Raw genomic sequence first — 57,671 nt, forward strand, 5'->3', positions numbered from 1 at the left:
TCGCACGTTCCGGAAGCGAGACCGCGCCGGACGGACCGTTAAGGCGGGAGGCGGCCATTCCATCTATCTGGCAGAAACGCGACATTTGAACTTGGGAGCTAAATCAAAAAATTCGCTAATTAAGATTATGTTAAATAAGGTGACTCACTTCGATTGATGTGACCGTGCCTCGAACACAACGAAGATTCAGCCTTACGCCGCACTTCAGCGGCAGCGAATGGCGAGCGGCTGGTTGAATCGTGACGGCTTCAAATAGTCCAAGCGCATAAGGGCAACCTTGGCGGTTCCGCTCATGCCGTCCCGTCGTCGCCCTGCTTTTTTAGTTTCGACGCCATCCGCTCCTGCTGAGCGGGCGGCACCGGATCGTAGTGGCTGATCTGGATGCTGTAGTTGCCGTGTCCGCCAGCGATGGCGTTCAGTCGAGATTGATAGTTGTTGAGTTCGGACAAAGGGACCTTTCCTACAACGACCACGGCGTTGCCAGCGGCCGTGCGTGTGCCATGAACCTGCCCGCGCTTGGCTGACAGGTCGCCGATGATGTCACCCATCGAGGCTTCCGGCGTCATCACCTCGATGTCCACGATAGGCTCAAGCAGGATGGGCTGGGCTTTCAGCACGGCATCGATGAAGGCCTTACGCCCGGCGGAGACAAATGCGACTTCCTTGGAGTCGACGGGATGGCTCTTGCCGTCGAAGACGGTGACGCGCACATCCTGCATCGGAAAGCCGGCAAGCGGTCCGCTGTCGATGGCCTGCAGGATGCCCTTTTCCACGGCGGGAATGAACTGGCCTGGGATAGCGCCGCCCTTGACGGCGTCGACGAACTCGAAACCGGTGCCTCGCGGAAGTGGCTCCACGCGCAGCATCACTTCGCCGAATTGCCCGGCGCCCCCGGTTTGCTTCTTGTGGCGATAATGCCCCTCGGCCCTGGCACCGACGGTTTCCCGATAGGCGATCGTCGGCGGCCGCGTCACGACCTCGAGCTTGTACTGCTCGGATAGTCGCTCGAGCATCAGGCGAAGGTGCAACTCGCCCAGGCCCCGTACCACCGTCTCGTTGGTGCCGACCGGGTGTTCGATGCGCAGGCACGGGTCTTCCGCACTCAGCTTTTGCAGAATCTCCCAGAGGCGCTGCTCGTTGCCTCGGCGCGCAGGCTCGATCGCCAAACCATAGATGGGCGTGGGAAAGTGGAGCGGGGTCAGGTGGATGTTGCCGTCCTCGGGGGCGTCATGCAGCACGGCATCGAAGCCGATCTGGTCGACTTTGGCCGTGGCGCAGATATCGCCTGGCCCGGCTTGCGGGACGTCCACGTGCTCTTTGCCCTGAAGCATCATTAGATGAGCCACCTTGAATGGCTGGCGCCCGTCACCGATATAAAGCTGGGTATCGCGCCTGATCGTGCCCTGATGGATGCGAAACACGGCCATCTTGCCGAGGTAAGGGTCCATGACAATCTTGAAGGCGTGGGCCAGTACGTGTTTGTCCGCGACCGGCTCGGCTCGCACGACTTCCTTGCGACCGCCAGCGTCGCGATAGAAGAGCGGCGGATTGCCTTCCAGGGGAGTGGGCAGGAGCCGGACGAAGACGTCGAGCAATTCCGCGATGCCGGCGCCGTTGGCCGCTGACGTGAAGCAGATCGGCATCAGATGACCTTCGCGCAGCGCCCGCTCGAACGGCTCGTGCAGCTGCTCCGGGCTGATGGCCTCCCCTTGCTCCAGGTAAAGCTCCATCAAGCCGGGATCGATCTCGACCACTTGATCGACCAGCGCATCGTGTGCAGCCGCCACCGACAGGAAATCGGCGTCGCCGACAGGGTTGAAAAAGCAATCCACCACCCGGCTGCCGCGTTGTGCCGGCAGATTGATGGGCAGGCATCCCTTGCCGAAGGTCGCCTGGATTTGCGTTAGAAGCCCCGGAAGATCGACCTTTTCGCCATCAATACCGTTCACGATGATCATTCTGCAGAGCTTGCGCTCCTCTGCCCACGCCATCATGCGCCGGGTGGTCATTTCGATGCCGGTCTGTGCATTGATGACGATGGCGGCAGTTTCCACAGCGGGCAGGACACTGATCGACAGCCCGGAGAAGTCTGGATATCCGGGCGTGTCCAGCAGATAAATGCGCGTGTCCCGGTAGTGCAGGTGGACGACAGCAGAATTCAGTGAGTGGTGATATTTGCGCTCGAACAGGTCGAAATCGCAGACCGTGGTGCCGCGCTCCACGCTGCCGGGCGCGTGTAACGCGCCGCTCTGGTGCAACAGCGCTTCGACAAGCGATGTCTTGCCGCATCCGGCATGCCCGACCAGGGCGACGGTGCGGATGGCGTCGGGACTGTACCGCATGGCGGCCCTCGTCCGGTGGTGGATGTGGGGCCATTATTGGCGAAAATGGACCTGCGTGCCATGCCGGATAATCGTCCCATTCGTCGCCGCGCCACCGTCGCTGCGATCGTGACGATGCGCCGCGCCGCGCTGTCTACTGTTACCCAACGTTGAATAGCTGGGCGCGTTGCCGAAGAACATGGCGATGGCGCAATGGCGCTCCTCTTCTACTTGCTTACCGAGCCTCGCGGAGCAAGCGGCAGGCGGACCTGAAACGTGGTGCGGCCCGGACGCGAATCGACGCGAATCTCTCCGCTATGCCGCTGGACCACCGTCTGGTAGGAGATGTCGAGACCCAGACCCGTGCCCTCGCCCAGCGGCTTGGTCGTGAAAAACGGCTCGAACAGGTGCGGCATTACTTCCGGCGCGATGCCGGACCCGTTGTCGGTGATTTCGATGACGGCATCGTTCGCGTCGCGGCCAGTGCGGATGACAATCTCTCCCTTGCCCTCCATTGCGTCGATGGCGTTGTCGATCAGGTTGGTCCATACCTGGTTGAGTTCGCTGCCATACACCACCAATTTCGGCAGGCTGCGATCATATTCCCTGCGCACGGTGACACCGTGCTTGAGCCGGTGCTGCATGATGGTGAGCGTATCTTCGATGCCGCCGTGGAGATCGACCGCCTGCTGCGGCGCCTGGTCCATGTACGAGTAGGACTTCATCGCTTTGACGATTTCGGAGATGCGCACCGCGCCGCGCCGCGTTTCCTCCACCAGCGAACGCAGTTCCAGGGTTGCCGCGAGCCATTGGATGCCGGCCGCAAACTGTTCCTCGTTCAGGCGGGTCACCAGCGGTTCGAGGTCCGCGGGCCTGATCCCTGTTCGCGCGAGGGACGGCGCCATAAGCCATGGCCTCGCGATGCCGAACTTCGCCAGCCAGTCGAGAAGCGCGTCCTCGGCCTCGCTCTGCTGCAACGCGTCGCCGGCGGGGCCGTGCGCCGGTCCCTTGCTCGCGCCGAGGCTATCGAGCGCGCTCATCGCGTCCGGCGGAATGGTGCTGCGACTGAGCGCGACAGCCGCATTGTTCAGCATCGCAAGTGTCTCGACCGCGCAATCGGCCGTGCGCGCCACCGCCGCCGCCGGATTGTTCAGCTCATGCGCGAGCCCCGCCGCGAGAGTGCCCAGTGCGGCCAGCTTCTCCCGGTTGCGCACGGTTGCCTCCAGGGTGGTGAGGCGATCGAGGGATGTACGGAAAATCGCTCGGCTGAAGGCCTCGGAGGACAAGAGCAGTTCCTTGAACGCGCGTTCCGGAAGCAGCGCCATGTGGCAAGGAGTCGCGGCAACGACCGTGCCTGGCGCAGGCGTACCCGCGAGCAGGGCCGCGCCCCCAAAGAAGCTTGGCGCGATAAACCGGTTAGTAGGTATCTGCTTCGCTCCGGAAAACTTCGTGGCCTGGCACTCCCCTTCCAGCACGACGAAAAAAACGGGATTCGTGTCGCCTTCCCGTCGGAGAACGTCCCCCGCTTTTACGTGGATTTCCGCCAGGTGGTCGCCCAGCCACTGCAACCGTTCGTCCGATAGTTCCGCGAATGGCGGCACTGCACGCAGTTTGGCAAGGTCGATCATAAAGTAGCCAGGTATTGATGAACCAGATGCACGGTGGTCGAGCCCTCGCCCACGGCTGCCGCGACTCGCTTGATCGAGCCGGCACGCACGTCACCCGCCGCAAAGATGCCAGGCACGCTCGTCTCCAGCAGGAAGGGGTCGCGAGCCAGTGACCATCCGCGCGGGCGCTTGCCGTCCGTCAGCAACGCCCGCCCGGTCACCACGAAGCCGTTGTCGTCGCGCTCCACGACATTGCCCAGCCATTCGGTACACGGCTCGGCACCGATGCAGATAAACAGGGCACCGGCCGGGACAACTTCGATCGCGCCGGTGTTGACATCGCACAACGCAATTTCCGACAGATGGCCTTCGCCGTCGACGCTGGACACCAGGGTGTGAGGACGCACGCTGACGTTAGGGGTCTCGCCGATCTCGTCGATCAGGTAGCGCGAGACCCCTGCACCGAGCGACGGGCCACGGCACACAATCACGACATTGCGCGCGTACTTGCAGAGGAACATCGCGGCCTGACCGGCCGAATTGCTCGCTCCGACCACATAGATATCCTGATTCGCGCAGCAGACTGCTTCGGTCATCGCCGCACCGTAGTAGACGCCCGCTCCCGTGAGACGCTCCACGCCGGGCGCGTCCAGCTTCCGGTACGCCACGCCGCTCGCCACCAGGAGCGCATGGCAGCTCACCTCCGAGCCGTCGGTCAGGGTGACGAACTTGTAGGGACCTTCGACTCGGGTGCCGACCGCCCGCTGTGTCACGATGATCTCGGCGCCGAAACGCTTGGCCTGGGTGAGCGCGCGCCGCGACAGTTCCGCGCCGCTCACCCCGGTGGGGAACCCGAGATAGTTCTCAATGCGCGAAGTGGTGCCTGCCTGTCCACCCGGCGCCTGGCGCTCGATGATCGCCGACTTCAAGCCCTCCGACGCGCCATATACGGCGGCGGCCAGCCCTGCCGGTCCGCCGCCCACGATCAGCATGTCGTAAAAGGGTGTTGTCGAATGGGTGATCAGTCCCACTTTGTCGGCAATCTGAGCGATCGTCGGACGGCTCAGCGCCGAGCCGTCCTCGAAAATCAGCACGGGCAGCTGGCTCGCGGCAGCGTCGAGCGAACTCAGCAATGCGTCGGCCTCGCCGCCGCTCGCCACGTCCAGCCATTTATATGGAATATGATTGCGCGCCATGAAGTCGCGCATCTGATGGCCTTGCGGCGACCAGCGATGGTCGATCAGGCGAATCCCCTTGAAAGTGCTGCGCCACGCTGCCTGCCATGCTTCGAGCAGATCGTCGAGCACCGGGTAGAAAGTAAGCTCCGGCGGATGCCACGGCTTCAGCAGGTAATAGTCGAGCCGCACCTTGTTGATCGCGCGGATCGCGATGTCGGTGTCGGCGTACGCCGTCAGCAGCACCCGCTTGGCTTCGGGAAACAGCGCGATCGCCTGCTCAAGAAACTCGATGCCACTCATTTGCGGCATGCGCTGGTCGACGAGAAACAGGGCGACCGAGCGGTTCTGCAACCGCAGTTGATGAGCCGCTTCGAGCGCGGCCTGCCCCGATCCGGCACGCACGATCAGATAGTGCTCGCCGTATCCAAGCCGCAGGTCGCGCGCGACCGCGTCAACCACTTCCGGGTCGTCGTCGACCGCGATGATGACGGGCTTGTCCATGTTTCTTGCAGACTCGATGAGCGATTCCGGTCGACGGACTGGACATGATCGAACGCAGGGTCGCCCGTGAAACGGCCGATCTCATGCGGCCCGCCGCAGTGCACATATGACTCTACAAGCCTAGCACTTTGAGCCGGGGTTGCCAGATCGGTCTTGCGGCCTGCAAGGATTCCAACATGCAGCAAGATGCACCGCACACCGCCGAGACCCGCAGCAATCCGAGGCCTACCTGCCGTCACTTTGCTTGAAACAGGGTGACCCCAGATTGAACGGCGTCTAATGTCAATCGCATATCTGGCATCGCCCAGAATGCATATGATAGGTGCAGGCGGGCGGCGTCCAGCGCCCCACGATGGCGTGTGGGGGCATTCGTCTGCTTTTTCACCGTGATGCGCAATCAGGGGCTGACGGGACAGGTGGCATTCAGCGCAAAGGCCTCGGGTCGTCGGTGCGCTCAGGGGAAACGGCCGGATGATGACGACACCGCTTCGCCTGTATCTCCGTCGTGAGGCGGGAGCGAACCATGATCGAACTCGACGAGTTGGGCAGGATACCGGTCTTCGCGGACCTCCCGCGTGAACGTCTGCAATGGCTGTCCGACAACCTGACCGAATTCGCCGCCAAGGCGGGAGACGTGCTGCTCCGTGAAAACGAAATGAGCACCGGTCTGCTCCTTCTTCTTGAAGGAGAGGCCCGGACAAGGAGACGTGCCGAAGGCGAGCTTTCCTCTGAGCGCTTTGTCGCACCCGAAATCTTCGGAACGCCGTGCATGGTTGCGTCAATCCCTTATCCAGCAACCCTCAGTGCTGCAACCGATTGCCGTCTTGCGCGGCTTCCGGAAGTAGCCTTCCGCGATTTATTCGTGTCGTGCGGTTCATTTACACGCATTGTCGCCCGGGTGATGACCGACTGGCTCACCGCGCTCGAAACGGCTGGGCGCAATCGCGAGAAACTGGCCGCCCTAGGCAAGCTCTCGGCCGGGCTTGCGCACGAGCTGAATAATCCTGCGTCAGCCATGACGCGGGCACTCGACCACATGCTTGGCGAAATTGCGAGGCTAGAGGATTCAGCCCTGGCGCTTGGCTCGCGCGCAGTTCCTCGCGAGGCCGTCGATGAACTTAGGGCCTTGGCCGCGCGCGGCGCAACGCAGGCCGGCACAAGCGCAGAGAATGCGCTACGGCAAGGCGAAGCGGAGTCGCTGCTCGGTGACTGGCTTGCTACCCATGGCGTGGCAAAGCCGTGGCTGACGGCCCCATGCCTGATCGCGCATGGAATCACATCCGATGCCCTCGCGCAACTGGCTGCCCGCCTGAACGCGGAGCAACTCGATGCGGCCGTTTCGTGGATTGCCCAGATCCTGGAGCTTCGCTCGCTGATGCATGAGGCGATGCGCAGCGCGGCCCGGATCTCCGATATTGTGAAGGCCGTGAAGTCCTACTCGTACATGGATCAGGGACCGCGGCAGGAAGTCGACATTCACAACGGCATCGAGGATACTTTGACCGTGATGGCGCATGAACTCAACCCGGGCATCGTGATAGTGCGCGACTACGACCGCAGCCTGCCGCGTCTTTCGGTGTATGGCAGCGAACTCAACCAGGTATGGACCCGGATCATCGAAAATGCCGTCGAGGCGATGAACGGACACGGCGAACTGACTGTCCGCACGCGTCGCCATGCGGACCATGCGGTGGTCGAGATCACCGACACCGGGCCCGGTATTCCGAAGGAGGTCGGGCCGCACCTGTTCGAGCCTTTCTTTACGTCGAAGCCGGATAGCCAGGCGCAGGGGCACGGCCTGGGGATGGGGTTGCACATCGCCTATCGTATCGTGGTCAACCGGCATGGCGGTACGATCGAAGCCGGCTCGAGTCCGGCCGAAACAATTTTCCGCGTGAGGTTGCCGCTGGCGGACAAAGGGACAGGCAGCGTCTGAGCCAATGGTACAGGCGGGACGCCCGATGCGTCGGCGCCTCATGAACTCCTCCACTTGATCGAGCATCCGAGCGCCGGATACTGCATATCCGGGCCGACGCCGGTTTGCGCGATCTGCTGCATTGCCTCGAACAGTTCGCGGCGCGCGCCGGGCACCGGAACCTTGCGTGAAGCATCCAGCCTGCCGCGGTATTGCAACAGCAAGTTGGCGTCGAAACCGAAGAACTCCGGCGTGCACGCCGCACCGTACGCCTGCGCAACCTGCTGCGCCTCATCATGCAGATACGGGAAAGGAAACTGCCGCTCGACCGCGAGCGCTACCATGCGTTTGAACGAGTCCTCCGGATAGGCGGCGGCGTCGTTCGAGTTGATCCCCACGGTGCCGATACCCAATGCCGCCAACTCGCGCGCTTCGTGCACGATCCGCGGCAAGGCAGCCTGCACGTACGGACAATGGTTGCACATGAAGATCACGACGAGCCCCTTCGCGCCGCGCACGTCGTCAAGCGTACAGGTTCGCCCGTCGGTTGCGGGCAGCGAAAACGCGGGCGCGGCAAGGCCGAGTTCGCCTGCGGGAGATTCGGTAGCCATCGGTTGCTCCTCGACTCACGGGTTGGACAGAATTCATCGCGCATTGTGCGCCAACGGCCTTCCAGCATTCAAAACGTTACCGCGCCATGGCGGCTGCGGTGTCTTCGTCCACTGGCGCGGCCACCGACGCAGCAACAGGCACTACGTGGGACAGCTTCATCATGCGCGGATGGAGCAGCAGCGCGACGAGCCCGCTCCAGCCCGTCTGATGCGAAGCGCCGACGCCACGTCCGTTGTCGCCGTGAAAGTACTCATGGAACAGTATGAGATCCTGTGAACGTGGGTCGGCTTGCAGCATCGGATAGGCCGCCATCACGGGACGTGCGCCGTGTGCATCTTTGAGAAAGAGCGTGGTGACGCGCCGTGCAAGGTCGTCGGCAATCTCGCTCAGCGAAAAGCTGTTACCCGATCCCGTCGGATATTCGACGCGAAACTCATCGCCGTAGTAGCGATAGAACTCATACAGCGATTCGATCAGCAGGTAGTTGACAGGTATCCAGACCGGTCCGCGCCAGTTCGAATTGCCTCCGAAAACACGCGAGTCCGATTCAGCAGGCTGGTATTGGATGCAGACGCTCACGCCGTCATGATCGAAGACGTACGGTGAATCGCGATGTACACGGGACAGCGCCCGCACGCCGTGCTCCGAGAGAAACTCGTTTTCATCGAGTGCGCGGCGCAATAGCGATTTCATCCGGTGTCCGCGCAACAGCGAGAGCAGCGTGGTCTTGCCCTTGCCGGGTTCGGTCCAGCGCGACACCAGCTTTGCCAGATTCGGCCGATGATCGAGAAACCACACTAACCGTTCGCGCAGTCCCGGCAGATGGCCGTACACCTGTTCCTCCAGCACGTGGACGGCGAAGAGCGGAATCAGTCCGACGATCGAACGAATGCGCATCGGCACACGGGTTCCATTCGGAAGGTGCAGTACGTCGTAGAAGAATTCATCATGTCCGTCCCATAAACCCGTGTTGCAGCCTTCGCCACAACTGACCGCTTCCGCGATATACAGAAAATGCTCAAAGAACTTCACCGCGATTTCGACGTACGCGCTATTCGTCATCGCCAGTTCGAGGCCGATCTGCATCAGGTCAAGCGCGTACGAGGCCATCCAAGCAGTGCCGTCGGCCTGATCAATGCGGCCGCCGGTCGGCAGCGGCGACGACCGGTCGAAGATGCCGACATTGTCGAGCCCCAGAAAGCCGCCCTGAAAGATGTTGCGGTCATCGGCGTCCTTGCGGTTGACCCACCACGAGAAATTGAGCAAGAGCTTGTGGAACATGACTTCGAGAAACTCGTGATCGCCAACGCCTGTAATCTCGCGGTCGAGCTCGTACACGCGCCATGTTGCCCACGCATGAACCGGCGGATTCGCATCGCTGAACGCCCACTCGTAGGCGGGTAATTGCCCGTTCGGGTGCATATAGCGTTCCTTCACGAGCAGCAGCAATTGCTTCTTCGCGAAGTCGGGATCGATCATGGCGAACGCCGCCGCATGAAACGCCAGGTCCCACGACGCATACCACGGGTACTCCCACTTGTCGGGCATCGACACGATGTCGCCGTTGCACATGTGCCGCCAGTCCGCATTGCGACCTTGCCTGCGTCCTTTCGGTGGTTTCGGCTGGCCGGGGTCACCGTCGTGCCAGCGGGTCACGTCGAACTGGTAGTACTGCTTCGTCCACAGCATGCCGGCGAGCGCCTGACGCTGAACGAGCCGCGCATCGGCGTCGGTGATGTCGTGCTGGAGCGCCGCATAGAACTCGTCGGCTTCCGCTTGCCGTCGCGCGAAGAGCCCTTCCAGGTCGAGCGACACGGCATCCGGAGCCGCTTCGGGACGCCAGCGCAGATACAGCACCGAGCGCTCATGAGGCGCGAACCCCAGAGCCACGTGTGCGGCGGCGCGAGTGCCCTTGTCGCGCCGGATTGCCTGCTCGTCGCCGTCGACGAGGTAGTCATTGATACCGTCCTTGAAGGGCCCCGCTCCATCGACTCCGAAAATGCGGCGCACATTCGTTTCGTTTTCGCAGAAGAGCCACTCGACAGGCTGCTGCGCCGACGCCGTCACGATCATCGTTCCGAGAGCGGGATTGTGCGCGACCACCCGCGCGCCTTCCTCTGTATTCGGCTCCAGCGTGAGCGATGGCTTGCCGGGCTTGCCGGACCACGCCCATCTGTTGCGGGCCCAGAATTGCGGCAACACATGAAGTGCCGCGCGCTGATCCGCGCGGTTTTCGACGGTGACGCGCATCACGATATCGTCGGGTGTGTGCTTCGCATACTCGACGCAGACGTCGAAATAGCGGCTATCGTCGAACACGCCCGTATCGAGGATTTCATATTCGGGCTGATCGGCGCCGCGCCGCCGGCTTTCGTCGATCAGATCCTGGTACGGGTATGCGTTATGAGGATACTTGTAGAGCATTTTCATGTACGAATGCGTCGGCGTGCCGTCGAGATAGAAGTAAAGCTCCTTCACGTCCTCGCCGTGATTGCCTTCCGCATTCGTCAGCCCGAAGAGCCGTTCCTTGATGATCGGATCGTGCCCGTTCCAAAGCGCGAGCGATATGCACCAGTCGAGCGGGTCGTTGCCGAATCCGGCAATGCCGTCCTCGCCCCAGCGGTACATGCGGCTGCGCGCATGGTCGTGCGGGAAAAAGTCCCAGGCGGTGCCGTACTCGCTGTAGTCTTCACGAACCGTGCCCCATTGCCGCTCGCTCAGATAGGGCCCCCAGCGGCGCCATCGGTCGAGTTCCGGACCATGAAGACGGGAGCCTTCCTCCGACTGGAGCAGATTGATTGCGCGTAGCGGTGGCATGGAACCTCCCGACCCGAAATCGACTATCGAACACGTTCAGAGCGTGAACGTCTGTCCTTTTTGCACCACGAGCGCCGTGTGCGCAACGCGCATCAGGTGCTCGACATCCCCTCGATACACATCGGTTCGACTAGTGGCCACACCTGGAACGGGGTTGCACGCGGCGTTTGCGGCGGCTCGCCGTCGGCGATCGAGCGCTGCTCAATCGAGGGGGCATACAGCGACACTGGAAAATGCACCGCGACGTACAAGCTGGCAGCCTCGGGAACGCCCGCCGTGCGTCGCGCGCGCAACCACATTTCGACGACGGGCCCGTTCAACCCTTCATGATAATTGCCATCTCATTGCAACGGCGATCCGCCGTACCGGCCAGCGTACTCCGGATTGGCAACAGCGTGCGTGCACAGACCGAGCGGTGTGAGCAAGCCTTCATGCTGACATTCGAACGTCAGCTTCGTCCAGATTTGATCGAACGATTGAACCGTATCGATTTCGGCATTTTCAGGCAGCCCCGACAAGACGCCTCTTCGAAGATGCGTACGCCCTGAAGGCGATCGCACTTGAAGCAACAGGCCCGGTGGCAACGGTGCCCCCCCGCGCTTGCAAAGCGAGCCGTCGACGAGCCTTGTGCCGCATACTTGAAATGAATCACACCGCGGAGGGCATCGACATGGTTGCGGACCTTGCACGCTCCTGGCTGACCTGCAGCGCGCCTGTGGCCGCGGCGCAGGCCGCCGGCCGGCCGCTCGTGGCGCTGGAATCGAGCATCATCGCTCACGGCATGCCCTACCCAGAGAACGTTCGCACCGCGCGCGACGTGGAGGCGTTGATCCGCGGCCTGGGAGCCGAGCCCGCGACCATCGCGCTGATCGGCGGGCGAATCCATATCGGCCTTTCGGACGATGAGCTGGAACTGCTCGGCCGCGCGGACCGGGTACACAAGGTCAGCCGCCGCGACTTGCCGGCCGTGCTGACCGGCGGCGGGCTCGGCGCCACGACGGTGGCCGGGACGATGATTTGTGCCGCCCTGGCCGGCATCGAGGTCTTCGTTACCGGCGGCATTGGCGGCGTGCACCGCGGCGCGCCGGAAACCTTTGACATTTCGGCCGACCTGCAGGAACTGGCGAAGACCTCGGTGGCGGTGGTCTGTGCCGGTGCGAAGTCCATCCTGGACATCGGACTCACGTTGGAATACCTGGAAACGCACGGCGTGCCGGTGCTGAGTTGCGAGCAAGACAATTTTGCTGCGTTTTACACACGCGACAGCAGCTTTCGCGCGGACTTCAGGCTGGACGACGTGGCGGAGCAGGCACGCTTCATCCGGACCAAGTGGGATCTGGGCCTCGCAGGCGGCGTGGTGTTGAGCACGCCAGTGCCGGAGGCGGCGGCGATGACGTTCGAAGAAATCGACGCGCTGACCCAGCAGGCGCTCGCGCAGGCCAAGGCGCAGAGAATCACGGGCAAGGCGGTGACGCCCTTCCTGCTGGCTCACATCAAGGCGCTGACGAGTGGGCGCAGCCTGGCGACAAACATCGCGCTCGTGAAACACAATGCGGAGGTCGGAGCAAGGCTGGCGCAGGCGTTGGCGCACGCGGGGCGCGGAGCGGGCGCAGCGTAGCCAGCCCGCTCTTTTGCCTTGGATCGCATTGTTTCGCTTCGTTCGATGGCCCTCTCATTACCTCGTACCTGGGGGGCGTGCCGGGCGAGGTGGTGCGCGTCGCGATCCGCGTGTTGGCGGGCTGGCCCAAGCAAGAGCACCCCCCGCCTCAGCGCTGCCCTCCCGAATAGATCTTCCTCATCTCGGCAGCCGAAACAGGCTTGAATCCCGTGCCGCCGCCAGATGCCGACGCTCCGCCCGCCGCTCCCCCATAGCCGGTTGCGGCCCCGCTGGCTGACAGGCTCGCCTGCGCTGCCTGAATATTCTCCGGATAGGTCTGCCCGTCGCCGCTTGATGGCATGTAGCCCGCCGCTTCCAGTTGAACGAGCTCGGCGCGCACTTGCGCTTTCGTCAACGACGAGTCCGTTTGCGCGAACGAAGCAACGGGAGCCGCAAGCACCGACGCGGCAGCGACTGCGAAGACAAATGATTTCATGATGGCTTGCTCCAGAGTTGACTTAAGTTGACAGGAACAGCAACGTTGACGTCATCGAAGGAATCAACGTCGTTTATTGCGCGGCCTTCGCCGTATCCGCGCGTGGCTGCGGCTTCTTAGGCGCGAGGGGCGCCGCTTCGGTCCGGCCAGGCACGCGCGCCGGGAAGATGGCGCTCACGAGCCGGTCGATGAATGCGAAGAACTTGTCCGACGCGTAGCCCGCGACGAACGCAACCGCGAGCGGCGAAAACTCGACGCCTTCGTGCAGCAGCTTGCTGAACAGGCCGATCGAGATGCCGACGATCACGGCCGTCGTGATATGCGCGCGGTTTGCGACCGTCGAATGCTCCGGATGAAACAGGCTCGCCGACGTATCCGCGCTCAGTTGCCGCAGGATCGCGGCACACGCGCCGAGCCATGCGTACAGCACGGGCAGCAGGAAGCTCGTGATCGCCCCGACGAAGGCGAGGATGACGTCGCGATCGTTCGTCGCCATCGCGCGGATATCCTGATAGACGGCTATCTTCTGGAAGCCCTGCTCGACCGCATCCTCCGGTCGCCACGTTCTTTCCGATCGCGAGCCGGCGGACTCCTTCCACGATCCGGTCCCGAGCAGCGGTAGATCGACTTCGAGTGCGCGTCGGCGGTTGTCGGCGTCGCAGTTCCAGTTGACCGTCGGGTCCGCCTTGCCCGCCGCGCCCATCGGCCTTCCCAGGCTCACGTTCAGCTCGCTGTCGCGCTTGTCTGCAAGCGATCGGCTCGGCGCGCATCTGGGCTTGTAGGGGCTATCCGCCTCGCCGATGAAGAAAAACTGGCGAATCGCCTCGGTGCGCTTCACGTCGGCATAGAGTTGCCGGTTGTTGGTCGCAAACTGTTGCAGCGACTGCTTGATCTGCAAGGCCGGCTGCGAGTTCTGCAGTTGCTGCACGGCGTCTTCGCCCTTATCCTTCGCCGCGATGATGTTCGCGCGATGTGCCTGCAAGAGGTTATGCATCGACAGCGCCATGGCGTCGTTCTGTTCGACGACCTTCGACACATCGGTGGAGATCTGATCGACGACGAACAGCAGGCAGGACAGCGACACCACGAGAAACGCCAGCCCGAATGAGGCCCAGGTGTAGAGCTTGATTGCCTGCCGCGCGCCCTTGCGCGCTTCCGCGCCCGCCGTCTCGGCGATGATCGGTGAGACGACGCGCGCGATGCGGCTCATCCCCGCATAGAACAGCGCCTCGGTCATCGCGTCCCAGGCAACATCGTGCTGCGCCGCGCGCGCAACCGAAAGGCATGCGATGTCGCTTTCGCAGATCGGCTTGCCCGCCTGCGCCGCGTAGGAGACGAGATCACCGCAACGGTTCAGGTCCTCGGCGATGCGCGGGTCCGGGTATTGCGCGTCGCACGCGATGCGATGCATGGCGGCATGGAACGCGTCGCGGGTCGGTCTGCTTGGGGCGCCCAGTTCGAGCGCCTCGCGAGCGGCACGCACGGCGGCCATATCCGCGTCGCGGACCGGTATGCCCATGTGTGCCGCATGGGCGATGAGGTTCGCGCAGCGGTCGAGTTCGGCCGACAGTTGCTGCCGCTCGCCAGGGTCGTTCGGTTCAGGTGTCTCGATCATGATGGTCTCCTTCGCGTCGCCGGTACGGCTCGACCGGCGGCGCCGTCCGTGCTCACTGACGGGCGCGCTTGTCCTGCGCCGCCTGCCGGAGCACGCCCAGCAGGTTCACATCGACGCCGTCGGTCAGAGGCAACTGCTTCTGAGCCTCGAATGCGTTGAGCGCGGAGCGGGTGAAGCGGCCCATCACGCCGTCGATGGCGCCAGGCTCCAGTCCGAGGTAGGTGAGATAGACCTGCGCCGCCCGCAACGTGAGGTCCGGTGTGCCGCCCGAGACGAACTTGCTGAAGGCGCCCGAGAGCCGCACGTCATAGTTGTTGGCGCGGAAGTCGGGTCCGTTGTAGTTTCTGGCGAAGGTGGCCCAGTCGTGCTGACGCAGCGGCTTCTGCCATCCGTTGCCGACCATCAGCCGGGCGGTCGCCTGCAACTGGTCGCTTTCCGAGCGGGTCATCGCCGACACCATGTCCTGCACGCTCGAATAACCCGCCGACGAGAAATTGAAGCCCATCACTTGCCCGAGGCCCCACGACGCGGACCTCAGTGCCGCAGTCTCGTCGAGCGCCGCGGCTTCCGCGAGGCGATCGTACTGGTGAGCCCCGCCTGCCCCGTAGCCGCCCGCAGTGGGAGCGCTGACGTCGGGGTGGCTCGCGTCGAATTGGCCTTTCGTCTCGGCGTGGAACTTGTGACGTTCGAAGAGAATCGCGGGCCTTCCGTCCGCAAGATAGCCGCACGCGCGCGTCTCGACCGCGAGCACGGCCCACAGTTCGGGGGCGTTGATTCCCAACGTATCCAGCGCGTTACCGACACCGTCTTCGTCCAGTGGCGCAGCGTTGCCGTTGAGTGGGATAGTCATCGTGGTCACCTCGGTATCGATCGTTCCATATTCCAGGCAGTCGCCGCGCGATGGCGGGATGCGCCGGGGATACATGCCGCGCTGACGGTTCGTCATCCTGGTCGATGCGAGTCGTCGCGGTCTGCTTCGGAAAGACGAACGCTCGTTTCGCGTTTGAAAGCGCGCGCGTCGTGTGGGCAGACTGCGCGCGAATACGACGTGCAGATTGCAAATTCGCCACCTGCTCATCGTTTCCTATGTGAAGGCCACCGTGCCTGTCTTCGCCCATCCGAAAGCCGCGCCGAACGGGCGCATCTACGACTTTCGATGTAGCCGGTTCGGCCGATTTCGCGACGCCCCTGTTCCTCCTACCTTTGAACGCATGAAGCGGCCGCGCACCGCGTGCGCGTCGCTTCCGCCGCATGCGCGGCGTCATTTCCGTACGCGGATGGTTCATTGGAAAGAGGGGGCCTCATGACATCGTTCGCCAGTGTCGGGAAGAAGATCGAGCTTGCCGAAGCATCCGCTGCAAACACGGGCTCGCCTGCGTTCGCCGGTGACGCGATCGGATTCATAGCAAAGCGCGGCCTCACTAGCGGTCATCGCGTATCGCGTGCGTTGCGGAGTTCATCATGGAAGCGTTGAAGCACCCCGGCGCGAGCCTCGTGCTCGACGCCGCGACGCTACTCGATCTCTGGCATCGGCGCGCGAGTCTCACGCAAGCCGAGATGGCGCAAATCTATCGGCTCGTGCGTTTCGCGCTGCGCAGCTACCATCCGTCGGAGTTGCGCGCGCTGCCCGAGGACAAGGAGGAACTCATCGCGCAGTTCATCTTCTCGCGGGTGCTGCGACTCGATGCGGACCGTGCCGTGTCGCACGCCTGCGCCGAGAGCGCGCCTTCGACGGTCTACGCGCTATGCGCCTATTTCCGGCGCTATCTCATCGACTGCTTGCGCAGCGCGAGCGTACAGCGCAATGTGTCGCTCGAAGTCGACGACATGGCCGCCAGGATCGACGCCCATGCGCGCTCCCTCGCCGATCCGATCGCCTCGGCGCTGGCGGAGCATGGTCTCACCGAGGCCAGCGTGCGCGCGTCGGCGCGTCTCTTCGTCGGTTCGCTTGACGTCACCGACCGGGTGATCCTGTCCGCCACGCTCGGCGCGAACCGGCGATGCAAAGGCGGGCTGAGGAGTGTCGCGAGCGAGCACGAGATTCCGTCGTATCACTATCGCGCGCGCAAGCTCGGCGTGACAAAGAAAAAGACGGAGACGCCCGCCGACTTCGGCACGACGAAAATCGGCGGCTGGCTCGCGACGACGCTCGGCATTGCGCTCACGATCGAAAATCGCGACGCGATCCTGATCGCGCTCAATCTGCTGGCGCTGGAAGTGGGTGCTTGAATCAGCCGCGCCGGGAGCTATCGGCCTGCAGGCGGCTCGCGAGAAGCTGGATCAGGTAGATCGCGAATTCGGGGTCCTGGTAGTAAAGGCGGACCGCATCCGCGGCGCCGACGATGCGCATTTCGCAGTCGGTTTTGCAGACGGCCGTCGCGGTGCGGCGGCGCTCGGGTGTAAAGAGCCCGATCTCGCCCAGCACGGCGCCCGCATTCAGCACGATGCCGATATCACTGAGCAGCACGGTGCCCCGGACCAGATAGAACAGCTCTCCACTCGGGTCGCCCTTGCGAAACAGCACCTCGCCCGGGCGGAAGTGCTGGCTGTCCACATCCGCGAGCAGATGCTCCATCGAGATCCGCCCCAACACCGCATTACCGACCTGCGCATCGCGGATGCTTTCGAGGCGCGCCGCCACCGCGCTCGCTTCTCCGCGGCTCGTCACGTTCAGAACCTTGTAGATGGCGGAGAGATGCGTTTTCACCGTGGCTTCGGCCATCTCAAGCTCACGCGCGATCACCTTATTCGAACGGCCGCGCGCGAGCAGCGCCAGCACGTCGATCTGCCGGGGCGTCAAGCGCAGGTTGGGCATGGGCGCGGGCGTGCCGGACAACCGTGCTTCAGCGCCGGTATCGACAGGCAAAGCGCACCTCTGATCTGCGCGATCCGCACGCAGCGATTCAGGCAAGAAGACGCTGCCCGCGAGCGCGCGTCGCAAGGCGTCGAACAGCATCCCGGACGAAGCCGACTTCTCGATGCATCCGGATACGCCCGCCGCAATCAGCGCGCCCACCTCCGCCCGGCCTGGGTGGCTCAGCAACACGACGACCGGCGCCGCGCGAGCGTGAATGCGGACGGCTTCGCGCTCATTGCTGTCGCGGCTCGGATCGTCGCCGTCCATGACGACGCAGTCAGGCACGCGCCCTTGCGACGCGTGTGCCGCCAGGCTGTTCGCCTCGCACACCTCGACGCCTTCGCCGAAACGGCCCAGCAGCCCGGCGACACCTTCCCGAAAGAGCCCCGGCGCTCCGGTGAGCAATATGTACATCCCCGTCCTTGCGAGCGAACGGCGCGCCTGCTCGTGCGGATGCAGGCAGGATCGCGCCGGGTTGCGCACGGCCGCATTGAGCCGGCCGCGCCTTCGTCATCGAGGTCAATCCTATACCTGTGTTGCGCCCCTGCGCCAGATTCTCGCTGGGGCTGCCTTAAGTGAAAGCACCGGAATCCACAACAGTCGAACACACTAAGCATCTCTGATAGTGCGGCCACAGCACGGAGTCCTGCTCGACTATGTCCCGGCGTTGACTCGGCACCAACTAAGTGGTTAGAGTCGAAGCGGGCTGGCAGCAACATCCGCGCACATCGCACACAGGAGCCGCGTCATGGATTCGCTTTCGACCTGGCTCGCCGGACTCGGCCTCGAGCGCTACGCGGAAGTGTTCCAGGCCAACGGCGTCGATATGGACTCGCTTGCGCTTCTGACCGAACGCGACCTCACTGAACTCGGCGTTCTGCTCGGCCACAGGCGGCGTCTGCTGGATGCGCTCGCAAGCTCCAAGGCTGTCACGGCGAGACCCGCGCCACCGCCGCCGCCAGCCAAAGCCGGCCGCCCGCCCGGCGAGCGCCGCCAGCTCACCGTGCTTTTTTGCGATCTCGCCGGCTCGACCGAACTCGCCCAGGCCATGGACGCCGAAGAGCTGCGCGAGGTCATGCGCGCCTATCAGGATGCGTGCGGCCGCGTCGTCGCGCGCTACGAAGGCCACGTGGCGCAGTATCTGGGCGACGGTCTCGTCATCTACTTCGGCTTTCCGCGCGCGCGAGAAGATGCCGCCGAACGTGCGGTGCGCGCCGCGCTCGACATCATCGCGGAGGTCGGCCGCCTGCCCGCCGTCGCGCCACTGAGCGCGCACATCGGCGTGGCGACCGGTGCGGTGGTGGTCGGCGATGTTGAAGGCGAAGACCCTTCCGCATGCGACACCGCGGTAGGCGCGACGCCGAATCTGGCGGCACGGCTGTGCGCGCTCGCCGGTCCCGATCAGATCATGATCGCACCCAGCACGCGGCGCCTCCTCGGCTCCACGTTCGAACTCGAAGATTTCGGCGAACATGCGTTCAAGGGCATCGGCGCCCCGGTGCGTGTCGACCGCGTGGTGGGCCTCGCGTACCGGGAAAGCCGTTTCAGCGCGATCCGCCCGGATCGCAGCATGCCGTTCGTCGGCCGGGATCATGAAGTCGATCTGCTCGTCTCGCGCTGGCAGACCGCGCGCGAATCGGAAGGCCAGGCCGTGCTGCTCGCGGGCGAGCCGGGCATCGGCAAGAGCCGCATCGCGCACGTGCTGCGCGAACGCCTGACCGGCGAGCCGCATCTGACCTTGCTCTATCAGTGTTCGCCGTTTCAGAGCGGCTCGTCTTTTCATCCGATCATTGGACACCTTTCCGAAACGTGCGGTTTTCAGCGTCAGGATACGGCTGAAACGCGCCTCGACAAACTGGAAGCCGCCCTGAAACTGGAAGCGAGCGAGATTGAACACGTCGCACCGCTGTTTGCCGCGCTGCTGTCGCTGCCCACAGGCCGGTATCCGCCGCGCATGGACTCGCCACAGCGGCTGCGTGAAGTGACCATCGACGCACTGGTCGAGCAGCCGCTCAGGCTTTCACGCGGACAACCGCTTCTGATGATCTTCGAAGACGCGCAATGGGCCGACGCCGATACGCTAGAGACCATGGCGCGATTCATCGAACGCATTCGTCACTGGCCCATTCTGGTGCTGATCACTTGCCGCCCCGAATTCACACCGGCGTGGACGGCGCACGGCAACGTCACGCTGCTGCATCTGAACCGCCTCGCCAGGCGCCAGGCTGCTCAATTCGCGGAGGAGCTGACCGCCGTCAAGCCGATTCCGCACGACGTACTGGAGCAGATACTTGAGCGTGCGGATGGCGTGCCGCTCTTCGTCGAGGAACTGACGCAAACCGTGCTCGAAGCCGGTTTTCTCCGCGACGCGGGCGATCATTGGGAAACGAAGGGGCCCGTCGCGCCGCTCGCGATTCCCTTCACGCTGCACGACTCGCTGATGGCACGCCTCGACCACCTGGCGCCGGTGAAAGCGGTCGCGCAGATCGGCGCCTGCATCGGGCGCGAATTCGATCATGCGTTGCTCGCCGCGATCGCTCCGGTCGATGCCGAGCGGCTCGCCGAGGCGCTTCTGTCGCTGGAGGCGAGCGGTCTGATTTTCCGGCGCGGCTCGGGCGACGATGCTTTCTACCGCTTCAAGCACGCACTGGTCGGGGATGTCGCATACGACAGCCTGTTGAAGAGCCAGCGCGTGCGCATCCACGCGCGCATCGCGCGGGCGCTCGCCGAGGATTTCGGCGAGCGCGCCAAGGCGAGTCCCGAACTGCTGGCGCACCATCTGACGTGCGCGGGCATGATCGACCGTGCGGTGCAGCAATGGAACGTGGCGGCGCGCACCGCGATTGCGCGCAACCGGCATCAGGAGGCGCTCGTGCACGTCGACTCGGGGCTGGCGCTCGTCGGCCAGGTCGGCTCTACGCGACGGGCCGATTGTGAGGTCGCTTTGCTGGTCACGGGCGCCGCGTGTCACTGGGCGCTCAAGGGCTACGCGTGCCCCGAGGTCGCCACGCTGTGGGCGCGCGCCGAAATGGTCCTGGAAGGCGTGACGCAGGAGCGGCTGCTGGTGCTCGCGCTGGTCGGCATCAACAACTTCGCCTATGCCGCCGCGGACTCCCGCAAATCCCTCGCGACGACCGAACGACTGATCGAACTTGCCTCACGCACCGGGGACACCGACAGCAAGATCGTGGCGTACGCGGCAGTCGGACCGATCCTGTATCAGCAGGCACAGTTCGCACGTTGCGTCGCGTTGCTCCAGTACGTCAACGACACCTACGAAGTCGCGCGCTACACGGGCTACGGGCGCCTCAACGACGCCAAGGTGACCGCCTGCTGCTGGCTGAGCTATTGCCAGCTGTCGGCGGGACGGTTCGACGAGGCGCGCAGGCTTGCGCGCATGGCCATCGATCACGCGGACGCGCTCGCGCACCCGTTCGTGCTGTCGCAGGCGTTGAGCGTCGCGGCGCGTCCGTTCGTCGAAGTCGGCGATATCGGCGTGGCCCGCGAGCTGTGCCGCCGCTGCATCGACTTGTGCGACACCCAGCGCCTGCCCTTCTGGAAGGGGTGGGCGATGGTCTACGAAGGCGTCGCAGCGGCGCGTGAAGGGCAGTACGCGAGCGCGCAGGCGCGGCTGGACGAGGCGATCGCGCATCTCGCGAGCAACGGCGGGCACAACGATCTCGGGTACGTTCACGCGTGGCGCGCGCAGGCGCTCGCGCACCTCGGGCGGTACGACGAAGCACGGCGCAGCATTGCAGCCGCCCGCGCCGATTGCCTGGGCACGGGCCAGCAGACCGGCCTGGTCGATCTCGCTTACGCCGAAGGCGTGGTGGAGAGCGTCGACCCGCGTGCCGCGCCGGGTACGGCCATCGAGCGGCTGCGCACCGCGGCCGGCGAGGCGCGCTCGCAGAACCTGCGGCTGCTCGAACTGCGCGCCAGCGTCGCGATCGCCGCCATGCTGCGCGCCGAAGGACGTCGCGACGAAGCCAGGGCGTGCCTCGAACCGGTGATCGAAGGATTCACCGAAGGACACGACTGCGCGCAGATGATCGAAGCGCGCCATCTCCTCGCGACGTGCGCATTGGGGGCGTGACGGCTGATGTTTCATCGCGCGGCATGGCTGCCTGATACAACTGCGTTCGTCGACATCGACTTGCTGCATGCCGTGGATTGTCCGACCCACTGGCGATTGCGCTCGTCGACGACCTGTTGGACCGTCACCTGCGCGCAGCCATGGTTGTTGGGGTAGAAGAGCCCCATCTTGTTGAAGAGCGGCAGCGCCGCATCATTGACGTACAGAAAGAGCGGCCCCGCCGTCTGCGCCGTGATCTGCGCGACGAGCACCTTGCGATCGGCAGGCGTTTCGTCGCCGGCCACGAGACAGGTCGCTTCCTCCGGCTGCAGCGGATCGAAGTGGCCGCCGGTGAGCTTGCACCGCTTCGGCTTCGTCTCGTTCGGAGAGGACGCAAGCGTGCGACGGTCGTTCGCGTAGTGGTGAAGCTCCAGCGGCGCCCACGGTTCGAGCACGTATTCGTCGTGGCCCTTCACGCCGATGCGCGCGATCGGCTTGAACCAGTCTTCGAACCACCAGCGCTTCAGTCCTGCTGCGAAGAAATGCGCTACGGAATCCGTGCCGAATCCGCCAACATCCGTGCGCTCGGTCCGGTCGAGCCAGTCGCCCTCGGTCGTGAGCGTGATCTCATAACGTGCGCCTCACTCTAGCCGGATGCCCGAATTCCAGCACAGGTCCGACGTATGAAATGGCTGCGTGACTGCGCCGCCGGCCTGGCACACCTTGCCGACCGCGCTCATGCCGTCCAATACCGCCCGATTCAGGACGGCGACGCCGCCGCCCAAAATGACGAGAAGACAGATGCCCGGCAAGACCTTGAACGCCGTGAAGCGGCACATGGCCCGGAACGTGTCGCTCTCGCGAAGCTTGCGCGCGAGACTCAACGCGAAACCGCCCTGCATGGCGCGCTGTAGCGCCACGGGCGTCGCATCGGGGCGCGTGACCTCGCGCCAGACCCGGGCGAGCCGTCTCACGCGCGAGGCTCGCCAGAGCACCAGCCAGGAAAGCACGGCGGCGGCGCCCGTCAGTTCCCATGTCGTCAACTGCCGCGCGCCCAGGTTCCACCACGCAATGGCCGCCGGAAGCGCGAACACGAGCGCCCCGAGCAGCGTCATGTTGCGGCTGCCTTCTTCGGATCGCCGACGCCACTCCAGGTAGTCACGGCAACGGTTTGCGTGCCAGGAGAGATACGCGCGATCATGCACGCGCTTTCTGAGGGTGGTGCCGAACTGAAGCGAGCACAGCCAGGCCACGAGCAAAATCGCGAAGACGCTCGAATGTGCACCGAACGCGTTGGTCCACGAAGAACTCCACGAAGGCAGGACCCCCTTGATCGCCGTCAGCACCGTGTTGAGCATGTCGCTTTCCAGATGCGCTGCGTCGGACTCGATGATCGCCGCCGGAAACAGTTTTTCGATCCATTCAATCGCGCCGGCAAGCTGGGGAAACAGCACCAGCAGAATCGATAACGACAGTGTGACGAGGTAGGCGATCCGCCGCCAGAATACCGTGTCCCAGGCGAGCGACATCGCGTCGTTGCTGCGCGTCCGCAGCGCGCCGAGCGCCTCGTCCAGCATGAGATGGCTCGCATGGAGCCCATTGGGGTCCATGCCGTCGAGCGGCGCCGCTGCTTTTTTTGGGCGCAACAACGGCGGCGCCTGCACCTGCGCATGCTCGGGAACGGCTACGAGAAAGCCGCTCGGGTCCAACACCTGAAAGCTCTGGCGCACCGCGACGGGCGCATACCTGTCGCTGCCGAACGCGATGCGCAGCGGCACGCTCCAGTGCATGATCGGCCAGTATGGTTTCCCGCCTGCAGCAATACAGCCCAATGCGAGCCGCGGCAGGTACGGATAGCCTCCCGCCATCCCTTTGCGTGAGTCGTAGATGCGCGCAAAGGGCGACTGCGCCGCGACGACCAGTGCCACCGCCGATGGCAAGAGACGAATGCCGACGGCGATCGCCTCGCTCATGATCCAGTGGAGCGAAACGAGCGACAAGCGGTCCTCCGGGTAACCTCCGCCGACATTGCAATGCACGCCGGGGAACCATACCTGCGTGATACGGCCGGGCTTGATCTTCTCGTGCGCAGCGCACGGTGGCGTTGCGGTTTCATCCTGTTCGACTCCCTCGCCTTCTTCGACTTGCGGCTCGTCCGTTTCATCCCACAGCAGCGGATGAAAGGTCGATCGTTCGTCGTCGAGCGACAGCGCGTGGCACGCCCGTTCCACGCGCCGTGACAACTTGAGATCGCCGAACATCATCGGCCAGATCGTTGCGCTGATCGCGCGCTTCAACGGCAGGATTGGCACGCCGTACGCGGAAACCGTATCCCAGAGTCCGACGAAGCGTATCGGGATCTTGCGTTGTTTCCCGACTTGCGCGTAGGGGACACGCCGGCTCACGAAATCCGTTGCCCGCAAGATGCCATCGCGCAAGCCGCGCAAGCCGTTGACGATCGGACTCTTCGACGGAAACCGTTCGGACCGGTAGTGACGATAAGCTCTTCGCGCGTTGCGATCCAGGTCCTCCTCGGACGAGGCGATGACGAGCCCTTCCGAGTCGATCAGGCCGATGAGCACGCGGATCGTAAAGGCACCCCGGCTGAAGCCGAAGCCGCTGATCTGGTCGCCCGCTTCGTAGTTGCGGCAAACGAACTTGTAGATGTCGATGACGTTGCGCTTCAGGCCCCAGCCGAAGGCACCGCCGGCCAGTGCGAGATACTTGTTGGTCGAGGTGCCGACGCCATCGTCGTAGAACGCGATCTGATCGTCGCCCGTCTGATCGAGCGCTTCGAACATGCGCCATACGTTGGTCTTTTCCGCCTTGGCGGAGCTGTTTCCGGTACCGTCCGAAAGCAGCACGATATTCTTTGGCATCGGGGGCTCCCCGGAAACTTGAAGTCAGGCGTCTCAAGCAACATTCGATGTCTTCAGCGCGGCGCGGCGTGCCATGCGCGCAGACCAGGCCAGTTATCCCCTGCTATTTTCACTATGGGATAACCGGCTTCCGGTCTCCAGCCAAAGACTAGAAGTGCCACGCCGTCCACTCGTACTATTCGCTGTCGCTCAATTGCTCAATTCACGGCGACGCGTCGTGGAGCACCCGTCGCGGGCGCCGCGGGACGTGGCTGAATTGCGGGCCGGGACTGCGTCTGAGGTTGAGCGGACGACACATGTTCCTTTGCGCTCAGTTGCGCCGCAGCAAGCCTCTCCGCGGTCACCGTATCGATGACCATGTTCCCGTACCGCTCGAGAAACTTCCCGCACACCGATGACAGTTCCGTTGACGATCCAGGAAGCGCGCCTGAGTTGGCGCTTGCTGTCGAGTCACGCTCGAGCGCGACCGAGCAAGCGAGAACGAGCGGACCTGCCTCGCTTCCACGCAGGAACGCTTGCTGCAACTTGACGATATCCGATGACTGCGCATCACTGAGCGTGCCTCGCGTCGCCTGTCCGGGCGTCGACGTCCCGGAGGTTTCAGCGTGTAGCGTTGCGGCGCCGTCCTTTGCATTGGCAGCCGTATCGTTAGGCTTGGCATCCGTCGATTGCGCAGAGCCAGCCTTGCTGACAGCCGTCACCTGCTTCGCCACTTTCACGGTGGCGGGGACCATGTTCTTGTTCACCGCAGGAGCAAGAGCAGGAGCCGACGCTGGATCAGCCGGTGCCGCGCCGGCATCGGCCACTTTGTCGGCCGGGCGGCTGTCGGACGAGGCGGTCGTGCTCGTCTGATCCGGCGAAACGCCATCCCCGCCGACGAGTTCGACCGCGAGCAACGTCACCATCACGTCGCCGAATCGGCTGAGCAGGAACGCATAGCTCATCGGAGAGATCGCGCCGTTGGCATACGCCTCGCATGCGCTGAATAGTCCGTTGCGCAGCAACTGGATCGTCCCGAGCCGCTTGCCGAGTTGAGCGATGGCTTCGCTGCGCGAGCGGGACAACGCCAGCGAACCCTTGATGTCGCCTGCTTCGGTCAGCGCCGGCAGCGCGTTGGCTTCGGCCTCGGCGGATGCGCCGAAAGCGGTCGAGAAGGCTTTCGCAACATCCGGGCTGGGTTCAGCGCACACAACGTCCGACGGCCGGATCTTGCCGGACTGCGGGTCGGTCACGACTGTCCGGGAATAGATGAGCCGCGAATCCGCCTTCGTGGCGAGCGTATCGGCGTTGCCCAGCGTCTGATGAGAAACGCTGGGCATGTCCACGCATGCCCCTAATGTGAGGCTGGCAGCGGCCAGCAAGGTCGCACTGTGCTTGTACATGATGTCTCCGACACGGTCGAGGTCAAATGGCGACGCCCTTCGCGCCACGCGGAGAAGCCTTGGCTTCCTGCGTACGCGCACTGTTGCGCCGTGGACGAGCCGCCGCGCGGCTCCCTGGATCGAAGAACGATCGGGCAGAAGTGGTTTGAATTCGAGCCGAACCACGGAATATTTGCAATTCGCTTTCAAAAATGGATTAACTTGTGCGTTTATGACGGGCGTGAGGCTTGTCGCTGCGAAGACGATGCCGACGCCGCGCCCTGCAGGTTCACTCAGATACCGTTCACCGGGAGGACCCATGTCCAATCGTGTACCGATCATTTACGTTCGCGGCTATGCCATGACCGAAGGCGAGCGCAACGAGACCGCCGCCGACCCGTTCTGCGGATTCAACGTAGGTTCGACCGTGTATCGCGCGGTGACGAACAAGGAGGCGAAGCCCGCCAAGTTCGTATTCGAATCGCCTCTCGTACGGTTGGTCACTGAGTTTCAGTATCAACACGTCTACCAGAACGGTGCGGACATCGTCGATCCAGGCTGGGAGCCGCCAGCGGACGCCGAAGGCAAGCCGAGTGCAGGAATACCCAATGCGTCGATTGTGATTTATCGCTACTACGACGATGGCTCAAAGTATTTCGGCGATGGCAAGCCGCGGGAAATCAGCGAATACGCGAAAGGCTTGAGCGAGCTGATTCTCGCTGTGCGGGAATTGGTGTGTAAGCGCGAAGGCATAGAAAAGAAAAATTTCAAATGCTATCTCGTCGCTCATTCGATGGGCGGACTCGTGGCTCGCGCGTTCCTTCAAAACAAGGCGCTTGGCGATAAAGACGCGCGCGAATCGGTGAGCAAGTTCTTCACCTTCGCGACGCCGCATAACGGCATCGAAATGCTGGACGTGAACGTGCCTCGCTGGCTGACGAAGGACGAAATCGACACATTCAACCGAACCAAGATGGCCTCGTTTCTAGACATGACTTCTATAAAAAACCAGTACGATCGAGTCGATCTCGTTCCGAACGACGCCTTGCCGATAGACCGCATCTTCTGCATGGTCGGAACGAATCGCAGTGACTACGAGGCGGGACAAGGGCTTGCCCGGGCGTTTGTCGGCCACGGGAGCGACGGTCTCGTGAAGATCGCCAACGCATCGGTTTGCGGGTATGACAACGGCCAGATCACCACGCCTGCGGCGACGGCATACGCGTTCCGCTCGCACTCGGGCGCGTTCGGGATCGTCAATTCCGAGGAGGCTTATCAGAATCTGGTGCGGTTTCTCTTCGGCGACGTTCGCGTCGATATCTGGCTGGATGTGGACAGCGTCTCCTTGCCTGCGGAACTCGAAAACAAAGCGAAGGTCGAGGCGCTCTATCAGGTCGAATTGAGGGCGGCGCCGCGTGGGAAGCGCTGGTTCCTGACCCGTCGTACCGCGATCGAGGATTCGCCCGCCTGCCGTACCCACGAGGAACTCAGCAACGGCGGCCCGGATCGAAGCAGGATCTATCTTTCTTCCGTGTTTCTGTCCAAGCGCGCCAGCGTCGACCGGGAAAACCAGACCCTCGCCTATGCCATGATGCTCGCGGTGAAGGTTCCGGACTACGAGATCGACCGCGTCTTCTGGCCGAACGGGCATTTCGAAGGCGCGGACCTTTATCGCGATACCGCGTTTCTGGAAGTCACACCACCCAAGGCGTCGGCGGCTGGCTGGGACGTGAAGTACTGGTGGGCGAGCGCGCCGGACAGCCCATCGACCAAGACGATGCAATTTGCGAGCGCATCGTCCACGGATGAGTTGACCATGAAGTTCGCGAACAATAATCGGCCGGGCATCAGTGGACAATTGAGGCTTGTCGTGCGTCCTTGGGCTTGAGGTCAATCCGTGTCGCGCGTTTCGGTATCGGCTGCGGTGCTACGAGCCGCCATCCCGCAACCTAAGGCCGAAACGCGCTCTTCCCCGTCCCCTGCGCGACCGGTTCGACCGGCAGAACCCCACGCGCCACCGCCTTTACCAGCGCCTCATGATCGGCTTCGGTCTGATCAGCGTATGCATGGGCGAAGCGGCACAGCGACTTGTCGAGCTTGTCCGACGATCCCGCGTAGCCCGCGATCATCGATGCACCGCTCGTGCGCGCATGCCCCTTCGCGAGCAAGTGGCCGACGATGCCGGCGTAATCGGTCAGTGCCGCCGCGTCCAGCGCGTCGAGCGGAATCGTGCCCTTCATGTTGCGAAATTGCCGGACGTAGTACTGCAATCCGTCGATGGTCGTCCATCCGAGCAACGGATCGCTGACGGTCTGCAACGCCTGCTGATACTCGACGACACGTTGTCCCTGATGAGCGTGCCACGCCGAGTCGCCGTGAACGAAGCGCGCGAGCACGGAGCGCCGCGCCTGCTTCAACTGGAGAAAAACGACATCGTCCGGGCTGCTGCCTTCGAGCAGCGCGACGTAGGCACGCAAGCCGACGCTGCCCACGCCGACCACCTTGTGAGCGATATCGACCAGCGTGTAGCCGCCGAGCGCGCGGCGCCAGTGCGGCGCGAGCGTGGCGAGATATTCGTCGAGCGCCACGGCGATTTGTTCCGCCTCCGCTTCCGGCACGTGCGTGATCAACGGCGGTTCGTCCACGATGCAACGCCGGCCGTCGCGTTCGGTCGTGAAGCGCGGCAACGCGCGATCGCTCGTCCGCGACCGCGCGCGCTTCGCCGCGCGGGCAATCTCGCCGCGCAACGCGGTGTCGGTCGCGGTCTCGTGAAGCCGGTCGACGTCGATCCGCTGATAGGAGCGTGACAGCAGCGGCTCGTTCGCAAGAAAACGCACTTCCGCGCGATACGCGGCGACGCACGATGCGACCGAATCGTGGCACTGGGCTTCGGTCGCACCGGTGTGCCGGCCCGCCACCCAGATGCTGGCGACGAGCCGCCGCAGATCCCACTCCCACGCGCCCGGATGGGACTCGTCGAAGTCGTTCAGGTCGATCACGAGGTCACGTTCGGGCGACGCGTAGAAGCCGAAGTTGCCCAGGTGGGCGTCGCCGCAGATCACCGGGGTGATGCCGGTCGCGGGCAAAGCGGCGACGTCCTCGGCCATGACGATCGCCGTGCCGCGCAGGAACCCGTACGGGGACGCGACCATGCGGCCCACTCGCACGGGAATCAGCCAGTCGAGCCTGCCTTCGTGCGAATGACGGATGAGCTCGACCGGGTCCGGCCGGTTCGCCGGCGCTTTCCAGTCGCCGAGCGCACTGCGGGGAACGCGATCGCGCAGGCTCCGGCCGAGTTCGAAGCGCTCGGCGCGCGACATCGGCCGGCGGCGGAGCGTTCGGTAACTGTCGCTGTCGGCATCGGCGAGGACGACGTGGCCCGCAGGTGCGAGCGGTATCGTAGTGCTCTGCGCCAGCGGCAAGCTGGCAGGTGCTTTGTTCATTTCCGCTCGCTTTGTCGGGGCCGCGTGAAGGATATCGATGGAAAGCGATCACGTCGGCCAAGGCAATCATTCTGCCACCGGTTGAACCATCCGGCGGCCCGAGCTTGAAATGAGCCCGCCTAGAACTTTTCCTTGCCGTAGAGCGCTTTCGCGTTGGCCTGATCGATGCGCTGGGTCGGCACGATGACGCTGCGCGGTACTTCCGTCGCGCAGTCGATCAGGATTTTCTTCGCGAGTTCGAGCGCCTGAGCCGCGCCCGTCGGATAGGTGAACGTCGCGGCCCACTGACCGTCCGCCACCGCGCGGATACCACCGGACGGCCCAGGCAGCCCGTCCGTGCCGATGATCTTCACTTGCCCGACCTTGCCCGCCTGCTTGGCCGCGATGTACGCACCCGCCGCCGCAAGATCGTTACTTGTGTACACGAGCTTGATGTCAGGATGCGCCTGCAGCATCGCGGAGAACACCGTGACGGCCTGGTCCTCCATCCAGTTGACCGGCTGCACCGCGACGAGCTTGATCTTCGGATTGCCGGCGATGCCCGCCTTGAACCCTTCGAGCCGTTCGATAGCCGGGGACGAACTCGGCAGCCCTTCGAGCACCGCGGCCTCGCCCCCGTCCGGAAGCAGTGTCTTCGCGGCCCATTCGCCCGCCTCCTTAGCAATCGCCCGGTTGTCGCCGCCGACGAAGGCCGTGTAGTTCTCGCCGGTCGTCTTGCGGTCGAGTTCGATCACCGGGACGCCCGCCTTGTAGACCGCCGACACGGCCGGCGTGAGCGGCGCCGCCTCGAACGGCGAGATCATCAGCAAGTCGACGCGTTGCGTCATGAAGTTCTCGACCTGTGAGACCTGCGTGTTCACGCTCGCCTGACCATCGGCGATGACGAGCTTGAACTTCGGATAGTTCTTCACGAGGCGTTCGAGCTCGTGATTGACGTGCTCGCGGTACGGTTCCTTGAAGTTCGCCTGGCTGAAGCCGATCACGTAGTCGTTGTTCGGCCCGCACTCTTTCGCGAGCGGCTTGCCGCCCGCCGCCCACGCGCCGGACGCGAGCGCAACGCCCGCAACGAGCAAGGTCGCTTTCGGAAGGGTTTTCATGTGCCTGTCTCCTTTTCGTTTTTGCATACGCCACGCGCTTCAAGCCGCGCGCGAGGGTTTACCGCTTCCCGCCGCCGCGTCCGACGACGTAGGTCTGCAAGGCCGCCGCGATCACGATGATCGCGCCGGTCGCGAGCAACTGCATCGCGGCGCTGACGTCGTTGAGTTGCAGGATGTTGGCGAGCGCGCCGAGCATGACCGCGCCCGCAATCGTGCCCACCATCGAACCCGCGCCGCCGAACAGGTCCGTGCCGCCGATCACGACCGCGGCGATTGCGTTGAGCTCGTAGCCGGTGCCGTCGTTGGGGCTGCCGAACGAGAACTGTCCCGCGTGGACAATGCCCGCGATCGCGGACGCGAAGCCCGTCAGCGCATAGACCGAGATCTTGATCGCGCTGACCGGGATGCCGGACAGGCGCGCCGCCTTCTCGTTTCCGCCGACGGCGACGACGTAGCGCCCATAACGCGTGTTGTTGAGCAGGAACGCAGCCGCGACCGCGAGCACGACGAAGACGAGCGTCGCAACCGGAAACACGCCGCCGATCCGCTCGCCGAGCACGCCGAACGCGGGCGGCGCGCTGCCGGGCCCGGTGCCGTAGTTGATGTTGATGAACGCGTTGTTCGACGCGATCAGTGACAGTCCGCGCGCGGCCTGGAGCCCCGCCAGCGTGACGATGAAGGCCTGAATGCGCAGGCGCGCCGAGATCAATCCCTGGACCGCGCCGAAGATCACGCCGGTCGCGATGACGAGCGACAACGTGCTCCAGAGCCCCCACCCTTCGTTGACCAGCAGCGTCGCGGTCAGCACCGAGCAGAGGCCGAGCACGGCGCCGACCGACAGATCGATCCCGGCTGCGATGATGACGAAGGTCATGCCGAGCGCGAGGATGCCGGTCTCGGAGATCGAGCGGATGATGTTGGCGACGTTGTCGGCGCCGAGAAAGAGGATGTGTCCGTGGCGGCGCGGCGAAAAGACGATGCCCGCGACGACCACGAGAATGAGCCCGAGCAGGCTCTGAAAACGCACCAGCCACGCGAGCAGGCTGGGACGCGGACGCTCGGCGGTCTTGGCGGTGGATGTCGGTGTCGTGTTCATGCGGCGATCCCCTCGCCTTCGCTGATGCGTCGCACGGCTTCCTCGCTCGGATTCGGGCCGAAGTCGTGGATCGTGCATCCCGCGTGCATGACGACGATCCGGTCGCACAGGCCGATCAGCTCAGGCAGTTCGGATGACGCGACGAGCACGCCCAGGCCATTGTTCGCGAGGCCGCGCAGGCGCCGGTAGATTTCCGCCTTGGCTCCGACGTCCACGCCGCGTGTCGGTTCGTCGAGTAGCAGGAGGCCGGGGGCGTTCATGAGTTCCTTTGCGAAGACGACCTTCTGCTGGTTGCCGCCCGACAAATTCACCACCCTGGCGCCGGGGAGCCGCGGACGCACGTCGTAGTCGTCCAGTGCGCGCGCGACGTGCCGCTTTTCGAGTGCGCGCGACACGAGGCCAAATGGCGTGACGCGCTTTAACGTCGACATGAGCACGTTCTGTCCGACCGTGTGATTGAGGATGAGACCGGTGCCGCGCCGGTCGTCGGTGACGTAGGCGATTCCCGCGCGCCGCGCCGCCGCAATGTCGCCGAGGACCGTCGGCTTGCCGCGCACTTCGACGAGGCCGCGCCAGCGTCCGCTCGTGCCGAAGCCGTACAGCGTCGAGAGCAGTTCCGTGCGGCCGACGCCCATCAGCCCGGCGAGCCCTACGATCTCGCCTTCGTGCACCGTCAGCGAGACGTCGCGCGGCGCTTGCCAGCCGGTGCGCACGATGTCCGGATCGAAGGCGGCGTGTTCGAGCCGCAGGATCGGCGCGCCGATCTTCTCGGAGCGCGGTGGAAAAAGGTCGGAAAACGGACGCCCGACGAGCAGTTGCACGAGCGTGGCCTGCGGTGCATCGGGGGCCGTGGTGCCGACAACGGCGCCGTCGCGCATCACGGTTACGCGGTGCGCTATGCGTGTGACTTCTTCGAGCCGGTGCGAGATGTAGACGATCCCCACGCCGCGCCCGGAAAGCTCCTTCACGACGGTGAAGAGATGATCCGCCTCGACGGCCGAGAGCGCGGCGGTCGGTTCATCCATGATCAGGATGCGCGCCTTCGCGGACAACGCCTTGGCGATCGCGACGAGCTGTCGCTCGCCCATGCGCAGGCTTGCGACCGAAAGACTCGCATCGAGCGATACGCCCGCGCGGGCCAGGAGGTCCTGCGCGCGGCGCCGCATGTCGGCGGCGGCCAGCACGCCGTTCCTGGTGATCTCGTTGCCGAGAAAAAGATTGCCCGCGATGTCGAGGCCCGGCACGAGGTCGAGCTCCTGGGGAATCATCACGATGCCTGCGGCGTGGGCTTCGCGCGGGCTCGCGAAACTCACGGGACGGCCGTCCAGCGTGATGGCCCCGGCGTCCGGGAGAACCGCGCCCGATAACACGCCCATCAGCGTCGATTTGCCCGCGCCGTTTTCGCCGAGCAGGACGTGCACCTCGCCCGCCGCGAGATCGAAGTCGACGCCCCTCAGCGCGTGTACCCCGCCGAAACGCTTCTGAATGCCGCGCAAGTTCAGGAGTGGCGCCGTCATCGTGCAACGGACCGAGCCCGCGTTATGTCCGCATGCATGTCTCCTCCTTAAGCGACGGAGTTTCGTCTTCTTCTATCGTCGCGCATAGAGCTTAGGCACAGGCAAGCGCTTGCGCAAGCGCTCGCCTCGGGTCTCATATGCTGACATTGCCTTCGGCCGCGCCAAAAACCTGCTTTATCTTACGATTTCATTTCAGTGCGAGTGACGCGGATTGCCGCGTTCCGCGATCACTTTGAGGTAGAGCGTCGCGGGTTCGAGACATCCACCCGTGGAAAGCTGGCCCACCGTCTGCCGATACAGCTCCTGCCACGGTGTCTGGGAACGCGGAATATCGAACGTGACGGTCTGGCGGCGTCTCTCGAGCTCTTCGTCTTCGACCAGCACGTTCACGCTGCGCGCGCTCAGGTCGACGCGAATGCGGTCGTTCGTGCGCAGCAGCGACAGCCCGCCGCCGACCGCCGCCTCGGGCGACATGTTGAGGATCGACGGGCTTGCGGACGTGCCGCTCTGCCTGCCATCGCCGAGTGTCGGCAGGGACGTGATGCCCTGCTTCACGAGCGACGCTGGCGGCGCCATGTTGACCACCTCCGCGCTGCCCGGATAGCCCACCGTGCCCGCGCCACGAATCACGAGAATGCAGTGCTGGTCAATTTCGAGCGACGGATCGTTGATGCGCGCGTGGTAATCCTCGGGACCGTCGAAGACGATCGCGCGCGCCTCGAACGTGTTCTCCGCGCCCGGCTCGCTGAGGTAGGTCTGGCGAAACGCATCACCCACGACCGACATTTTCATGATGGCGCTGTCGAAGAAATTGCCCGACAGCACGATGAAGCCCGCGCCGTGCTTGAGCGGTTCGTCGGCCGTCTTGATGACTTCGCGGTCCGGCGCGGGCGCTGCGGCAGCGATCTCGCCGATCGTGCTGCCCGACACGGTCTTGCATGCGCGATGCACGAGGCCCGCCTGCACGAGCTCGCGCAACACGGCGGGCACGCCGCCCGCGCGATGAAAGCTCTCACCGAGATACTCGCCCGCCGGCATGCAGTTCACGATCAGCGGCACCTGCTCACCCACGCGCTGCCAGTCATCAAGACTCAGTTCGACGCCGATATGCCGCGCGATAGCGATCAAATGCGGCGGGCAGTTGGTCGACGCGCCCAGCGCGGACGCCACGACGATCGCGTTCTCGAACGCTTCCTTGGTCAGGATGTGCGAAGGGCGCACGTCCTCGCGCACGAGATCGACGATCCGTTTGCCCGTGACGTACGCCATCTGGCCGCGTTCGCGATAGGCGGCGGGAATGCTCGCGCAGCCCGGCAGCGACATGCCAAGCGCTTCCGCGAGGCTGTTCATCGAAAGCGCGGTGCCCATCGTGTTGCAATGCCCGATCGACGGCGACGAGGCGGTCGTCAACTCCATGAAGCCTTCGTAGTCGATCTCGCCCGTCGCGAGCAGATTGCGCGCGTGCCAGATGACCGTGCCGGAGCCGACCCGCTTGCCCTGGTGCCAGCCGTCGAGCATCGGCCCGCCGGACAGGACGATCGCCGGAAGATCGACGGTAGCCGCCGCCATCAGGCAGGCGGGCGTGGTCTTGTCGCAGCCGGTGGTGAGCACGACGCCATCGAGCGGAAAGCCGTGCAGGATCTCAACGAGGCCCAGATAGGCAAGATTGCGATCGAGTGCGGCGGTCGGCCGGCGGCTCTGCTCGGCGAGCGGATGCACTGGAAACTCCATCGGGATGCCGCCCGCGTCGCGGATGCCGGCCTTCGTGCGCGCGGCGAGTTCGATGTGATGCCGGTTGCAGGGCGCGAGGTCGCTGCCCGTCTGCGCAATGCCGATGATCGGACGACCCGACTGCAGTTCGTCGCGCGTCAAGCCGTAGTTCATGAAGCGCTCGACGTAGAGCGCCGTCATGTCGGCGTGTGAGGGATCGTCGAACCATTCCTGGCTGCGCAGGCGCCGTACGTGGGGTTGGGACATGGGCTGTTCTCCAGTGTTTGTATTTGTGCTCGGGCAGGTCGCTGAACTTACGCTTCCTCGCGGCATCGCGCAATCATAGGTCTGAGGGTAAAAAGGCGGTGGAACTACCAATTGACGGTGACGCCTCCAAATTGAGAGTATCACCCCCATGAACTCCTCCATCGACCAAACTCAGCCCCCGAGCCTGCGCGACCGCAACAAGGCGCGGACGCGCGAAAGCCTTCTCGACGCCGTCGCGCGCTGTATCGAACACGACGGCCTCGCGAACCTGAGCTTCGGCCAGATCGCGCGCGAAGCCGGCGTCGGCGAAAGCACGGCGTTTCGCTATTTTCCGAACAAGGAAGCGCTGCTGGAAGCCTTCTGGGAATGGGCGCCGCACTCGATTAACCGTGACCAGTTTCCGGGCACCTTCGATGAACTGGCCGAGCGCCTCGGCCCCGACTTCGCGAACTTCGATGCGCGCGAGTCGCTCATTCGCGGGATGCTCGCATCGCCGCTCGGCCGGCAGGCGCGCCGCCGTGCGAATGCGCCGCGTCAGAAGGCATTCGAAGAACTGGTCGATCGCGAGATCGGGCCCATGCCCGACGCCGAACGGAAGCGCCTGTGCGCGGCGCTGCAACTGCTCTATTCGGCGAGCGCGTGGGCGGCGTTCAAGGACTACTGGGACATGGATGGCCGGGAAGCAGCAACGGCTTCGGTGGAAGCGATAGGCGCGCTGCTCGATGATGCGCGCCGTCGCATGCGTCAGAAGAAGAAGTCCGCAGGCAAGGCTTGATGCGGAAGCACTCACCCTAGGAACATCCCATCACTCGACGGAGGTCGCTCATGCTCTTTCACGCTTCAATCCCGGCCCGGGTTCCGCAAAACGTCGCACGCGTCATCGCTGAATTGTGGGGCGGGTTTCATGCGCCGTTCCCGTCGTTCCCCGACTCGTGGATGGCGATCGCGGGAGACGATCGCGGGACGATCATCGAGACCTATCCGAGCGATCGCGTGATTTGCCCGGGCAGCGACGGGAGTTCGTTCGTTCCTGGCGCGAGCGCGAACGCGCAGTACAGCGCGTTTCATATCGCCGTGGCGAGCAAACTCACGCCCGACGAGGTTCATGCGATCGGAGATCGCGAAGGCTGGCGCGCAGTGCGATGCACGCGTGGACAGAACTTTTTCGACGTGATCGAACTGTGGATCGAAGGGACGACGATGATTGAGGTTCTGACCGACGAAATGCAGAAGCAGTATCGCGCCTTCGCGACACCTGCGAACTTCCGCGCGTTTGCAGCGGTGGCGCAGGCGTGAGGTTGCACGGCGGCAGGCTGACTAGTCGGAGCAAACTGCCGCCGGCCTAGTCCGCAATAAAATCCCTTCCCCGTTTATAACCGTCGGGTCGAGCTGTCCGACAGTTAAGTCATCCCGGTGGCCGCCGCGCAAAGGCACGCGCCCGCTCGACGCTTTAAACATCCGCCTTCGGACCTAAAAGAATGTTCGTTCGGTTTGATTACCGCACGAATTATTTACCGTTGTTCTTATCCCACCGGTCAAATAAATAGTTCATACGTATTGATGCGCTTATAAATCCTCTCTACTATCTCAATATTAGCTGTAACCCACTGTTTTAACGGTGGTTTTCAGAAGACAACAAATAACGCGACAGCTTGATTTAAACGGCAAAAGATACCGGCAATAATTACGGTCGCGTTCGGGGCTTTTTAAAGCTGAGACATATGAATCATCTCGATACGCTGGAATCCATCCGTGAAGTCAACCTGTCGTACATCATGCTTGCGCAACGCTTGCTGCGCGAAGACAAAGCCATCGGCATGTTCCGCCTTGGGCTTTCATCCGAACTCGCGGGACTGCTCGCCGGCCTGACGCTTCCGCAGATCGTGAAGCTCGCGTCGTCTGACCAGTTGCTGTGCTTCTTCCGCTTCAACGATTTCACGATGCTGTCCGCATTGACGCAACCCGCGAAGCACGCGGACATCGCGCCGACGCACGCAGCAATCCTGCTGGCTGGCCAGCCCGCCGCACAGTTCGCCTGAGACGACTAGCCATGACCACGTTGCTGAAAAAGAGCCTGACCGAAGACGCCCAAGAAGTATTTCGCGCGATCGCCCTGATCAAACTCGGCGCGCGGATGCAGGTCCTGGAGAGCGAACTGACACTGTCGCGCGATCGCATGATCCGCATCTATCGCGAGGTGAAGGGTGCATCGCCGCCGAAGGGGATGCTGCCCTTCTCCGCAGACTGGTACATGACGTGGCTTGCGAACATCCACGCATCGTTGTTCTACAACACGTACCTGTTCCTGAAGCACGAAGCCGGCTGCTCCCATCTCGATGCGTTGACCAAGGGGTATCAGTTGTATCTCGAACATTGCGACCATAGCGGTGTCGAAGCGGTACTCGACTTGACGCGAGCCTGGACGCTGGTGCGCTTTTTCGACGCCGGCATGTTGCAGATGACGCGCTGCTGCCGCTGCACCGGGAAGTTCATCGCGCACAAACATGATTTGCAGCGCAACGTGGTGTGCGGGGCCTGCCAGCCGCCGTCGCGCGCGGGGAAGACCAAGAAGGCGGCGGCGCTCGCGGCCGCACTGGCCGTCGATACGCAAGCGGATGCGGAGAGCCGCGACTTCAATTCGCACGCAGCCTAGGCGGTATCTGTCACGCAGATGTCTCGGCAGCGACTTGACACGGCGCCGCTTCCTCAATCGCAATATCTCCGCCCGAGCCGTCCCGAGCCCGACTCGCCGCGCCCGCTGACGATCTCGCCGGGCGCCCGAACGCATCACTAGCGACGGCATGAGCGTCAGCTTCTCCAAACATCTTCGAACGACAATTCAACTTCTTCGCGTCTCTTGTCGCCATCGCTACAGCCTCCTACAAGCCCGTACGGTCTGATCATTCGCGCCCTACTCTTTCGCCTTCCTTACCGGTTTAGTCGGTATCGCCCGTGGTTTCTCCACGCAGGGTCAGCATTCTGTAATCACTCCGACACCGCCAAGTAAATCTAATGCGAATCGTTCGCATTTAGATTGACGCGTGATTTATCGGCGACTACGATCTGCCCCGGAATGCTCTTCTGACTCACTTCACACTGAAGGGAAGGCAGGCAAGGCGCTCGCTCACAAGAGGCTTCGCCCGGTCGATCATCGGTGCAAAAACAAAAGGACTCCAATGAAGCCCGTTCTCTTCGCCTTGCGCGGATTGCAGAGAAGGCCGGTCGGGTGTGACGCGTCCGCACGCGCATCGCGCCGGCGTGCGCGGATCAACACCGGCCTTGCGTGTCTCGCGCTGGCATCATCGACGGCGTTCGCCGCCGCCAACCCCGACGCGACTCCGTCCGACGCACCCGAAGCTGACCTCAACATTCAAGCGCAACCGGCCGGCCAGTGGACCGGCGTCTGGACGCGCTCGACGCTGCTCGGCGACATGGGCGGGCTGCGTCCCTGGCTTGGCCAGTATGGCGTGACGCTGCAGGCGACGGAAACGTCCGAATACCTCGCCAACCTGCGCGGCGGTCTGAAAACCGGCGGCGCCTACGACGGCCTCACCACGATCACACTCGGTGTCGATACGCAAAAGGCCTTCAGCCTGCCGGGCGGCACGTTCAACGTGAGCATGCTGCAGATCCACGGCCGCAATCTGAGCGAGCACAATCTCGGCACGCTGAACACGGCGAGCGGCATCGAAGCCGAAGCCACCACGCGCCTGTGGGAGTTGTGGTATCAGCAGTCGTTCCTCGACAAGCGCGTCGACGTGAAGGTCGGGCAGCAGAGTATCGACCAGGAGTTCATGGTCAGCCAGTACGCCGCGACCTTCGTCAACACGATGTTCGGCTGGCCTGGACTGCCGTCGTACGACATGCCGTCGGGCGGTCCCGCTTACCCGCTTTCCGCGCTCGGCGCGCGCGTGCGAGGACAGATCACGCCGTCTCTCACCGCGCTTGCCGGCGTCTATGACGGCGACCCGCTCGGCAACAATCCGGACAATATCCACGGCACCAACTTCAACCTGCACAACGGCGCGTTGTGGATCGGCGAGTTGCAGTATGCGATCAACCAGCCCGCCGAGGGCGAGATGGTCGGCGCGCCGTCGAAGGGACTGCCGGGCACTTACAAGATCGGCGTCTGGTACAACAGCGGCCGCTTCGACGACCAGCGCTTCGACAACACGGGCCTGTCGCTCGCGAGTCCGGCCAGCAGCGGCATCCCGCAGTCGCATCACGGCGACTACAGCTTCTATGCGGTCGCCGACCAGATGGTCTGGCGGCCCGATCCCGACGAAGCGCGCAGCGTCGGCGTGTTCGCGCGCGTGATGGGCGCGCCGGGCGATCGCAATCTGGTCAGCATCAGCGCCAACCTGGGCGTCGTGATGAAAGCGCCCTTCGCCGGACGCGACAACGACAGCGTCGGCCTCGCGCTCGCTTACATCAAGGTCGGCAATCACGCGCACGATCTCGATCTCGACAACCGCGCGCTCACGGGCGGACCGTACGGCGTGCGCACGAGCGAAACCGCGCTCGAAGCGACCTATCAGTATCAGGTCACGCCGTGGTGGATCATCCAGGGCGACGCCCAGTACACATTCAACGCCGGCGCCGGGCAAAACCCGAACGATCCGACGCAACCGCTGCGCAACACGTTCGTCATCGGCGTGCGCACCAACATCACTTTCTGAGCCGCGACGCTTTGTGCGCACGCACCGAGACACTTTCATGAAACAGATCAAAGCCAGAGCCAGACTCATCGCCGGATCATTGGCTGCCCTTGCCGTATCGATTGCGGGCATCGCGCATGCCGAACCGCAAGGCTTTCTCGAAACGATCAAACGTCACGCGACGCTCATCAATACCGTCCCCGAGAACGGCGACCAGAATCCGTATGCGCTGTTCGTCGCGCCCGTCTCGGCAGGCACGATCAAGAAGAACGACGTATTGATCGGCAACTTCAACAACGCAGCGAACCTCCAGGGCACCGGCAGCACCATCGTCAACTATCACCCGGACACGAAGCAACTGACGGTGTTCGCGACCGTGCCGCGTGACCTCAAGGAGTGCCCGGGCGGCATCGGCCTATCGACCGCGATGACGATGCTCAAGTCCGGCTGGGTCATCATCGGCAGCACGCCGAGCAACGACGGCACGACGGGCACCAAGGGCGCGGGTTGCCTCATCGTGCTCGACTCGCAAGGCAAGGTCGCGAAAACGATCGTCAGCCCGAACATCAACGATCCGTGGGGCAACATGGCGGTCGTCGATAACGGCGATCACGCGACGCTCTTCATCAGCATGGCGGGGTTCGGCGTGGGCAGCGCGGACGGCAATCCGCCTGTCTTCAAACAGGCCACCGTGCTGCGTCTCGAGCTTGATATTCCGCAAGGCCAGGTGCCGGTCGTGAAGCAGGAGACGGTGGTCGGCAGCAACTTCGGCGCGCAGGCCGACAAAGGCGTGTTCCTCGTCGGCCCGACGGGTCTCGCGCTGTCGGCGGACAACCAGCGGCTCTTCGTCTCGGATGCGATCGGCAATCGCGTGAACGTAATCGACGAACCGATGACGCGCGACACGAGCGCGGGCGTCGGCCGTCAACTGACCGCCGACGGCCTGCTGCATCGCCCGCTCGCGATGATCCTCGCGCCCAATGGCCACCTGCTCGTGACGAACGCGCTCAACGGCCAGATCGTCGAGATCGATCCGGAGTCGGGCAAGCAGATCTACGCGCGCTGGATCGATACCGACAAGGCGCAGACGCCGCCGGGCAACGGCGATCTGTTCGGCCTCGCGATGACGCCCGAAGGCGACGGCTTCTACTACGTGGAAGACGACGTGAACACGCTGGTGCTGGCGAAGTAGCGCTAACGAAGCAAGACAGTCATGACACACGACCAGTATCCGCCACGGCGGCGATTTCTCAAGGCGGGCGTCGCTGCAGGCGCGGCGATGGGCGCGAGCGCGGTGGCTCGACCGGCGCTCGCGCGCACGGCGGCCGATCCGCAACACGCGGTCGAGCCGTTCTTCGGCGACCATCAGGCGGGCATCGTCACGCCGCAGCAGGCTCACACGTACGTCGCGGTGCTCGATCTCGTCACCGGGAAGCGCGACGACGTGATCGCGCTCCTGCGCGAATGGACCGATGCCGCCGCGCGCATGACGCGCGGCGAGACCGCGAAGCCGCTCCCCGCGGACGACAAGCTCTCCGCGCCCGATTCTGGCGACGTGCTCGGCCTCGGCGCGGCGGGCCTCACGATCACGTTCGGCTTCGGCCCCGGCCTCTTCACCCGCGATGGCCACGACCGCTACGGCATCGCTGACCGGCGTCCGTCCGCGCTCGTCGATCTGCCGCGTTTCAACGGCGACCAGTTGATCGCGCAGAAAGCCGGCGGCGACCTGATGATCCAGGCCTGCGCGAACGATCCGCAAGTCGCGTTTCACGCGGCGCGGCAACTGGCGCGCATGGGCTACGGCGCCGCGCAGATGCGCTGGGGTCAGGCGGGTTTCTTGAGCGGCGCGCGCGGCGAGACGCCACGCAACCTGATGGGCTTCAAGGATGGCACGAACAACCCGCCCACCGCCGACGCCGCGAAGATGCGGGAGTTCGTCTGGGCTGCCGCCGCCGATGCGCCGTGGATGCAGGGTGGCACGTACACGGTGGTACGCCGCATCCGTATCACGCTAGAACACTGGGACAACATGGAGCGCGGCTTCCAGGAACAGGTGTTCGGCCGTGAGAAATACAGCGGCGCGCCGCTTGGCAAGAAAAAGGAATTCGATCCCGTCGATCTCGATTCGCTCGATCACGACGGCAATCCGCTGATTCCCGAGAACTCACATGTGCGGCTCTCGAATCAGGCGTCGAACAAGGGCGCGCAGATGTTGCGCCGCTCGTATTCGTACAACGACGGCACCAACTTCTACGTCGAGCGCTGGCCGCCGTGGCGGCAGGAGACGGAGTACGACGCGGGGCTCATCTTCATCGCGCATCAGAGCGACCCGCGCAGCGCCTTCATTCCGATCAACGAAAAGCTCGCGAAGTTCGATCTGATGAACCAGTTCACGACGCACGTCGGCAGCGGCATCTTCGCGTGTCCGCCGGGCGCGCGGCAGGGTTCGTTCATCGGCGCGGGACTGTTCCGGACCTGACCGGCTGCGACACCAGGCTGCCTTAACAGAGACCACCATGAAAACCAAGTCCCAACTCGGCGCGAAGCTGTGCAGCATCGCCCTGCTCGCGGCCGCCGCCGCGCTGCCGTTCGATTCGAGCGCGGCATCGCTCACGCTCTACAACGCGCAGCATGAACAGGTCGTCGACATGCTTGCGAAGGACTTCGAGAAGCAAAGCGGCATCAGCGTGAAGGTGCGCAACGGCGAAGGTCCGGCGCTCGCGGCGCAACTCGTCGCCGAAGGCACGGCCACACCCGCCGATGTCTACTTCACCGAGAACTCGCCCGAACTGATGCTGCTCGACGAGAAGGGCCTGCTCGCGAAGACCGACGCCGCGACGCTCGCCGCGATTCCCGCGCGCTACAACGCGCCGCAGGGCAACTGGGTCGGCGTCGTCGCGCGCGAGAACGTGCTCGTGTACAACACGAAGAAGATCGACGCCGCCCAACTGCCCGTCTCGCTGATGGATCTCGCCAAGCCCGAGTGGAAGGGCAAGATCGGCATCGCGCCGAGCGACGGCGACTTCCTGCCGGTGGTCAGCGCGGTGATCGCGATGAAGGGCGAAGCCGGCGCGCTGCAATGGCTCAAGGGCCTGAAGACCAACGCGCAGATCTTCGACGACGACGAGGGCGTGGTCGCCGCCGTCAATCGCGGCGGCGTCGCGACGGGCGTCGTGAACAACTACTACTGGGCGCGCTTGCATGTGCAGCTAGGCGACAGCGCGACGCGCAGCGCGATCTATCACTTTGGCCACGGCGATGTGGGCGCGCTGGTGAACGTGTCGGGCGCGGCCGTGATGAAGTCGAGCCAGAACCAGGAGGCCGGCCAGCGCTTTCTCGCTTATCTCGTGAGCGAACGCGCGCAGGATCTGATGGCGAAGAGCCATGTCGGCTTCGAGTATCCGCTGCGTGCGGGTGTCGCGCCCGATCCGCTGCTCAAGCCCTTCGATCAGCTGAGCCCGCCCGCGCTCACCATCGAGCAACTCGGCGACGACAGCAAGGCCGCGAAGCTGATGCGCCAGGCAGGTCTGCTGTAAATGAGCGACGCCGCATCGGCTGTGTTTTCAGCACGCGGCAGGAAGCGCGCGCCGCGCAGCCTGTTCGCGGCGGCGGGTCTCTGTGCGTTGCTGGTGCTGATGCCGCTCGCGTTCACGCTCTACCGGGCCGCGAGCTTCGGCTGGAACGATATGTTCGATCTGATCTTCAGGCCGCTCGTCGGCGAGCTGCTCGTCAATACGCTGATGATCACCGTCGGCGCGACGCTCGCCTCGGCCGTGATCGGCACCGCGACCGCGTGGGCCGTCGAGCGCACTCGCCTGCCCGGTCGCGATCTGTGGGCGGCGCTGACCGTCGCGCCGCTCGCGATGCCCGCGTTCATCACGAGCTACGCGTGGGTATCGCTCTCGCTCGATTTGCAGGACTTCGCAGGCGCACTGCTCGTCATCACGACGGCCTACTTTCCGCTCGTCTACCTGCCGGTCGCCGCCGCGTTGCGCGGCATGGACCCGGCGCTCGAAGAAAGCGCACGCGCGCTAGGCTGCGGACGCGTCGCCGTGTTCACGCGGGTCGTGCTGCCGCAACTGCGGCCGTCGCTTCTGGGCGGCATGCTGCTCGTCGCGCTCGGTGTGCTGTCCGAGTTCGGCGCCTTCACGCTGCTGCGCTTTCGCACCTTCACCACACAAATCTACGCGGAATATCGCACGAGCTTCGATGGCGGCGGCGCCTCCGTGCTCGCGTGCATCCTGATCGCGATGTGTCTCGTGTGCCTTGCGCTCGAAATGCGCGTGCGTGGCGCGACGCGCTATGAACGGCTCGACCGCGGCGCGCGCCGTGCCGCGCTGCGCTACGACCTCGGCGCGTGGCGCTGGCCCGTCGTCGCGGGCTTCGTGGCGTTGAGTGTGGTCACGCTCGGCGTGCCGCTCGGCATGATCGGCTACTGGCTCACGCAAAGCGGCGCTGCGGCTGTCACGCCTGCCGAGGTTTCGCCGCAACTGCTGCTGAGTTCGACCGCCGCATCGCTCGGATACGGCCTCTCGGCCGCCGTCTTTACGACGCTGCTGTGTGTGCCGCTCGCCTTCCTGCTCGTGCGTTTCCCGAGCCGGCCGGCGACGATCTTCGAACGCATCGTGTTCCTCGCGCAAGGCTTGCCGAGTCTGGTCGTCGCGCTCGCGATCGTTTCGCTTGCCGTGCATGCGCTGCGGCCGCTGTATCAGAGCGCCGCACTGCTGGTCGTGGCGTATGCGATTCTCTTCATGCCGCTCGCGCTCGTGAGCGTGCGCGCTGCGCTCACACAGGCGCAGCCGCGCCTAGAGGAAACCGCGCGCTCGCTCGGCATCGGCTGGAGCGAGACCGCGCGACGCATCGTCCTCCCGCTCGCTGGCCCCGGCTTCGGCGCCGCTGCGACGATGGTCTTTATCGCGGTCGTCACCGAACTCAATTCGACCCTGCTGCTCTCACCGATCGGCACGCGCACGCTCGCAACGCAAGTGTGGAGCGATACCTCCACCCTTGCCTTCGCCGCCGCCGCGCCATATGCGGCGTTGCTCGTCGGTATCTCGCTCGGGGCATCGGTGACGCTGTTCGCGTTGCTCGGCAAATCGGCCGTGCTCGGGCGGAGCGCATCGACGTGAGCGATCTTCGCATCAGCGGCCTCACGAAATCCTTCGATGGACATGCGGTGTTGCACGGCATCGATCTGTCTGTTGCGGCCGGAACGCTACTCGCTCTGCTCGGACCATCGGGCAGCGGCAAGACGACGCTTCTGCGCGTGCTGTGCGGCTTCGAACGCGCCGATGGCGGTACGGTCGAGATCGATGGACGGCTCGTCGCGGGCGATGGCGTGCACGTGCGGTCGGAGGCACGGCGAATCGGCTACGTGCCGCAGGAGGGAGCGGTGTTTCCGCACTTGTCGGTGGCGCAGAACATCGTGTTCGGCCTTCCGCGTGCCCAGCGTCGCGCGCGGCATCGTGTGGATGAACTGCTGGAACTCGTCGGCTTGCCTGCCTCCTACGGTGACCGTCCGCCGCAGGCGCTCTCCGGCGGCCAGCAGCAACGCGTGGCGCTCGCCCGGGCGCTTGCGCCTGCTCCTTCGCTCGTGATGCTCGATGAGCCTTTTTCGTCGCTCGATACGGCGTTGCGCATCGAGACACGCGAAGCCGTGACGAGCGCGCTGGCGGCGGCGGGCGCCACGGCGGTCCTCGTCACGCATGACCAGTCGGAGGCGCTTTCGCTCGGTCACGCCGTGGCCGTGCTATCGAATGGCAGTCTCGTGCAGACAGACACGCCCGAAGCGCTCTACCGCCGCCCTGCCACGCCTGAACTCGCGACGTTCATCGGCGATGCCGTGCTACTGCCGGGCGTGGTGCATGGTGATCGGGTGCAATGCGAGATGGGGCGGCTGACGCTCGGCCGAGCCGCGCACGCCGGCCTCGTCGATGTCATGATCCGGCCGGAGCAGATCCGCTTTTGCAGCGGCACCGACATCGATCAGGGACATGAAGCGACCGTCGACAACCTCACGTTCTATGGACACGATGCCACGGTCGGCCTGCGCCTCGTGAACAGCGCCAGCGTCGTGTCGGCGCGGGTCGCGGGACATCTGAGTCCGAGGATCGGTGAGCGGGTGAGAGTGCGGGTCGAGGGCGAGGTCATTGCGTACTCACGCGTGAAGGAGTGACCCGGCGCATCAGCTATCGAGCGAATCCTTGTGCGCTGCGCGCCGGTGCAAGCGGTTGCGCAGACGTCCCGCCAGGAAAGCGCCGATGACCGCCGACAGATAGACCGTCACGAGGTTGTCGCGCCACGCATTCAAATCGGCACGGTGCTCCACGAACGTCGGATCGGATGTCAGATGAAGCGTATTCTTTGCAACGACGGCGCTCGACATCCGCACAAAACCGATCGCGGAAAGTAGCGGTAGAACAATGAGTACGGCGACCAGCACGGGCTTGGCGCGGCGCACGAAATCATAGTGGCGAAACCGGAGCCACAATCCGAGGCAACCGTGCACCCAGCCGGGTGCCAGCAACGCAAGCTGCAAGCCTTGCGTGCCGCTGTTGATCAGCGACACGACGATCTTTTCATAGTCCGGTTCAAAGTTGTAGAGCGATGCGGCGAGCCGCGTACCGACCGCATGGCGGATAAGAAGCAGAGGGAGACTGAGACCTGCCCAAAGGCGGATCCATTCGGTCGCCGGAAGTGTCCAGTGGCGGCGTTCGTAGATCGTGCGCAACGCCATCGTGAAATGCACGCCTGCGGCGCCATACAGCAGGATCGTGCCGGGCGTGCCGTACCACAGTCGAATGGCAAGCGTCAGCCCGTGCTCGGCAAGATCCAGCGACCAGATGCCTAGCGCGTGATTGATCAGATGAAGGGAAAGATAGGTCAGCAGGACCACGCCCGACGCAAGCTGCAGGTTACGCAGGATTGTTTGCACTTCGGTTCCCCTTCGTCTGACTGAAGTACCGGCGACAGCGCGATTTTATTCCCAGTTCCCTCAGGCTGAACAATCACCTCGTCGGCACCGGGCGCCACAGCAACGCTGCTGCAGCGCCCGATGACTACCCTCGCCTATTTGCCCACCGACAACGTCGAACTCAACGTGAGATTGTCCGAAGCGTTGCCGACCATTACCTGATACTGCCCGCCAGCCGTTTTCCATTGTTGCGCGGTCGTATCCCACGTGCCGAGCGGATGGCTCGCCGCGTTCGGATCGATGACGATCTGCACCGTCTTTTTCTCCCCCGCCGCGAGCAGCACCTTCTGGAATCCGACCAGGCGCTTGGGCGGCTGTCCGAGGCCGGCAGGCAACGACAGATAAACTTGCGGAACTTCGGCGCCGGCTACCTTGCCGCTGTTCTCGACATCGACCTGCACGGTGATCGGCTTCGTGCCATCGGAGGCTTGCGGCGTCACCTGCAATGCCGACAGCTTGAAACTCGTGTACGACAACCCGTGACCGAACGCGAACAACGGCTTGACGTTCTGCGCGTCGTACCAGCGATAACCGACCTGCAATCCCTCTGAGTACGTGACCGTCGGAACGCCGTTGAGGTTGACGCCAGGATATTGCGCAGGCGTGTTCGCCGGCCAGTCGCCCGCGTTCTTCGGGAATGTCACGGGCAACTTGCCCGACGGATTCGCGATGCCGAACACGAGACCCGCCACGATATTGCCGTCCTCCTGACCCGGGAACCACGTTTCCAGCACGGCGGGAACCTGATCGATCCACGGCATCAGCGCGGACGCGTTGTCCTTCATCACGACCGCCGTGCGCGGATTCGCGGCGGCGATGGCGGTGATGACCTGATCCTGATGGTTCGACAACTCGATGCTCGGTCGATCCGCGCCCTCCTCGGCAATCGTTCCGGCCAGCACGATCACGACGTCGGCCTTCTTTGCGGCGGCGACGGCGTCGGCGAGATTGCTGTTATCGTCGGCGATGATGGTGAGGTTCGCGGTCGCACTCGATCCGAGTTGTTTCAGCGTATTCTGCACGCCTTCGAGCGGCGTGACCGTATAAAGCGGGATCACGTCGGAGCTGCCGCCGCAGCAGCCAGCGACCGCTTTGTTCGCATACGCCGACTGTCCGATCAGCGCCACGGAATGCACGGTCTTGGCGTCAAAAGGCAACACGTTGTTCGAATTCTTCAGCAAGACCGCCGATTGCTCGCCGATCGCGCGCGCGATGGCGCCGTCGCCAGTTGCGTCGATGGCCGTCTGCGTCACCGGCCGGTCGAAGATGCCCAGCTTGAACATCTGCGTATAACGGCGGCCGAGCGCGGTATCGATGTCCGACTGTTTGATTTGCCCCGCTGTCAGCGCAGCGTTGATCTTCGGAGGCGTCCACCAGGTCGTGAGCGGCGGCACGTCGATGCCGGGCATTTCGTTGTCAAGGCCGGCGAGCATCGTATTGGCCGTGCTGTGCGCCGCGAAGAAGTCCGACTGCACATAGCCCGTGAAGCCCCATTGACCGCGCAGCACGTCGGTGAGGATGTGCTTGTTCTCGCACATCGACGCACCGTTCACCGAGTTGTACGAGCACATGACCGAGGCCACGCCGCCGTCCTTCACGGCCATCTCGAACGGCACCATATACAGTTCATGCAAGGTCTTGTCGTCGATGTTCTCGTTGATCGTCATGCGATTCGTTTCCTGCTCGTTCGCGACGAGATGCTTCGCCATCGCGATCACGCCGTGCGACTGAATCGCCTTGATCTCGGCCACGCCCATCATGCCGCTCAGGATCGGGTCTTCGCCGAAGTACTCGAAGTTGCGGCCGAGCGTGGGATTGCGCGCCAGATTCATGCCGGGACCTTCGAGCACATGCAGCGCGAGATTGCGCGACTCGCGCCCGATCACATCGCCGAACTGGCTCGCGACGGCCGTATCGAACGATGCCGCCACGGCCATGCCCGACGGCAGCGCCGTTGCCTTCGCCGAAGCAGGGCTCGACAGCGAAGCGAGTGGCAGCCCCGGCAGATCAGGCGACACGCAATCGTTTTGCCCGACGCCGACGGGCCCGTTGGTCACGCGCAACGTCGGAATCTGCAGGTCGGGAATACCCGTGATGTGCCGGCTGCCGTAGCAGGACGGAATCTCCGGCACCACGCCCGGCGACCCGGTGAGCTGCGCGATCTTTTGCTGCGGTGACATGGCCGCAAGAAGCAACGCCGTGCGCTGCTGAGGCGGCAACGAGGTGTTCATCCATGCGTGCGCATTCGCAGCCGTCGGCGTGCCTGCGTCGTCATGTCCGCCACCGCAACCAGCCGTGACGATCATCGCAACTGCCGCGCTCAACAACGTTCGCTTCATCATCATGCCCTCTCCTTTGAGTCAAATAAAATTCGTTGAATCGTCATCCTAATTAACGGGTCCTTATCGATCCAATTCCCGACCGACCGGCTACTTTTACTTACGGCGATGCCAAGTTACGTCGTACACTCGAACAATTCACGCGGCGCGCCGCGCATCCCATCGTATTGAACGTTTCCCCTATGAAAAGAACTTCGGCGACCATTCGCGATGTTGCGGCACTGTCGGGCGTCTCCGTTGCAACCGTGTCGAAATACATCAACGGCACCAAGCGCTTTACCGAGCCGGTCGAAGCGAAGCTCAAGGCGGCCATCGAGCAGCTCGGCTACCAGTCGAATCCGCTCGCGCGCTCGATGGTCACGAAGCAGACGCGCACCATCGGCCTCACCATTCTCGACATCAGCAATCCGCACTTCACCAACGTCGTCAAGGGCGCGAACCGCGTGGCGCTCAAGCACGACTACACGCTGCTGCTCGTCGACGTCGATGAAAACCAGGCGCGCGAGCGACCGCTCGTCGAGGCGCTCGCGCGCCGGGTCGACGGTTTGATCCTCAGTTCGAGGCTGCCCGAAGAAGCGTCGGACTGGCTGCTCGATCTCGACAAGCCCGTCGTGCTGCTCAGGCGCAGCGAGACGCTGCCCATAGCGAGCGTCGGCATCGACAACCGGCTCGCCACCTTCATGCTGACCCGGCATCTGCTTGATCTAGGCCATCGCGATTTCGCCTATCTCGGCTTCGGGCAGGCGCGCATCAACGACGAGCGGATCGCGGGCGTACGCGATTGTCTTGCTCAGGCCGGCCTCGAACTCGACGTGCACGATGTTCACGCGCCGACTACCCGCGCGGGCGAGCAAGCGTGTTCGCGCGTGATGCTCGGGCCGCGCCGTCCTCAGGCGGTCATTTGCTACAACGATCTCATTGCATTCGGCTTCATCAAGGCGGCCACCGCGCTCGGCATCAACGTGCCTCGCGACGTGTCGGTGACCGGGATCGACAACGTGCCGTACGGCGAGATATCGGCACCGACTTTGACGAGCGTGGACACGCAGAGCGAAATGATGGGCGAGATCGCCATGCAGAAACTGATCGATGCGCTCGCGGGCAAGGAAGCGATCGAGCATGTGACCATCGAGCCGTGCCTCGTCGTGCGCGAATCGACCGCGCTGGCTGCCAAGCCCGCGAAGAAGGCGCTTTGATGTCGCGGTGCGAGCAGACGTGCGTGGCGTTTCGCGACTATCTCGACGATCGCAGCAATGAAAAGTAGCGCTTGGGCGGTTAAGCGGCGTCGGCTCGCAACTCTTGGCATGAGTGTCTCCGCGCGGCTCGCGAGGTCGCGAGGCGCGTATCTGGGAATAAGAGGATTTTCCCAATATGTGTTTGGGAAAACGGTTACCCAGATTAACGAGTTTTGATCGGGCTTACCAACGCTTTCGCCTAAGTGGTTTCCCTGAGTGAGTTTATCCCCTCAACCTGCCCGGCCCGCACGTGGTTCTTTTACTGGAGCGAGACCACCACCAACGCGATTCGGCAGCGTTATCCACATACCCGCTCATGTCGATCAACGCGATTCACACCGCCGACGCGCCGCCCTGGTTTTCACCCGTCGAATCAAGAACAGGCGGCGCAGTAACGATCGACTTGAGCGATGGCGTCGGCTGCGTGAGCTTTGAAAAATCTGGACGCGGGCGACGCAGCGCAGGCACGGCATCGAACGCCTGTTCGAACGCATGCGACACCGCGAGCGTCTTTCGGTCGCCACGAAATGGCCCGACAATCTGCAAGCCGAACGGCATGCCCGCATGATCGACGCCGCAGGGCAGCGAGAGCGCCGGATGCGTCGTGAGCGTGACCACGTACGTGAGCGCGAGCCAGCGGTAGTAGTTCTCCTGCGCGCGACCGTTGATCTGCGCCGCGTACAGTTCCTGCCACGGGAACGGGGTAACCGGCGTCGTTGGCGAAAGGATCACGTCGTAACGCTCGAACGCGCTTTGGAAACGCTGGAAGATGCGTGTCTGCTCGGCTTGCGCCCACGCGCTGTCCGCAAGCGACATCGTCGCGCCCATCTCGTAATTGGCGCGCGTGTTCGGCCCGAGCGCACCCGGATCGCGCGCATAGGCTTCGCGCAGGCCCGCGACGAAACTCTCCGCGCGAATCACGTCGAACGCGCGATGGACATCGCCCAGATCGAAGGCCACTTCCTCGCACTTGCGAACCATCGGCGCGATGGCGGCGATGCGCGAACGGAACGTGGAGCGGATCGCGTCGTCGACGTCGCAACTGCCGAAATCTTCGGTGTAGCCCACGCTCAGCGACGAGAGATCAAGTGGTTCGAGCGTCGCGAACGATAGAGAATCGACCGCGTAACTCAGCGGATCGCTGGTCGAGAGGCCGGCGGTCGCGGCGAGTTGCAGCGCGGTTTCGGCGACCGTGCGTCCCATCGGACCGACGACCGAGAGCGGCGTCCAGCCGAGCAGCCGCCGCGAATTGGGCACGAGTCCCGCTGATGGCCGGAAGCCAACTACGCCGCATTTCGACGCGGGAATGCGCAGCGACCCGCCCGTGTCCGATCCGGTGCAAACCGGCAGCATGTCGCAGGCAAGCGCCGCCGCCGATCCGCCCGACGAGCCGCCCGCGTTCAGTTCCGGACTAAAGGGATTGCCGGTCGCTCCCCACACCACGTTGCGCGTGTTCGCACCCGCGCCGAGTTCGGGCACGTTTGTCTTCGCCACCAGGATCGCACCGGCGGCGCGCAGGCGTTCAACCAGCACGACGTCACGCGAAGGCACGTGGCCGCGCGACATCGGCGAACCGTAGGTGGTGAGAAGACCAGCCGTATCTTCGAGATCCTTCACGCCGAGCGGCAGGCCGTGCAGCAGTCCGAGCGGCTCGCCATTCAATACCGCGCGCTCCGCGGCCTTCGCAGCTTCGCGCGCCGCTTCGAAGCAGGTTGCCGTCACGGCGTTCACGGCCGGGTTGATCGCTTCGATGCGCGCGATGCAGGCGTCGAGCAACTCCACCGGTGAGATCTCTCGCGCTCCGATCAAACGGCGAAGTTCGACGGCCGTGCGGCTCACGAGATCGGCGATGTCATTCATGGCTGGGTGTCATGGTGGACGGCGAATGGAAGGGAGCCGCAGAGCCGGAACCGCTCGCCAGCGTGCAATCGAGCTAAAGTCTCGCTAAGCAGATGAAAATCATTGATTAATTAAATCGCCCACTCCATCGCACCGCGTGGGATGCAGTCACAAAAATGCAGTGGGCTCGAACATCAATGTCCCGCTTCCTCGACGGTCAAATTGTTCTTGACCGACGACACGCCCGGAACCCCCTCAGCAACTTTCGCTGCAAGATCTATCTGCGTCTGATCGGGAGCCATTCCCACCAACGTTACCTTGCCGCCACGAGCGACGGCGTGAACGTCGGCAGATTCCAGGCCCTTTTGCTTGTACAACGTCGTCTGAACTTTCTTCGCCAGTTGCCGATCCGCTGCTCTAACCGACGATTTCGTTGCGCCAGCCTCTTGCGCACCAACAACGGGAACGGTAGCGACGATAGCGCTGACGGCTACCACAGCGGCGAGAAAGGTGTTGATTGATTTCATCTCTTCTCCTTCAGAAGGAAGTAGCAAAACTGCTTGGGACGACGCAAAAGATCACAAGTCATAACACGCTGCGTAGCGAAAAGTGCGCAAACTGGCGTTGATGACCTGCGGCCACGACTTTCGGGCAAACGAATTGTAAGCTCTTATTGTGGGTTGTACAGTGACGCAGGCTGGTCGTGGGGTAACGCCAACGTACTTCCGAAGGGCGTATGCACGGTTTGAAGTGTGTCGCGCTGTGGCGTTGCATCCGGGAACAGCGTTGCTCCACGATGAAACAGCGCGTCGGCATGTCGCTTCGGCGCTTCGATGCAAAGCACGAGCAATGCAATGATCTTCAGCGCTCGGCACAGAGTTTGCATTGAGAGACCGGCCGTGCCTCTTGCACGGACTTCGAAGCAAATTTTTATTCCAGGGAGACAACCATGCAGTGGACCACACCCGCCTTCACCGACTTGCGCTTCGGCTTTGAAATAACGATGTATATCGCCGTTCGATAGCGCGTCCAACGGCCGCTTGCACATGCCACCTCAGGCATGCGCGGCGGCATCACCGATACGATTCAGGAATTGAAAAACCCCGCTGCCAAACATCGGCTAGCGGGGTTGTCCAACGCCCACGGCGTCTATTGCGAGTTGCCGGCGTTAAGCGGTGTCGCGGAAGCGCGCGCGGCGTCGGCCGTGAGCTTGGAACCGCCCGCGCTATAGCCGTTCGAGAACAACAAAAACGCCATGATGTCCGCGTATTCCTCGTCCTTCATCTTGCCCGGCCGGTCCGCGGGCATGTTCGTCGCCATGTAGCCATAGATGCCGCCGATCGTGAGATGGGCGTCCTTCGCCGGCGCGAACGATGGGCCCCGCAGCGCAGGCGCATTGACGCCGCCCAGATCGGCCCCATGACACTTCGCGCACGCGCTTGAGTACAGCTTCTTGCCATGCGCGACCTGGCCCTTGTCGAAGGAAGGAACATCGCCGCCCGCAGCAGCCACCTTCACGAAACCTCCCGTTTCCGAAGACGTGGCGCTCGCCAGAACGCCCGATCGGCGGATGCCAGTCGAACGCACCGGGCCGTCGAGATACGCGTATTTCGTCGATGACGCTTGCGCTGTACGCGCGCTGTCGGGCAACGCCCACGCATCGGTCAGCGCAGCGAGCCGGCCGTCGGCGGCCATCTTCGCGAGCGCCGCATCGATGCGCGGCTGAAGTGCGGCGTTCTTCGCACCGAATGCGAAGACGAGCCGCCACTCCGCATACGGAGACGTCGTCGCTGACACGTTGAAGCGCTGTTTCGGATGGTCGAGCGTATAGGCGACCACCGCCGGATACCACACGATCGCGCGTGTTGCATGCCCCGTCGCGACCGCCTCCACCGTTCGCTCGGGCGTATTTTCCAGGTCCAGCTTGACGTCCTGTTCCTGGACCGCGATGAGCTGCGCAGGGCTCGCGTACGTGGCGGCAACCACGTTTGCGCGCCCTCGCTGTGCGACCGGATCGACGGTCGTCACGCTAACGTAGCCCGAGCGCAGATAATCCCGGGACAAGACCACCGCGTCGCCCGAGCCATCGGCGACCGACGACTGCGGGAAGCCGGCAATCGCATCGCAACTGCGCCCGAGCGTCTTGTGGAGTTCCTTGAGGGAAACGCCGTCATCGTCGCCCTCCCCGATTCCATCTTCGATGATCGATGCGGCGATGCCCGCGGTCTTGAACGCCTCCCGCGCGACGGCACGGTCCAGCGCGGCCGATGGGCTTCCGGGAAACGTACATACGCGCACGCCGGCAATGGACGTCGTTGGAACGAGTGCAGCGCCAAACACTAGCAGGCTGGCGGCTGCAGCCTGATGCAGACAAGTTTTCATGATGGGACTTCCGAATTAGGCTTGGGACACGAGGCTCGAGGCGTCACGCTGTCTCACCCGCGTTGCACGGGCGAGACAGCGCGCGATGTCGCGAATCAGCTGTGGTTAAGCGCGAACACGTACAGCGTTCCGCCGACCGGAATCTTCTCGGCGGCCTTCGCCATCGGGCCGCCCCAGATCGGGTTGGCGCCGCCGTAACCGGCCAGAATCGCCACGTATTGCTTACCCTCTATCTCGAACACCGAAGGCTGCGCAATAACGCCGCTCGCGAGTTTCGGGCTTTGCCAGAGCACCTTGCCGGTCGCTTCATCGAAGGCCAGCAGATGACCGTCCAGCGAGCCGCTGAATGCAAGGCCGCCGGCGGTCGTCGCGACGCCACCGTTCCACGGCAACTTCGACCAGTGGCTCCAGACCTTCTTGCCCGTGTTGACGTCGATTGCCTGCAATTCGCCGTAGCCCTGGCTGCCCGGTTCGGGCTTGATCTCGAATCCCTCGCCCAGATACGGAAGCCCCTTCATGTACGTGACCGATTTGCCGGACAACGTCATGCACGCATGCAGCGATGGAACAATGGCAAGATGCTTTTCCGGATCGTACGACGTGGACCACCAATTCTTGCCGCCGAGGAAGCTCGGGCAGGTCTCGATAGTCGTGCCCACTTTCGGGTACTTCGTTTCGTCCTGGATCGGCGCGCCCTCCGCCGTGTAGCCCGTGACCGAAGTCGCTCTGACGAACGGCTTCGCGTAGATCAGCTTGCCATTGCTTCGATCGATCGCATGGAAGTATCCGTTGCGGTCCGCGTGAATGACAGCATCGTAGTCCTTGTTCTCGTAGTTGATCTTCGCCAGCACCGGCGTATTGACGCCGTCGTAATCCCAGGTGTCGTGTCGCGTGTATTGATAGTGCCACTTGATGTCGCCGGATTTCGGGTCCATCGCCAGCAGCGAGTTCGAGTAGAGGTTGTCGCCCGGCCGCAGATCCGCAAGCCACGGTCCGGGGTTGCCGACGCCCCAGAACAACGTCTTCGATGCGGGATCGTAGGTGCCCGTCAACCACGCCGGCGCGCCGCCGTGTTCCTGCGTGCCGTCAGGCCAGGTATCGCCATGCTTTTCGCCCGCGCCCGGCACGGTATAGCGTTTCCACAGGACGTTGCCATCGTCGGGATTGAGCGCCGCGATGAAACCCCGCGCGCCATACTCGCCCCCTGCGCTGCCGACGACTAGCGCACCGTCGAGCGCAAGCGGAGCCAGCGAGAACGCGTAGCCAACGCCCGGCTCGAACATCTGCTTCTTCCACACGACCGCACCGGTCTGCGCGTCCAGCGCGGCAACCTCGCCACTGAGCATCGCGACGTAGACGTTCTTGCCGTAGAGCGCGACGCCCCGGTTGATCACGTCGCAACACGCGGTCTTGAAGGATTCGGCGCCCAGCTTCGGTTCGTATTTCCAGAGTTGCTTGCCCGTCGCGGCATCGAATGCATAGACGTTGTCCTTGGGCGTCGTGACGAACATCAGCCGTCCGTTGACGAGCGGCGTCGCCTCGAAGCCCTGCTTAAGCTCGGCGGGAAACTTGTAGCTCCACACCTGCTTGAGGCTTTTGACGTTTGACGTCGTGATCTGCTTGAGCGGCGAATGGGCGTGACCGTCGTAGGTACGGTAGTAGGTGAGCCATCCCGGATCGCCTTGTGCCTGCGTGAGCCGGTCATAAGTCACCGGCGGATAATCGGCGGCCGCGCCTGCCGCCGCACTGAACGTCAGACCGACGGCCACAGCGATGCCGATCGCAGACGTCGCTGCCAGCGTAATGGAACCTACACGTGTTTTCATCCCTGTCTCCTGGTGAGCAGTCGACGCGATGCTGGTCGCGTCTTTTGTGTCTTGTGGGTATGGATGTGCTGCGCGACGAATAAGGCAAATCGCATGCCATCGCTTTGAACACGGCCTCGCCGGGCGGCGCGCTATGCGTGGCGCGCCAACGAATACGCGTTAGTCAGCGTTGCTGGCTGCGGGACAGTGCGCGTGAGCTGTTGTGTCTTGGTACAGTGAACGAGGGAGGTGTTACTCGATGGCGCAGCTTCGATTTGCCTTGCAGGCATGGCTGTAACTGCGGAGATGTCTCGACGAAGCGCATGCGCCCGAGAATGCGACAGCGCCTTTCGCCGCCGCTAGGGAGCCGATCCAGCAGGAGCGGCCAACGCTTTTTTTTGTTCTATCTTGCGCTGGGCGTCCTGTATGTTCTGCGGATAGTCGCGGTCTTCGAGGGTCGACTGATACCCGTTCGCTCGCAATTCGGTCAGTTCAGCGTCCCGCCGCGCCCGGCGTGCGTCGCGGTCCTCCTGCTGTGATTGCGCTGCACACGGAATCCACAGAGCCGCGAGCAATACACATGTGATGCGTGCCGCCGGTATCGCGCTCGACTCATCCATCATGGCCTCCTCGATGCATGCCTTCATCGCTGCGGTTGCGCGATCTGGCCGCCTCGGTGGTCTCGCCGTTCGGCAGCACTGACATGCACGATACCATCGCGGCGGGGACGACCGTTAGCCGCGCGGTCCGAAGGAAACCCTCGTCGGGACTATGTCCAGCGTTTCATTCAAACGCGCCCAGACCGTTGTTCCGTCTGCGCGAATCGCTTCGAATTCCTCCTTCTGCCCGTCGAGCCCGAGCACCTTGATCTCGCCCGACCGGCTGCTCTCCCTGATCGCCTGGAGCGCACCGAGGTCCATCTGGCCGTTCGCTGCGAACACGGGGTCGATCGTGCCGGCAGGATGCGCCTGCAAAATGTTCTGCATCGTCGCGTAGAGCGTTGAAAAGCTGCGGCGAATTTGCCTGAGCGATGTGGTCGCCGAGGATCGCGACGATTTGGGCTTTTCCGTCGATGTGCGTCACGGGCGGCGTTCCGTGTTGGCAGTAATGCGCTCAATCAGACGCTGCACGCGCAGCGCATCATCACCGGTTGCCAGCGGCGCGCGATCTTCGCGTATGGCGGCCACGAAGTCCTTCAGCAGATCGCGATGGGCCGTGTGAGAAAAGTCCATCGGCTTTGCGCCGAACCCGGACGACGAGGGGTCCTTGAATTCATCGACTCTGCCATCGCGAAAGAACACGCGCAGGTGACCGCCTTCGAGCACGGCCGTCCCGTTCTCGCCGATCAAATCGATGCGCTCGGGAAAGCCGGGAAACGCGGCCGTCGTCGCGAGTATCTGGCCCGCAGCACCGCTCTCGAACGTGAGTGCGGCGCTTGCGAAGTCTTCCGCTTCCATCGAATGCAAGGCCGTCGTTGCGGTT

Annotated in this window: 43 protein-coding genes (1 of these 43 running past the window's edge); 17 read left to right on the forward strand and 26 right to left on the reverse strand. The window is 63.7% G+C overall.

Translation table 11 applies throughout. The features are described 5' to 3' along the window. Positions 1-290 precede the first annotated feature (290 nt). The 3 genes from fusA to AWB65_RS25470 all read right to left on the reverse strand — a co-directional run bounded on the left by fusA (position 291) and on the right by AWB65_RS25470 (position 5,607). Positions 291-2,342: an elongation factor G gene (gene fusA, locus AWB65_RS25460; protein ID WP_087669796.1), complete on the reverse strand. Its 2,052-nt coding sequence runs from the start codon at positions 2,340-2,342 to the stop codon at positions 291-293. 206 nt (positions 2,343-2,548) lie between these two features. Beyond that, entirely contained in the window at positions 2,549-3,949 is a 1,401-nt protein-coding gene (locus AWB65_RS25465) for an ATP-binding protein (protein ID WP_087669797.1), read from the reverse strand. Further along, the gene (locus AWB65_RS25470; RefSeq protein WP_087669798.1) at positions 3,946-5,607 is read right to left on the reverse strand and encodes an NAD(P)/FAD-dependent oxidoreductase; all 1,662 of its coding nucleotides are present in this window, start codon (positions 5,605-5,607) and stop codon (positions 3,946-3,948) included. The genes AWB65_RS25465 and AWB65_RS25470 overlap by 4 nt, the downstream gene beginning before the upstream one ends. Before the next feature lie 523 nt (positions 5,608-6,130). On the opposite strand from AWB65_RS25470, the gene AWB65_RS25475 reads away from it, so the two are divergent. Next, entirely contained in the window at positions 6,131-7,543 is a 1,413-nt protein-coding gene (locus tag AWB65_RS25475; protein WP_087669799.1) for an ATP-binding protein, read from the forward strand. Positions 7,544-7,581: 38 nt separating this feature from the next. Here the strand turns inward: AWB65_RS25475 and AWB65_RS25480 are convergent, their stop codons facing one another. Both AWB65_RS25480 and AWB65_RS25485 read right to left on the reverse strand, forming a co-directional pair. Continuing rightward, the gene (locus AWB65_RS25480; protein WP_087669800.1) at positions 7,582-8,133 is read right to left on the reverse strand and encodes a thioredoxin family protein; all 552 of its coding nucleotides are present in this window, start codon (positions 8,131-8,133) and stop codon (positions 7,582-7,584) included. 76 nt (positions 8,134-8,209) lie between these two features. Next, positions 8,210-10,951, reverse strand: coding sequence for an MGH1-like glycoside hydrolase domain-containing protein (locus tag AWB65_RS25485; protein WP_087669801.1), 2,742 nt, complete (start codon positions 10,949-10,951; stop codon positions 8,210-8,212). Between the two features lie 670 nt (positions 10,952-11,621). On the opposite strand from AWB65_RS25485, the gene AWB65_RS25495 reads away from it, so the two are divergent. Continuing rightward, complete coding sequence (locus tag AWB65_RS25495) at positions 11,622-12,569, forward strand: pseudouridine-5'-phosphate glycosidase (protein ID WP_087669836.1); 948 nt, start codon at positions 11,622-11,624, stop codon at positions 12,567-12,569. Between the two features lie 148 nt (positions 12,570-12,717). Here the strand turns inward: AWB65_RS25495 and AWB65_RS25500 are convergent, their stop codons facing one another. The 3 genes from AWB65_RS25500 to AWB65_RS25510 all read right to left on the reverse strand — a co-directional run bounded on the left by AWB65_RS25500 (position 12,718) and on the right by AWB65_RS25510 (position 15,509). Further along, on the reverse strand, positions 12,718-13,044 hold the full coding sequence (locus AWB65_RS25500) for a DUF4148 domain-containing protein (RefSeq protein ID WP_087669803.1): 327 nt from the start codon (positions 13,042-13,044) through the stop codon (positions 12,718-12,720). Between the two features lie 73 nt (positions 13,045-13,117). Next, complete coding sequence (locus AWB65_RS25505; RefSeq protein WP_087669804.1) at positions 13,118-14,659, reverse strand: hypothetical protein; 1,542 nt, start codon at positions 14,657-14,659, stop codon at positions 13,118-13,120. 52 nt (positions 14,660-14,711) lie between these two features. Further along, positions 14,712-15,509 carry an N-acetylmuramidase family protein gene (locus AWB65_RS25510; protein WP_087669837.1) on the reverse strand — a complete coding sequence of 266 codons (798 nt, stop codon included), beginning with the start codon at positions 15,507-15,509 and terminating at the stop codon, positions 14,712-14,714. 611 nt (positions 15,510-16,120) lie between these two features. On the opposite strand from AWB65_RS25510, the gene AWB65_RS25515 reads away from it, so the two are divergent. Further along, positions 16,121-16,888, forward strand: a complete 768-nt coding sequence (locus AWB65_RS25515; protein WP_087669805.1) for a hypothetical protein — start codon at positions 16,121-16,123, stop codon at positions 16,886-16,888. A 1-nt stretch (position 16,889) separates the two neighbouring features. On the opposite strand, the gene AWB65_RS25520 is transcribed toward AWB65_RS25515, so the two are convergent. Beyond that, positions 16,890-17,930, reverse strand: coding sequence for a LuxR C-terminal-related transcriptional regulator (locus AWB65_RS25520; protein ID WP_087669806.1), 1,041 nt, complete (start codon positions 17,928-17,930; stop codon positions 16,890-16,892). Positions 17,931-18,264: 334 nt separating this feature from the next. Between AWB65_RS25520 and AWB65_RS25525 the strand changes: the two genes are divergently transcribed. Beyond that, positions 18,265-21,609 (forward strand): adenylate/guanylate cyclase domain-containing protein, encoded by a 3,345-nt coding sequence (locus tag AWB65_RS25525; protein WP_087669807.1) that lies wholly within the window; start codon positions 18,265-18,267, stop codon positions 21,607-21,609. Between the two features lie 11 nt (positions 21,610-21,620). Here AWB65_RS25525 and AWB65_RS25530 read toward each other — a convergent pair whose 3' ends face one another. The 3 genes from AWB65_RS25530 to AWB65_RS25540 form a co-directional block, all read right to left on the reverse strand. Then, entirely contained in the window at positions 21,621-22,064 is a 444-nt protein-coding gene (locus tag AWB65_RS25530) for a hypothetical protein (RefSeq protein ID WP_087669808.1), read from the reverse strand. Between the two features lie 165 nt (positions 22,065-22,229). Continuing rightward, positions 22,230-24,467, reverse strand: coding sequence for a T6SS phospholipase effector Tle1-like catalytic domain-containing protein (locus AWB65_RS25535; protein WP_087669809.1), 2,238 nt, complete (start codon positions 24,465-24,467; stop codon positions 22,230-22,232). A gap of 197 nt (positions 24,468-24,664) precedes the next feature. Then, a complete protein-coding gene (locus AWB65_RS25540; RefSeq protein WP_235007763.1) occupies positions 24,665-25,849 on the reverse strand; it encodes a hypothetical protein in 1,185 nt (394 codons plus the stop codon). A 298-nt stretch (positions 25,850-26,147) separates the two neighbouring features. On the opposite strand from AWB65_RS25540, the gene AWB65_RS25545 reads away from it, so the two are divergent. Beyond that, positions 26,148-27,716: a PGAP1-like alpha/beta domain-containing protein gene (locus AWB65_RS25545; RefSeq protein WP_087669811.1), complete on the forward strand. Its 1,569-nt coding sequence runs from the start codon at positions 26,148-26,150 to the stop codon at positions 27,714-27,716. A 61-nt stretch (positions 27,717-27,777) separates the two neighbouring features. Here AWB65_RS25545 and AWB65_RS25550 read toward each other — a convergent pair whose 3' ends face one another. The 5 genes from AWB65_RS25550 to AWB65_RS25570 form a co-directional block, all read right to left on the reverse strand. Beyond that, complete coding sequence (locus tag AWB65_RS25550) at positions 27,778-29,271, reverse strand: DUF2252 domain-containing protein (RefSeq protein WP_087669812.1); 1,494 nt, start codon at positions 29,269-29,271, stop codon at positions 27,778-27,780. A gap of 119 nt (positions 29,272-29,390) precedes the next feature. After that, on the reverse strand, positions 29,391-30,368 hold the full coding sequence (locus tag AWB65_RS25555) for a substrate-binding domain-containing protein (protein ID WP_200821797.1): 978 nt from the start codon (positions 30,366-30,368) through the stop codon (positions 29,391-29,393). 58 nt (positions 30,369-30,426) lie between these two features. Continuing rightward, a complete protein-coding gene (locus AWB65_RS25560; RefSeq protein WP_087669814.1) occupies positions 30,427-31,464 on the reverse strand; it encodes an ABC transporter permease in 1,038 nt (345 codons plus the stop codon). Further along, positions 31,461-32,981, reverse strand: coding sequence for a sugar ABC transporter ATP-binding protein (locus AWB65_RS25565; RefSeq protein WP_087669815.1), 1,521 nt, complete (start codon positions 32,979-32,981; stop codon positions 31,461-31,463). The genes AWB65_RS25560 and AWB65_RS25565 overlap by 4 nt, the downstream gene beginning before the upstream one ends. Before the next feature lie 192 nt (positions 32,982-33,173). Further along, complete coding sequence (locus tag AWB65_RS25570; RefSeq protein WP_087669816.1) at positions 33,174-34,958, reverse strand: IlvD/Edd family dehydratase; 1,785 nt, start codon at positions 34,956-34,958, stop codon at positions 33,174-33,176. A gap of 148 nt (positions 34,959-35,106) precedes the next feature. Between AWB65_RS25570 and AWB65_RS25575 the strand changes: the two genes are divergently transcribed. The 10 genes from AWB65_RS25575 (at position 35,107) to AWB65_RS25620 (ending at position 45,791) form a co-directional block, all read left to right on the forward strand. Continuing rightward, positions 35,107-35,733 (forward strand): TetR/AcrR family transcriptional regulator, encoded by a 627-nt coding sequence (locus tag AWB65_RS25575; RefSeq protein WP_087669817.1) that lies wholly within the window; start codon positions 35,107-35,109, stop codon positions 35,731-35,733. Positions 35,734-35,783: 50 nt separating this feature from the next. Then, positions 35,784-36,254 carry a hypothetical protein gene (locus tag AWB65_RS25580; RefSeq protein WP_087669818.1) on the forward strand — a complete coding sequence of 157 codons (471 nt, stop codon included), beginning with the start codon at positions 35,784-35,786 and terminating at the stop codon, positions 36,252-36,254. Between the two features lie 425 nt (positions 36,255-36,679). Further along, positions 36,680-36,997 carry a flagellar transcriptional regulator FlhD gene (flhD, locus tag AWB65_RS25585; RefSeq protein ID WP_087669819.1) on the forward strand — a complete coding sequence of 106 codons (318 nt, stop codon included), beginning with the start codon at positions 36,680-36,682 and terminating at the stop codon, positions 36,995-36,997. A 20-nt stretch (positions 36,998-37,017) separates the two neighbouring features. Continuing rightward, the gene (flhC, locus tag AWB65_RS25590; protein WP_235007764.1) at positions 37,018-37,611 is read left to right on the forward strand and encodes a flagellar transcriptional regulator FlhC; all 594 of its coding nucleotides are present in this window, start codon (positions 37,018-37,020) and stop codon (positions 37,609-37,611) included. Positions 37,612-38,134: 523 nt separating this feature from the next. Beyond that, positions 38,135-39,637 carry a carbohydrate porin gene (locus tag AWB65_RS25595; RefSeq protein ID WP_087669820.1) on the forward strand — a complete coding sequence of 501 codons (1,503 nt, stop codon included), beginning with the start codon at positions 38,135-38,137 and terminating at the stop codon, positions 39,635-39,637. 37 nt (positions 39,638-39,674) lie between these two features. After that, positions 39,675-40,808, forward strand: a complete 1,134-nt coding sequence (locus AWB65_RS25600; RefSeq protein WP_087669821.1) for an NHL repeat-containing protein — start codon at positions 39,675-39,677, stop codon at positions 40,806-40,808. Positions 40,809-40,829: 21 nt separating this feature from the next. After that, complete coding sequence (gene efeB, locus AWB65_RS25605; protein ID WP_087669822.1) at positions 40,830-42,095, forward strand: iron uptake transporter deferrochelatase/peroxidase subunit; 1,266 nt, start codon at positions 40,830-40,832, stop codon at positions 42,093-42,095. A 37-nt stretch (positions 42,096-42,132) separates the two neighbouring features. After that, positions 42,133-43,152 carry an iron ABC transporter substrate-binding protein gene (locus AWB65_RS25610; RefSeq protein ID WP_087669823.1) on the forward strand — a complete coding sequence of 340 codons (1,020 nt, stop codon included), beginning with the start codon at positions 42,133-42,135 and terminating at the stop codon, positions 43,150-43,152. After that, positions 43,153-44,745: an ABC transporter permease gene (locus AWB65_RS25615; RefSeq protein WP_087669824.1), complete on the forward strand. Its 1,593-nt coding sequence runs from the start codon at positions 43,153-43,155 to the stop codon at positions 44,743-44,745. After that, entirely contained in the window at positions 44,742-45,791 is a 1,050-nt protein-coding gene (locus AWB65_RS25620) for an ABC transporter ATP-binding protein (RefSeq protein WP_087669825.1), read from the forward strand. The genes AWB65_RS25615 and AWB65_RS25620 overlap by 4 nt, the downstream gene beginning before the upstream one ends. A 9-nt stretch (positions 45,792-45,800) precedes the next feature. Here AWB65_RS25620 and AWB65_RS25625 read toward each other — a convergent pair whose 3' ends face one another. Together AWB65_RS25625 and AWB65_RS25630 are read right to left on the reverse strand one after the other, a co-directional pair. Beyond that, positions 45,801-46,550: a hypothetical protein gene (locus AWB65_RS25625; protein WP_087669826.1), complete on the reverse strand. Its 750-nt coding sequence runs from the start codon at positions 46,548-46,550 to the stop codon at positions 45,801-45,803. A 134-nt stretch (positions 46,551-46,684) separates the two neighbouring features. Next, positions 46,685-48,934: a beta-glucosidase family protein gene (locus AWB65_RS25630; protein ID WP_200821798.1), complete on the reverse strand. Its 2,250-nt coding sequence runs from the start codon at positions 48,932-48,934 to the stop codon at positions 46,685-46,687. A 176-nt stretch (positions 48,935-49,110) separates the two neighbouring features. Here AWB65_RS25630 and AWB65_RS25635 point away from each other — a divergent pair, with 176 nt between their 5' ends. Continuing rightward, positions 49,111-50,124 carry a LacI family DNA-binding transcriptional regulator gene (locus AWB65_RS25635; protein WP_087669827.1) on the forward strand — a complete coding sequence of 338 codons (1,014 nt, stop codon included), beginning with the start codon at positions 49,111-49,113 and terminating at the stop codon, positions 50,122-50,124. A 372-nt stretch (positions 50,125-50,496) separates the two neighbouring features. On the opposite strand, the gene AWB65_RS25640 is transcribed toward AWB65_RS25635, so the two are convergent. Together AWB65_RS25640 and AWB65_RS25645 are read right to left on the reverse strand one after the other, a co-directional pair. Further along, positions 50,497-52,023 (reverse strand): amidase, encoded by a 1,527-nt coding sequence (locus AWB65_RS25640; protein WP_087669828.1) that lies wholly within the window; start codon positions 52,021-52,023, stop codon positions 50,497-50,499. Positions 52,024-52,196: 173 nt separating this feature from the next. Further along, the gene (locus tag AWB65_RS25645; protein WP_087669829.1) at positions 52,197-52,529 is read right to left on the reverse strand and encodes a BON domain-containing protein; all 333 of its coding nucleotides are present in this window, start codon (positions 52,527-52,529) and stop codon (positions 52,197-52,199) included. Positions 52,530-52,951: 422 nt separating this feature from the next. Between AWB65_RS25645 and pqqA the strand changes: the two genes are divergently transcribed. Continuing rightward, the gene (pqqA, locus tag AWB65_RS25650) at positions 52,952-53,026 is read left to right on the forward strand and encodes a pyrroloquinoline quinone precursor peptide PqqA (RefSeq protein WP_087655517.1); all 75 of its coding nucleotides are present in this window, start codon (positions 52,952-52,954) and stop codon (positions 53,024-53,026) included. A 125-nt stretch (positions 53,027-53,151) separates the two neighbouring features. Here pqqA and AWB65_RS25655 read toward each other — a convergent pair whose 3' ends face one another. The 5 genes from AWB65_RS25655 to AWB65_RS25675 form a co-directional block, all read right to left on the reverse strand. After that, on the reverse strand, positions 53,152-54,384 hold the full coding sequence (locus tag AWB65_RS25655) for a c-type cytochrome (protein ID WP_087669830.1): 1,233 nt from the start codon (positions 54,382-54,384) through the stop codon (positions 53,152-53,154). A 95-nt stretch (positions 54,385-54,479) separates the two neighbouring features. Next, positions 54,480-56,210: a methanol/ethanol family PQQ-dependent dehydrogenase gene (locus AWB65_RS25660; RefSeq protein WP_087669831.1), complete on the reverse strand. Its 1,731-nt coding sequence runs from the start codon at positions 56,208-56,210 to the stop codon at positions 54,480-54,482. Between the two features lie 338 nt (positions 56,211-56,548). Further along, positions 56,549-56,836, reverse strand: a complete 288-nt coding sequence (locus tag AWB65_RS25665; protein ID WP_087669832.1) for a DUF4148 domain-containing protein — start codon at positions 56,834-56,836, stop codon at positions 56,549-56,551. Positions 56,837-56,923: 87 nt separating this feature from the next. Next, the gene (locus AWB65_RS25670) at positions 56,924-57,175 is read right to left on the reverse strand and encodes a type 1 periplasmic-binding domain-containing protein (RefSeq protein WP_087669833.1); all 252 of its coding nucleotides are present in this window, start codon (positions 57,173-57,175) and stop codon (positions 56,924-56,926) included. A 93-nt stretch (positions 57,176-57,268) separates the two neighbouring features. Then, positions 57,269-57,671, reverse strand: partial view of a Gfo/Idh/MocA family protein gene (locus tag AWB65_RS25675; protein WP_087669834.1) — the end only. It continues 605 nt past the right edge of the window; 403 of the gene's 1,008 nt are visible here — the last part of the coding sequence; its start codon lies beyond the right edge, outside the window; the stop codon is at positions 57,269-57,271.

Origin of the sequence: Caballeronia humi, assembly GCF_001544475.1 — a bacterium.
In the GTDB taxonomy this organism is placed as follows: Bacteria; Pseudomonadota; Gammaproteobacteria; order Burkholderiales; family Burkholderiaceae; genus Caballeronia; species Caballeronia humi.

Excerpts from the sequence above, each read along its gene's own strand:
- fusA (WP_087669796.1), bottom strand. The coding sequence starts at position 2,342 with ATGCGGTACAGTCCCGACGCCATCCGCACCGTCGCCCTGGTCGGGCAT.
- AWB65_RS25465 (WP_087669797.1), bottom strand. The coding sequence starts at position 3,949 with ATGATCGACCTTGCCAAACTGCGTGCAGTGCCGCCATTCGCGGAACTA.
- AWB65_RS25470 (WP_087669798.1), bottom strand. The coding sequence starts at position 5,607 with ATGGACAAGCCCGTCATCATCGCGGTCGACGACGACCCGGAAGTGGTT.
- AWB65_RS25475 (WP_087669799.1), top strand. The coding sequence starts at position 6,131 with ATGATCGAACTCGACGAGTTGGGCAGGATACCGGTCTTCGCGGACCTC.
- AWB65_RS25480 (WP_087669800.1), bottom strand. The coding sequence starts at position 8,133 with ATGGCTACCGAATCTCCCGCAGGCGAACTCGGCCTTGCCGCGCCCGCG.
- AWB65_RS25485 (WP_087669801.1), bottom strand. The coding sequence starts at position 10,951 with ATGCCACCGCTACGCGCAATCAATCTGCTCCAGTCGGAGGAAGGCTCC.
- AWB65_RS25495 (WP_087669836.1), top strand. The coding sequence starts at position 11,622 with ATGGTTGCGGACCTTGCACGCTCCTGGCTGACCTGCAGCGCGCCTGTG.
- AWB65_RS25500 (WP_087669803.1), bottom strand. The coding sequence starts at position 13,044 with ATGAAATCATTTGTCTTCGCAGTCGCTGCCGCGTCGGTGCTTGCGGCT.
- AWB65_RS25505 (WP_087669804.1), bottom strand. The coding sequence starts at position 14,659 with ATGATCGAGACACCTGAACCGAACGACCCTGGCGAGCGGCAGCAACTG.
- AWB65_RS25510 (WP_087669837.1), bottom strand. The coding sequence starts at position 15,509 with ATGACTATCCCACTCAACGGCAACGCTGCGCCACTGGACGAAGACGGT.
- AWB65_RS25515 (WP_087669805.1), top strand. The coding sequence starts at position 16,121 with ATGGAAGCGTTGAAGCACCCCGGCGCGAGCCTCGTGCTCGACGCCGCG.
- AWB65_RS25520 (WP_087669806.1), bottom strand. The coding sequence starts at position 17,930 with ATGTACATATTGCTCACCGGAGCGCCGGGGCTCTTTCGGGAAGGTGTC.
- AWB65_RS25525 (WP_087669807.1), top strand. The coding sequence starts at position 18,265 with ATGGATTCGCTTTCGACCTGGCTCGCCGGACTCGGCCTCGAGCGCTAC.
- AWB65_RS25535 (WP_087669809.1), bottom strand. The coding sequence starts at position 24,467 with ATGCCAAAGAATATCGTGCTGCTTTCGGACGGTACCGGAAACAGCTCC.
- AWB65_RS25540 (WP_235007763.1), bottom strand. The coding sequence starts at position 25,849 with ATGTACAAGCACAGTGCGACCTTGCTGGCCGCTGCCAGCCTCACATTA.
- AWB65_RS25545 (WP_087669811.1), top strand. The coding sequence starts at position 26,148 with ATGTCCAATCGTGTACCGATCATTTACGTTCGCGGCTATGCCATGACC.
- AWB65_RS25550 (WP_087669812.1), bottom strand. The coding sequence starts at position 29,271 with ATGAACAAAGCACCTGCCAGCTTGCCGCTGGCGCAGAGCACTACGATA.
- AWB65_RS25555 (WP_200821797.1), bottom strand. The coding sequence starts at position 30,368 with ATGAAAACCCTTCCGAAAGCGACCTTGCTCGTTGCGGGCGTTGCGCTC.
- AWB65_RS25560 (WP_087669814.1), bottom strand. The coding sequence starts at position 31,464 with ATGAACACGACACCGACATCCACCGCCAAGACCGCCGAGCGTCCGCGT.
- AWB65_RS25565 (WP_087669815.1), bottom strand. The coding sequence starts at position 32,981 with ATGACGGCGCCACTCCTGAACTTGCGCGGCATTCAGAAGCGTTTCGGC.
- AWB65_RS25570 (WP_087669816.1), bottom strand. The coding sequence starts at position 34,958 with ATGTCCCAACCCCACGTACGGCGCCTGCGCAGCCAGGAATGGTTCGAC.
- AWB65_RS25575 (WP_087669817.1), top strand. The coding sequence starts at position 35,107 with ATGAACTCCTCCATCGACCAAACTCAGCCCCCGAGCCTGCGCGACCGC.
- AWB65_RS25580 (WP_087669818.1), top strand. The coding sequence starts at position 35,784 with ATGCTCTTTCACGCTTCAATCCCGGCCCGGGTTCCGCAAAACGTCGCA.
- flhD (WP_087669819.1), top strand. The coding sequence starts at position 36,680 with ATGAATCATCTCGATACGCTGGAATCCATCCGTGAAGTCAACCTGTCG.
- AWB65_RS25595 (WP_087669820.1), top strand. The coding sequence starts at position 38,135 with ATGAAGCCCGTTCTCTTCGCCTTGCGCGGATTGCAGAGAAGGCCGGTC.
- AWB65_RS25600 (WP_087669821.1), top strand. The coding sequence starts at position 39,675 with ATGAAACAGATCAAAGCCAGAGCCAGACTCATCGCCGGATCATTGGCT.
- efeB (WP_087669822.1), top strand. The coding sequence starts at position 40,830 with ATGACACACGACCAGTATCCGCCACGGCGGCGATTTCTCAAGGCGGGC.
- AWB65_RS25610 (WP_087669823.1), top strand. The coding sequence starts at position 42,133 with ATGAAAACCAAGTCCCAACTCGGCGCGAAGCTGTGCAGCATCGCCCTG.
- AWB65_RS25615 (WP_087669824.1), top strand. The coding sequence starts at position 43,153 with ATGAGCGACGCCGCATCGGCTGTGTTTTCAGCACGCGGCAGGAAGCGC.
- AWB65_RS25630 (WP_200821798.1), bottom strand. The coding sequence starts at position 48,934 with ATGATGATGAAGCGAACGTTGTTGAGCGCGGCAGTTGCGATGATCGTC.
- AWB65_RS25635 (WP_087669827.1), top strand. The coding sequence starts at position 49,111 with ATGAAAAGAACTTCGGCGACCATTCGCGATGTTGCGGCACTGTCGGGC.
- AWB65_RS25640 (WP_087669828.1), bottom strand. The coding sequence starts at position 52,023 with ATGAATGACATCGCCGATCTCGTGAGCCGCACGGCCGTCGAACTTCGC.
- AWB65_RS25645 (WP_087669829.1), bottom strand. The coding sequence starts at position 52,529 with ATGAAATCAATCAACACCTTTCTCGCCGCTGTGGTAGCCGTCAGCGCT.
- AWB65_RS25655 (WP_087669830.1), bottom strand. The coding sequence starts at position 54,384 with ATGAAAACTTGTCTGCATCAGGCTGCAGCCGCCAGCCTGCTAGTGTTT.
- AWB65_RS25660 (WP_087669831.1), bottom strand. The coding sequence starts at position 56,210 with ATGAAAACACGTGTAGGTTCCATTACGCTGGCAGCGACGTCTGCGATC.
- AWB65_RS25665 (WP_087669832.1), bottom strand. The coding sequence starts at position 56,836 with ATGAAGGCATGCATCGAGGAGGCCATGATGGATGAGTCGAGCGCGATA.
- AWB65_RS25670 (WP_087669833.1), bottom strand. The coding sequence starts at position 57,175 with ATGCAGAACATTTTGCAGGCGCATCCTGCCGGCACGATCGACCCCGTG.